This is a genomic window from Paenibacillus tundrae (assembly GCF_036884255.1).
Taxonomy (GTDB): Bacteria; Bacillota; Bacilli; order Paenibacillales; family Paenibacillaceae; genus Paenibacillus.
On sequence record NZ_CP145605.1, the window covers coordinates 3,020,559 to 3,078,229 of the forward strand.

Annotated in this window: 52 protein-coding genes and 1 pseudogene (1 of these 53 only partly in view); 43 read left to right on the top strand and 10 right to left on the bottom strand. The window is 42.9% G+C overall.

What is annotated here, in order from left to right:
* Positions 1–282 precede the first annotated feature (282 nt).
* The gene (locus V6W81_RS13485) at positions 283–1,137 is read left to right on the top strand and encodes an AraC family transcriptional regulator (RefSeq protein WP_338543705.1); all 855 of its coding nucleotides are present in this window, start codon (positions 283–285) and stop codon (positions 1,135–1,137) included.
* 216 nt (positions 1,138–1,353) lie between these two features.
* Here V6W81_RS13485 and V6W81_RS13490 read toward each other — a convergent pair whose 3' ends face one another.
* Positions 1,354–1,986 carry a TetR/AcrR family transcriptional regulator gene (locus V6W81_RS13490; RefSeq protein ID WP_338543707.1) on the bottom strand — a complete coding sequence of 211 codons (633 nt, stop codon included), beginning with the start codon at positions 1,984–1,986 and terminating at the stop codon, positions 1,354–1,356.
* A 231-nt stretch (positions 1,987–2,217) separates the two neighbouring features.
* On the opposite strand from V6W81_RS13490, the gene V6W81_RS13495 reads away from it, so the two are divergent.
* Entirely contained in the window at positions 2,218–2,958 is a 741-nt protein-coding gene (locus V6W81_RS13495) for an SDR family oxidoreductase (protein WP_338543709.1), read from the top strand.
* A 103-nt stretch (positions 2,959–3,061) separates the two neighbouring features.
* On the opposite strand, the pseudogene V6W81_RS13500 reads toward V6W81_RS13495, so the two are convergent.
* The 3 genes and pseudogenes from V6W81_RS13500 to V6W81_RS13510 all read right to left on the bottom strand — a co-directional run.
* A pseudogene (locus V6W81_RS13500) lies at positions 3,062–3,151 on the bottom strand (TetR/AcrR family transcriptional regulator); the annotation flags it as partial.
* A 39-nt stretch (positions 3,152–3,190) separates the two neighbouring features.
* The gene (locus V6W81_RS13505; protein ID WP_338543711.1) at positions 3,191–3,805 is read right to left on the bottom strand and encodes a family 1 glycosylhydrolase; all 615 of its coding nucleotides are present in this window, start codon (positions 3,803–3,805) and stop codon (positions 3,191–3,193) included.
* 402 nt (positions 3,806–4,207) lie between these two features.
* A complete protein-coding gene (locus V6W81_RS13510) occupies positions 4,208–5,380 on the bottom strand; it encodes a CynX/NimT family MFS transporter (protein ID WP_338543712.1) in 1,173 nt (390 codons plus the stop codon).
* A gap of 104 nt (positions 5,381–5,484) precedes the next feature.
* Here V6W81_RS13510 and V6W81_RS13515 point away from each other — a divergent pair, with 104 nt between their 5' ends.
* On the top strand, positions 5,485–6,381 hold the full coding sequence (locus V6W81_RS13515) for a LysR family transcriptional regulator (RefSeq protein ID WP_338543713.1): 897 nt from the start codon (positions 5,485–5,487) through the stop codon (positions 6,379–6,381).
* A 267-nt stretch (positions 6,382–6,648) separates the two neighbouring features.
* On the opposite strand, the gene V6W81_RS13520 is transcribed toward V6W81_RS13515, so the two are convergent.
* Positions 6,649–7,200, bottom strand: coding sequence for a TetR/AcrR family transcriptional regulator (locus tag V6W81_RS13520; RefSeq protein WP_239288977.1), 552 nt, complete (start codon positions 7,198–7,200; stop codon positions 6,649–6,651).
* 164 nt (positions 7,201–7,364) lie between these two features.
* Here V6W81_RS13520 and V6W81_RS13525 point away from each other — a divergent pair, with 164 nt between their 5' ends.
* Positions 7,365–8,291, top strand: a complete 927-nt coding sequence (locus tag V6W81_RS13525) for a ketopantoate reductase family protein (protein ID WP_338543716.1) — start codon at positions 7,365–7,367, stop codon at positions 8,289–8,291.
* A 251-nt stretch (positions 8,292–8,542) separates the two neighbouring features.
* On the opposite strand, the gene V6W81_RS13530 is transcribed toward V6W81_RS13525, so the two are convergent.
* Positions 8,543–9,967, bottom strand: coding sequence for a glycoside hydrolase family 1 protein (locus V6W81_RS13530; RefSeq protein ID WP_145047552.1), 1,425 nt, complete (start codon positions 9,965–9,967; stop codon positions 8,543–8,545).
* Between the two features lie 244 nt (positions 9,968–10,211).
* Here V6W81_RS13530 and V6W81_RS13535 point away from each other — a divergent pair, with 244 nt between their 5' ends.
* The 3 genes from V6W81_RS13535 to V6W81_RS13545 all read left to right on the top strand — a co-directional run bounded on the left by V6W81_RS13535 (position 10,212) and on the right by V6W81_RS13545 (position 12,442).
* Entirely contained in the window at positions 10,212–11,180 is a 969-nt protein-coding gene (locus tag V6W81_RS13535) for a LacI family DNA-binding transcriptional regulator (protein WP_338543717.1), read from the top strand.
* 250 nt (positions 11,181–11,430) lie between these two features.
* Positions 11,431–11,724, top strand: coding sequence for a DUF3817 domain-containing protein (locus V6W81_RS13540; RefSeq protein WP_128102363.1), 294 nt, complete (start codon positions 11,431–11,433; stop codon positions 11,722–11,724).
* A 112-nt stretch (positions 11,725–11,836) separates the two neighbouring features.
* On the top strand, positions 11,837–12,442 hold the full coding sequence (locus tag V6W81_RS13545) for a pentapeptide repeat-containing protein (protein WP_186380906.1): 606 nt from the start codon (positions 11,837–11,839) through the stop codon (positions 12,440–12,442).
* A 172-nt stretch (positions 12,443–12,614) separates the two neighbouring features.
* Here the strand turns inward: V6W81_RS13545 and V6W81_RS13550 are convergent, their stop codons facing one another.
* Positions 12,615–13,448: an AraC family transcriptional regulator gene (locus tag V6W81_RS13550; protein ID WP_338543718.1), complete on the bottom strand. Its 834-nt coding sequence runs from the start codon at positions 13,446–13,448 to the stop codon at positions 12,615–12,617.
* Positions 13,449–13,568: 120 nt separating this feature from the next.
* Between V6W81_RS13550 and V6W81_RS13555 the strand changes: the two genes are divergently transcribed.
* From V6W81_RS13555 to V6W81_RS13610, 12 genes are all read left to right on the top strand, one after another.
* The gene (locus tag V6W81_RS13555; RefSeq protein WP_338543719.1) at positions 13,569–15,035 is read left to right on the top strand and encodes an alpha-L-fucosidase; all 1,467 of its coding nucleotides are present in this window, start codon (positions 13,569–13,571) and stop codon (positions 15,033–15,035) included.
* Positions 15,036–15,836: 801 nt separating this feature from the next.
* Positions 15,837–21,020: a S8 family serine peptidase gene (locus V6W81_RS13560; protein WP_338543721.1), complete on the top strand. Its 5,184-nt coding sequence runs from the start codon at positions 15,837–15,839 to the stop codon at positions 21,018–21,020.
* Positions 21,021–21,326: 306 nt separating this feature from the next.
* Positions 21,327–22,571 carry a trans-sulfuration enzyme family protein gene (locus V6W81_RS13565; protein ID WP_338543723.1) on the top strand — a complete coding sequence of 415 codons (1,245 nt, stop codon included), beginning with the start codon at positions 21,327–21,329 and terminating at the stop codon, positions 22,569–22,571.
* A gap of 118 nt (positions 22,572–22,689) precedes the next feature.
* Positions 22,690–23,436 (top strand): FadR/GntR family transcriptional regulator, encoded by a 747-nt coding sequence (locus V6W81_RS13570; protein WP_145047558.1) that lies wholly within the window; start codon positions 22,690–22,692, stop codon positions 23,434–23,436.
* Positions 23,436–24,644, top strand: coding sequence for a M20 metallopeptidase family protein (locus V6W81_RS13575; protein ID WP_338543724.1), 1,209 nt, complete (start codon positions 23,436–23,438; stop codon positions 24,642–24,644). Before V6W81_RS13570 ends, V6W81_RS13575 begins: the two co-directional genes overlap by 1 nt.
* Positions 24,641–26,206, top strand: a complete 1,566-nt coding sequence (locus V6W81_RS13580) for an ABC transporter substrate-binding protein (protein ID WP_338543725.1) — start codon at positions 24,641–24,643, stop codon at positions 26,204–26,206. The genes V6W81_RS13575 and V6W81_RS13580 overlap by 4 nt, the downstream gene beginning before the upstream one ends.
* A gap of 150 nt (positions 26,207–26,356) precedes the next feature.
* The gene (locus V6W81_RS13585; protein ID WP_056691952.1) at positions 26,357–27,274 is read left to right on the top strand and encodes an ABC transporter permease; all 918 of its coding nucleotides are present in this window, start codon (positions 26,357–26,359) and stop codon (positions 27,272–27,274) included.
* A gap of 16 nt (positions 27,275–27,290) precedes the next feature.
* The gene (locus V6W81_RS13590; RefSeq protein WP_338543728.1) at positions 27,291–28,223 is read left to right on the top strand and encodes an ABC transporter permease; all 933 of its coding nucleotides are present in this window, start codon (positions 27,291–27,293) and stop codon (positions 28,221–28,223) included.
* Positions 28,224–28,249: 26 nt separating this feature from the next.
* Entirely contained in the window at positions 28,250–30,277 is a 2,028-nt protein-coding gene (locus tag V6W81_RS13595) for a S9 family peptidase (RefSeq protein WP_338543730.1), read from the top strand.
* On the top strand, positions 30,274–30,735 hold the full coding sequence (locus V6W81_RS13600) for a hypothetical protein (protein WP_338543732.1): 462 nt from the start codon (positions 30,274–30,276) through the stop codon (positions 30,733–30,735). Before V6W81_RS13595 ends, V6W81_RS13600 begins: the two co-directional genes overlap by 4 nt.
* A gap of 155 nt (positions 30,736–30,890) precedes the next feature.
* Entirely contained in the window at positions 30,891–32,030 is a 1,140-nt protein-coding gene (locus V6W81_RS13605) for a DUF4303 domain-containing protein (protein WP_338543734.1), read from the top strand.
* Positions 32,031–32,110: 80 nt separating this feature from the next.
* Positions 32,111–33,025, top strand: coding sequence for a phosphotransferase (locus V6W81_RS13610; protein ID WP_338543736.1), 915 nt, complete (start codon positions 32,111–32,113; stop codon positions 33,023–33,025).
* Positions 33,026–33,236: 211 nt separating this feature from the next.
* On the opposite strand, the gene V6W81_RS13615 is transcribed toward V6W81_RS13610, so the two are convergent.
* Entirely contained in the window at positions 33,237–34,676 is a 1,440-nt protein-coding gene (locus tag V6W81_RS13615) for a DHA2 family efflux MFS transporter permease subunit (protein ID WP_338544002.1), read from the bottom strand.
* Positions 34,677–34,955: 279 nt separating this feature from the next.
* On the opposite strand from V6W81_RS13615, the gene V6W81_RS13620 reads away from it, so the two are divergent.
* The 6 genes from V6W81_RS13620 to V6W81_RS13645 all read left to right on the top strand — a co-directional run bounded on the left by V6W81_RS13620 (position 34,956) and on the right by V6W81_RS13645 (position 39,894).
* Positions 34,956–35,570 carry a TetR/AcrR family transcriptional regulator gene (locus V6W81_RS13620; RefSeq protein ID WP_338544003.1) on the top strand — a complete coding sequence of 205 codons (615 nt, stop codon included), beginning with the start codon at positions 34,956–34,958 and terminating at the stop codon, positions 35,568–35,570.
* 38 nt (positions 35,571–35,608) lie between these two features.
* Positions 35,609–36,742 (top strand): NAD(P)/FAD-dependent oxidoreductase, encoded by a 1,134-nt coding sequence (locus V6W81_RS13625; protein WP_338543737.1) that lies wholly within the window; start codon positions 35,609–35,611, stop codon positions 36,740–36,742.
* Positions 36,743–36,786: 44 nt separating this feature from the next.
* Positions 36,787–37,074 carry a hypothetical protein gene (locus V6W81_RS13630; RefSeq protein ID WP_338543738.1) on the top strand — a complete coding sequence of 96 codons (288 nt, stop codon included), beginning with the start codon at positions 36,787–36,789 and terminating at the stop codon, positions 37,072–37,074.
* A gap of 79 nt (positions 37,075–37,153) precedes the next feature.
* Positions 37,154–37,702, top strand: coding sequence for a GNAT family N-acetyltransferase (locus V6W81_RS13635; RefSeq protein ID WP_145047569.1), 549 nt, complete (start codon positions 37,154–37,156; stop codon positions 37,700–37,702).
* Positions 37,703–37,801: 99 nt separating this feature from the next.
* Entirely contained in the window at positions 37,802–38,173 is a 372-nt protein-coding gene (locus V6W81_RS13640) for a hypothetical protein (RefSeq protein WP_145047570.1), read from the top strand.
* A 2-nt stretch (positions 38,174–38,175) separates the two neighbouring features.
* Positions 38,176–39,894, top strand: coding sequence for an ABC transporter ATP-binding protein (locus V6W81_RS13645; RefSeq protein ID WP_145047571.1), 1,719 nt, complete (start codon positions 38,176–38,178; stop codon positions 39,892–39,894).
* A 282-nt stretch (positions 39,895–40,176) separates the two neighbouring features.
* Here the strand turns inward: V6W81_RS13645 and V6W81_RS13650 are convergent, their stop codons facing one another.
* Positions 40,177–41,100 carry an AraC family transcriptional regulator gene (locus V6W81_RS13650; RefSeq protein WP_338543741.1) on the bottom strand — a complete coding sequence of 308 codons (924 nt, stop codon included), beginning with the start codon at positions 41,098–41,100 and terminating at the stop codon, positions 40,177–40,179.
* 833 nt (positions 41,101–41,933) lie between these two features.
* Between V6W81_RS13650 and V6W81_RS13655 the strand changes: the two genes are divergently transcribed.
* The 16 genes from V6W81_RS13655 (at position 41,934) to V6W81_RS13730 (ending at position 55,660) form a co-directional block, all read left to right on the top strand.
* Positions 41,934–42,254, top strand: coding sequence for a hypothetical protein (locus tag V6W81_RS13655; protein ID WP_338543743.1), 321 nt, complete (start codon positions 41,934–41,936; stop codon positions 42,252–42,254).
* Positions 42,251–42,688, top strand: coding sequence for an Imm8 family immunity protein (locus V6W81_RS13660; protein WP_338543745.1), 438 nt, complete (start codon positions 42,251–42,253; stop codon positions 42,686–42,688). Before V6W81_RS13655 ends, V6W81_RS13660 begins: the two co-directional genes overlap by 4 nt.
* A gap of 463 nt (positions 42,689–43,151) precedes the next feature.
* Entirely contained in the window at positions 43,152–43,784 is a 633-nt protein-coding gene (locus V6W81_RS13665) for a pentapeptide repeat-containing protein (RefSeq protein WP_338543746.1), read from the top strand.
* A gap of 47 nt (positions 43,785–43,831) precedes the next feature.
* On the top strand, positions 43,832–44,407 hold the full coding sequence (locus tag V6W81_RS13670; protein WP_338543747.1) for a TetR/AcrR family transcriptional regulator: 576 nt from the start codon (positions 43,832–43,834) through the stop codon (positions 44,405–44,407).
* Between the two features lie 62 nt (positions 44,408–44,469).
* Positions 44,470–45,510 (top strand): NADH:flavin oxidoreductase, encoded by a 1,041-nt coding sequence (locus V6W81_RS13675; RefSeq protein ID WP_186380907.1) that lies wholly within the window; start codon positions 44,470–44,472, stop codon positions 45,508–45,510.
* 321 nt (positions 45,511–45,831) lie between these two features.
* On the top strand, positions 45,832–46,758 hold the full coding sequence (locus tag V6W81_RS13680; protein ID WP_338543748.1) for a cation diffusion facilitator family transporter: 927 nt from the start codon (positions 45,832–45,834) through the stop codon (positions 46,756–46,758).
* 265 nt (positions 46,759–47,023) lie between these two features.
* Complete coding sequence (locus V6W81_RS13685) at positions 47,024–49,039, top strand: glycosyl hydrolase 115 family protein (RefSeq protein ID WP_338543749.1); 2,016 nt, start codon at positions 47,024–47,026, stop codon at positions 49,037–49,039.
* A gap of 319 nt (positions 49,040–49,358) precedes the next feature.
* Entirely contained in the window at positions 49,359–49,715 is a 357-nt protein-coding gene (locus tag V6W81_RS13690) for a DUF4234 domain-containing protein (RefSeq protein WP_145047580.1), read from the top strand.
* Positions 49,690–50,094, top strand: coding sequence for a DUF2752 domain-containing protein (locus V6W81_RS13695; RefSeq protein ID WP_338543751.1), 405 nt, complete (start codon positions 49,690–49,692; stop codon positions 50,092–50,094). Before V6W81_RS13690 ends, V6W81_RS13695 begins: the two co-directional genes overlap by 26 nt.
* 262 nt (positions 50,095–50,356) lie before the next feature.
* Positions 50,357–50,776, top strand: coding sequence for an organic hydroperoxide resistance protein (locus V6W81_RS13700; protein ID WP_056691897.1), 420 nt, complete (start codon positions 50,357–50,359; stop codon positions 50,774–50,776).
* Positions 50,777–51,074: 298 nt separating this feature from the next.
* Entirely contained in the window at positions 51,075–52,055 is a 981-nt protein-coding gene (locus V6W81_RS13705; protein WP_338543753.1) for an aldo/keto reductase, read from the top strand.
* A gap of 173 nt (positions 52,056–52,228) precedes the next feature.
* Positions 52,229–52,816: a sugar O-acetyltransferase gene (locus V6W81_RS13710; RefSeq protein WP_056691891.1), complete on the top strand. Its 588-nt coding sequence runs from the start codon at positions 52,229–52,231 to the stop codon at positions 52,814–52,816.
* Positions 52,817–52,849: 33 nt separating this feature from the next.
* Positions 52,850–53,743, top strand: a complete 894-nt coding sequence (locus V6W81_RS13715) for an alpha/beta hydrolase (protein WP_338543754.1) — start codon at positions 52,850–52,852, stop codon at positions 53,741–53,743.
* A 225-nt stretch (positions 53,744–53,968) separates the two neighbouring features.
* Positions 53,969–54,319, top strand: coding sequence for an Asp23/Gls24 family envelope stress response protein (locus V6W81_RS13720; protein ID WP_338543756.1), 351 nt, complete (start codon positions 53,969–53,971; stop codon positions 54,317–54,319).
* 84 nt (positions 54,320–54,403) lie between these two features.
* On the top strand, positions 54,404–55,012 hold the full coding sequence (locus V6W81_RS13725; RefSeq protein ID WP_338543757.1) for a GNAT family N-acetyltransferase: 609 nt from the start codon (positions 54,404–54,406) through the stop codon (positions 55,010–55,012).
* An 81-nt stretch (positions 55,013–55,093) separates the two neighbouring features.
* Entirely contained in the window at positions 55,094–55,660 is a 567-nt protein-coding gene (locus V6W81_RS13730) for a TetR/AcrR family transcriptional regulator (RefSeq protein WP_056691877.1), read from the top strand.
* Between the two features lie 104 nt (positions 55,661–55,764).
* Here V6W81_RS13730 and V6W81_RS13735 read toward each other — a convergent pair whose 3' ends face one another.
* Positions 55,765–56,238, bottom strand: a complete 474-nt coding sequence (locus tag V6W81_RS13735) for a hypothetical protein (protein WP_338543759.1) — start codon at positions 56,236–56,238, stop codon at positions 55,765–55,767.
* Positions 56,239–56,437: 199 nt separating this feature from the next.
* Between V6W81_RS13735 and V6W81_RS13740 the strand changes: the two genes are divergently transcribed.
* Together V6W81_RS13740 and V6W81_RS13745 are read left to right on the top strand one after the other, a co-directional pair.
* On the top strand, positions 56,438–56,854 hold the full coding sequence (locus tag V6W81_RS13740) for a MarR family winged helix-turn-helix transcriptional regulator (RefSeq protein ID WP_338543761.1): 417 nt from the start codon (positions 56,438–56,440) through the stop codon (positions 56,852–56,854).
* 97 nt (positions 56,855–56,951) lie between these two features.
* Positions 56,952–57,671: the 5' portion of a Sir2 silent information regulator family NAD-dependent deacetylase gene (locus V6W81_RS13745; protein ID WP_338543763.1), read on the top strand. Its footprint extends 126 nt past the window's final position; 720 of the gene's 846 nt are visible here — the first part of the coding sequence; it begins with the start codon at positions 56,952–56,954; its stop codon lies off the right edge, out of view.

The window sequence follows — 57,671 nt, forward strand, 5'->3', positions numbered from 1 at the left end:
CTTTGCGGCACGATACGCGACTTGAAAGGATACCGTTTCATTCCGTAGTCCAGAAGCGCTGGCAACTGTCGAATCCGTTATTTCGGTATCGGGAAAAACCTTGGTGAGTGAGCTCAAGCATCGGGTCTCCAAAATGGTTTGCTGGAAATTCACAACAGATCACGTCCATATCTTGTGGTGTTATTACTCACTTGCTATGGTGATGAGTATAAATTATAATGTCGATTACGACTATAAATAAAATGAGTAATAATATGGACAAAATGAGTATTTGGAGGATGTATGAAATACTACTCAGCTTATGTACATAGTGATGAATACGTTGAAAGTCAACCAATCAATAATGAATATGTCCAGGTAAACAGCGCGGGCTATTATGGATTTGACAACACGTATCATTCTGCAACACATAGAAAAAGTGGTAGGAAAGATTATATGCTTGTGTATACTCATTCGGGGCGTTCGTTGGCTCGATTTAAGGGCGAGGAACAATGTATCGAAGCTGGTGAAATATTTATTTATCAGCCGGGTGAGGAACATTACTACGGGCAAGTAGAGAATGACCCATTAAGTTGCTATTGGATACACTTTTCGGGGTATGGCATTCCAGGGCTATTACAACAATTAAATTTCGATCATAGAAATGTAATTACAACTGGAATTAACGATTGGCTGCCAGCTACATTCGACATGCTCATCCACAAGATTACAGAGAAAACCAGTAACAATCATATTCTCTTGTCCGCTATGTTGCTTCAACTTCTGCACTACATTTCAAGTAAAGACGGTAAACAAGAGCTAACTGCTCGCAAAAGCAAAAGCAGCGAATTAATTAATCTATCATTTAATTATATGTATCTGAACTACAATCGAAAGATAACCGTCGTGGAGCTTGCAGCGATTAGTGGATTGAGTGTGAGCAGATATATCAATGTATTTAAAGAGATCACGGGATATACGCCTAAGGAATATATGATCCATATTAGATTGGAAAAGGCATGTGAAATTATCAGTAACACAAATTTAAGTATCAAAGAAGTTGCACTAACAACGGGATTCGAAGATCAACTGTATTTCAGTCGACTTTTTAAGAAATACAAAAATATGAATCCGACAGAGTATAGAAGAACATATTGAAGATAACGTGAAGATGAACTAATAGTTGTCTTCCACTCATGGCAATGCATTGTTATCTAACGTTCATCTAAACTGATTATTGAGTCTAATACAAACAAAAGTCCGCCAATCATATTGATGGCGGACTTTTTTTATTTTATTGAAGAGTTAATTTCCTATTAAGTCCTTTTTACTAAGGGATACCGCGAAATGAGAATCAGTCTTTTATCCACATGCTCATTTGGAGGATTGTTGGTTGATATAGGAACGATATCGCATCCCATCTATGAGCAAAGATACCAAATCTTTGGCTACTGCAGGATCAAAGTTAGTGATCTTAAGGCATAGGCTGGAAGCTGCATTCAACAAACCGGTTGAGCTTATATCGGGGCATGTCTCACCAGACTTTGATGCAGTATCAATTAGGTTTTCTAATACAGGAACAAAACGTCTATCGAAAGACTTTGTCAGTGCTTCATATGCAGGATCACTTGAATGTAATGCTGCTGCAAGTCCGGGTATGGACAAAATGAAGTCTACATATGTTTGCATCCATAAAGCTAAAGCTTCACCAGGTGAATGGTTAGAAGCCAAGGTGATTGCAGCCTCTGCACACTTATCCATTTTCTGTTCAATAACAGCCAGAATCAAATCCGATCTTTGGGGAAAATGGCGGTATACTGTCCCAACTCCCACACCTGCTTGCTTGGCAATTTCCCGGATTGGCGCATCGACTCCAGAATTTGTGAATACATTCAGAGCAGATTGGAGCAGGGCGCAATTGTTACGCATTGCATCTGCACGTATGTATCGATCTTTATGATCTTGGGATTCCACATTATTATCAGTATTTTGTTCTTTCTGGCTCATACGAAATGCCCCTCTCAAATTTAAACCATATCCATCAGAGCATTATACTATTTAAAATTCGCTTACTCAACAAACTGAGGATGCAGACCTGATCCCTGAGACTCTAAAAAAATAGAAAAGTGTTGAAATCGGAACCATGTTCCGTATATAATCGGAACATGGTTCCGTTTAAGGATTTCGCTCAACACTAAATGGACTAAATACAACTTAAGAAGTCAAAGGAGAAATACAATGCATAATAAACCCGTCGCTTTGGTTACTGGAGCTAATAAAGGAATTGGGTATCAAATTGTCAAAGACCTCGTATCACAAGGTTTCACTGTATTAATCGGTTCCCGCAATTACGAAAATGGTGAAACAGCTGCGAGAAATATAGGAACGGAAGCCTATAATCTCCAGTTAGATGTAACTGACCATTCATCAGTTAACGCAGCCGCTGAACGGATCAAGCGTGAATTTGGACGACTGGATGTTCTTGTTAACAACGCGGGCATCTCTTTTAATGGTGTATCACTTACAACTGAAGAGGATATTAGGAGGGCATTTACCGCAAGCTTGGTGCCTCTGGATAAGATTCGGGAATTATTCGAGACCAATGTATTTGGAGTCATCGCTGTTACGCAAGCAATGTTGCCAATGCTTCGTGAAGCTGAAGCTGGACGTATCGTGAATATCTCCAGTGAACTGGGTTCCTTAACGCGCACCCTTGAACCTGATGGATTATTTTACGGTTACTATGGTCCCTCCAAGACAGGTCTTAACGCAGTTACTGTTGCCTTCGCCAAAGAACTTGCCTCAACTAACATCAAAGTCAATGCGATATGTCCTGGATCTACAGCAACAGATATGAACAATTTCCAAGGTACGAACTCTGTCGAACAGGCTTCTGCTTTAGCGCTTCGTTTTGTTCTCATGGATGAGAACGGCCCTACAGGAACATTCTCTAATGAAGAAGGAATAATACCTTGGTAATGCAGGACAGTTAGAAGATAAGTAAAAAGGGACGTTGCTCTTAACGTCCCTTTTTGTATGCCTATCTCTGAGGTTATCTATCATTTACTGTACCAACAGATGCTCACCATAGCTGCAGCCTTGCCTCAAGAATCTTATTCATCTGTTCGACCATCTCTTCTGGTGTATATGGCATGGATTCGACGACCCACCACACAAAGTGTAGAGAATAAGTTATCACATATGAATTTATTTAGGTTAAATCGTCCCCATTGGTTTCGATCACTTTCTTATACCAATTGAAACTTTTCTTTCTTGTTCTTTTGAATGTTCCTTTTCCTTCATTGTCCCGATCAACATAAATAAATCCGTATCTTTTCTTCAATTCTCCAGTTCCGGCGCTGACAATGTCAATCGGCCCCCAGTAGGTGTAACCCATTAGTTCCACTCCATCAATAACAGCTTCTTTGGCTACGATAAACTCTTCTTTATATATTTTCTTTATCTCCCAGAGTAGTCCGTTCTTTACATCCAATCCATCTCTTGTTCGTGTTACGGCTAAGTTAATATGATCCGGTAATGAGATATAAATACTTTCATTTAAATCTTTTTTAAGTCTTCTTTTAGCAAGACTGATGATGTCATCAGATATATTGATATCTTCGACGGAAACTTCTTTGAGAAGTTTTTTAAACTTAGCATACAGTCCTTTATCCTCTAAATAGAAGCGTTTTTCCACAAGCTCAGCATTAATTTCCTCGCCTTTTTTTTTATTAAATGCTAAACCTTTACCAATCAGTATGATTTCATCCCCTTGGGCATCCACACTTATGGCAATATTGTTATTAATGACTTGTTTTATTACCACTAAACTCCCTCCAAAACGAAGACATAAAAAAAGACTTCAACAAAATATAGGATATATTATCCCCATTTTTGCTGAAGTCTTGCCTGTATGATCAGTAACAATCTTCAATCGATTTGTATTTACTTATGGAATAGATAATACCTCTTTAATGTTCAGTTGTAAATACTTACTTTAGACGCATATCAAATAAATTATTGGGTTTAATATCCTTTATTTCTTTTAAAAATATGTAATACCATTTTCTAGATTAGAATCGTTTATGAGGTTATGGGAAACGTTATTGCGGTTAGAATAAAAAACGAATAAAAAAACAGTTGATCTATGTGATCAGCTGTTTTATTCGTTTGGTGTACCATATAGCCGAAACTGAAAAGGAGTAGCTATTTTACGATTTCAATGATTTTATCCTACATTTTTAGAAGATGGTTCGGTAAGTTTCCAACCTAAGAATATCACAATGAATCCAATGCCAATTAACAAATACATCGTGGGGAGGAAGCTGCCTGTGTAGTCATACAATAATCCAATGATAAAAGGACCAACTGCACCTATCATATACCCAATGGCTTGTGTCATGGCTGACCACGTACTTGCCTCAATGGGGGAGTTTGTTTTATCAATGGGTAATAATAAGGTTAATGAAACAAGACCACCGGCACCAATTCCTAAACAAATACTTGCTACAATAGGTGTAATATTTGTAAAACTCAGAAGAGCTAAACCTATAATTTCACTAAGTGTGAAAAATGTAATCCAGAATCTTCGACTCGGAACGGCTCTTAAGAGAAGAGGTAACAACAGCGTAGCTGGCAACTGTGCAATCATCGAAATGGTACCTGTAAGACCGGCATATGATGAAGCATATCCCTTATCTTCTACAATTGCTGGAAGCCAAGCTGCAAAACAATAGAACAAAAGAATGACAATTCCGACAAAAGAGGTTAATAACCAGGCTTGTTTATTTTTTATTGGTAAGGAAGCTCTGTTTTGCTGAGCTGTTTTATATTTGAGCGTATGGGGATGCCTGATAACCCTAAACCAAAGAGGGACAGCCATGAGTGCAAATATAGACCAGAATCCTAGTCCGATTTTCCACGAATCATTATACCAATGTTGTATAGGTGTTGTTAGCCCTATTGCAATCGATGCACCAACGACCATTGATGTAGAATACATACTGATCATAAGCGGCACTTTATCTGGAAAGTAACTTTTGATGAATCCAGACATTAATGGACTTACAATACCGATCCCTGCACCAATGAATAAAGCGGTAATTAATAGATATATGGGAGAATTCGTAAAGAACCTTAGAAATGTTGCAATACCAATGCAAGCAATGAAGATCGCAATAATCTTTTCAGATTGATAACGGTTGGCTAAGCGCCCAGCAAATAATGAGCACAACCCAATACATAATAAAGGGATTGAAGTCAGTAAACTGGCTGAAGTTGAACTCATGCCTAAGTCATCGGTTATACCGTGTAAGACTGGACTGATTGAAGTGATCCCAGGTCTAAGATTGAAAGAAGCTAGTATGAGTGCGAAAAAGAATAACTTGTAACGATTTGCCATGCACGAAATACCTCCTGTGAATTCTTGATGAAATATTTTCTTTTATGTTACATTGAATTTTACATATTATAAAATGCATATTTGTTATGAAGGAGATATCATATATGGTATGGAATGAGACTCAAATTCAACTCTTAGTTAAGATATCGGAAACAGGGAGTTTTACAAAAGCAGGCGAAGAATTGCATATGACGCAACCAGCAGTAAGTCGCATTGTGGCAGCTGTTGAATCCGAATTAGGTACAAAGTTGATTGTGAGAAGCAAGAGAAAGGGAGTAGTTTTTACTGATGTGGGAGAACGTATATTAATTCTTTTTAGAAATGTCCTGGGTGAATTACAAAAAGTGGATGAATTAGTTGCAGCCGAGAAAGGGTTAGAAATTGGAAAAGTTCATATAGGAGCTTACCCTACAGCATGTACAAGGTTTATCCCCAAAATTATACGCACAATGGAAGAAAAGCATCCAGGTCTTGAAATCAAGCTTTCGGAAGGCAGTGTGGATCAAGTTAAAGAATGGTTACGAACTAGATCTGTTGATGTAGGAATAACGATATCTCCAGACCATGACTTTGATATTATTCCATTAGTGAAGGATGAGTTCATTGTAGTTATTCATTCAAACCACCCTTTAGTTCAGAACGAATTCATACAGATTCCTGAATTGGAAGGTGAGAATTTAATCCTTGGAAGAGGTGGATATGAGTCACCAGTACATGCGATATTTAATGAGTTTAAAATGAAACCTAAAGTACGGTTTGTAGTTGATCATCTAGATACAGCACTCAGTATGGTCAAAGAAGATTTAGGGATTATTATTACAACTCGAGGAGCGCTCTCATCTCTACCGGAACAAGTAATATTACGTGAATTAAAGCCCAATATGTTCAGAGATATTAATATAGCCGTGCCAGACATGAATGACATATCCAATGCTACAGATGCTTTCATCCAAACAGCATGTTCACTTTTTAGCGATAAAACGTCTAAACGAGGGATATAAACTGGTAAAAAAGAGAAGCAAAGAAAAACAAGAGGAAAACGTAGATAGAAGATATCAAAAGGTGACCATAAAATGTATACAAAAAAATAACAAGTCACTACTATAGTGACTTGTTTCATTTATTTAACACGAACATAATGAGCTCACTCTGCTTTTGAAACCGTCCATCTGCCAAAGATCGGCGTTTTTTTTGTTGTACAAGAGTTAGTGGTTATAGAAGTAAGGAGAGATATTGGTGGCTAGACGATCGTGCATATAAGGAAGTCTTCACCATAGCTGCAGCCTTGCCTCAAGAATCTTATTCATCTGTTCGACCATCTCTTCTGGTGTATACGGCATGGATTCGACGACCCACCACTCAATCAATCCTGTAATGGAAACGGATAAAAATTGGGCGAGTACATCCCTATGAATATCGCTTTCTAGTTTCATATGGTTCACCACCATAGTGACATTCCCCTTAATCATCTGTGTCATACGGTGTCTGAACGTGGGAATACCTTTGTTCGTAATCAGTACGCTATAGATCGCTGCATGCTCCTTCAGATACGTGAACGCACGAATTAACAGATCCCGGGACAGTTCGGTGGTGGTTCCTTCCTCCGGTATACAACTGTCTGCTAACATCATCAGATATGTATCCACGCTTTGCTCTAGTAAGTCGTATTTATCCGTAAAATGCAAATAAACTGTTCCCCGGTTGACATTAGCTCGATCCGCAATCCCCTGTATCGTAACTTTCTCAAAATCCTGCTCTCCTAACAGCTCAATAAACGCTTGCATAATCATTTGTCTTGATCGCATAATGCGTCGATCCATGGTTTTCTCCTTCTTTCTTGAACACATCCGGTGTTCAATGTTCAATTTTCAACAATAGCGAATGTGATTAGCCATTGCGCGTGCATTGTTCTCAATGATACCTTGATTGTAGTACACAGGTGTTATATATACAACATCTGTTAATTATGTGAGGGGGAATTCTATTGAAGATACTCGTGTATGGTGCGGGTGTGCAGGGAAGCTATCTAGCGCATGTTCTCGTTCAAGGCGGGCATGACGTGACTGTGTTAGCAAGAGGTAAGCGAGCGGAGGAATTGGAAAAGGAGGGAGTCGTCATCCGACATTACCTTCAGCGTAAGACAACGGTTGATTCCGTTCAGGTGATTCGTACATTAGAACCGGAAGATGTGTATGACTTAATCTTCGTCATGATGAAATATTCCGACTTCGAGGCTGTGCTGCCGATCCTCGCGGATAACGATAGCCGCCATATCGTGCTCGTCGGTAACAATATGGATACATACGCGATGCAGGACTATTTAAGCAAGTCTAAGAGATCACCTAAACAGGTTGCTTTTGGGTTCCAGACTACTGCTGGTACACGTGCTGACGGAAAAGTTATTTGTATCCGTGGCGGGCACGGTCAGATGGTCATCGGGGGATTGGATAGCACGATTCCTTTCCGTTCCCTACTGGAGCAGGCATTTATGCGAACCAAATACAAGCTTGATTTCGATGAACAAATCGATGCTTGGCTGAAAAATCACATGGTGTTGGTTGTGCCGATGAACATGGTCATTCTATTCCATGGCTTTCGGATGAAAGAGGTTGTGCGTGATGACAAGCGCATGCGTCAGATGGTGGCGGCGATGGGGGAGGGCTTCCGTGTATTAGATTCATTAGGGTATCCGCTAATTCCTGCGGGGCAAGCATCGTGGATTACCAAACATCCTCACTTCATCCGCTGGGCGCTAAAGCTATTCTTAGCGCTTCCGGTTAGTCGATTGATTGATGGAACAGTAGTAGAGCTCAAGGCGTTGAATAACTCATTCGCAGGTTGGAGAACTTTATCGGATGTGTCCACACCGAACTGGGATGCGTTAGAGGCAGAGTTGCTTAGCCTATCATAATCCTGATTCAAACCATAAAACTTAACGCAATGACAGGTGATTGATGAGATGAACGATAGATCAGCTTCAGTGTGTTCAATATGTTAGGTAGCTGTAGTTCAACTCTAGCAAACGTAAGGTTGGCAGATAAAGAAAAGCGCAAGCAACGGGGTTGATTTCACCGCGAAGCTTGCGCTTTAATACATTTCTTGAAAATTCATGCACTTCGATACGCTGAATCAACAATCGTCCAGCGATTTAGTATAGATTAATTAACGTTTTAAGCTTTTTCCGTTAGTGCTAATGATATCTTTGTACCAGTGGAACGATTTCTTACGATAACGTTCAAGTGTACCTGATCCATCATCATGACGGTCGACATAAATGTAGCCATAACGTTTTTTCAGTTGAGCGCTAGAAGCACTAACGACATCGATACATCCCCATGAGGTATAACCCATGACTTCAACGCCATCTTCGATCGCTTCAGCAACCTGTACTAGGTGATCATTCAGGTATTGGATACGGTAATCGTCTTCAACCGTTTTCTCACCATCAGCACCAGTAATAAGCTCGTCCACAGCACCAAGTCCATTTTCTACGATGAACAATGGTTTTTGGTAACGATCATAGAACATGTTCAATACATAGCGAAGTCCTTGCGGGTCAATTTGCCATCCCCATTCGCTTGCTGCGAGATAAGGGTTCGGAACGCCTCCAAGCAAGTTGCCTTCACCTGCTTTTTGTTTCTCCGGATCAGCTGTTTGGCAGATACTCATATAATAACTGAAGGAGATGAAATCAACCGTGTTGAGCAACATTTCCTCGTCGCCAGCTTCCATTTTAATCTCAATACCTTTTTCACGGAAATAACGTTTCATGTATCCTGGGTAACGACCTCTTACATGTACATCCCCGAAGAAATAGTTGCTATGCTCGAATTCCATCACTTTAATCATATCATCCGGGTTTGGTGTTAATGGGTACGTAGGCATACTGAGGATCATACAGCCAATCTGTGCACTTGGAATGATCTCATGACAGAGCTTCACTGCAGACGCACTCGCTACCAACTCGTGATGGATCGCTTGGAACAAGTCCTGCTTGCTCAATTTTTCTTTTGGTGTGTAGATACCACCACTCATGAATGGAGCTTCAAGAATAGAATTGATTTCATTGAATGTCAGCCAGTATTTAACTTTGTTTTTGTAGCGTTTAAATACTGTAGTAGCATAACGCTCATAGAATCCAACCATTTTACGATTAACCCACCCATCATACTCTTTGGAGAGATGCAGTGGTGTTTCATAGTGGGACAGAGTTACCAACGGTTCAATTCCATATTTAAGACACTCGTCGAAGAGATCGTCGTAGAATTGCAGACCTTCTTCATTAGGCTCCAATTCATCGCCTTTTGGGAAAATGCGTGACCATGCAATAGAGGTACGGAATACTTTGAAGCCCATTTCGGCAAAAAGCTTCACATCTTCTTTATAGCGATGATATAGATCGATGCCGATCAGTTTCATATTATCTTCTGTTGGTTCTTCTGTGATTGGCCCCATGATACCTCTAGGAGCTACGTCCTGCGTGGATAAGCCTTTACCACCTTCATTGTATGCACCTTCAGCTTGGTTCGCTGCGATTGCGCCACCCCATAAGAAGTTTTCTGGGAAGTTAAATTGAGCATTACTCATTCTGTATCACTCCAGTAGTCAAATTGGTTAAACGAATAAAAAAGTGATTATTGCCTGAAGCACTTGAAATGGAATCAAGCAACAGGCTGATAAAAAAAGCTTAAACGTTGTAACGGGTTACACGTCAAGTTTTACTTTTGACCTTTTGTTGAGGCATACTATATATAGCATCAGTGATATTATTAATCCCAATTCCTTAGGCGAACATTCTGCAACATGATGAGCGGGGAGAAAAGGAGTTCAGATGTCCAAGTTCGATGAAATTATGAAGCGATCTGGTTATTCGAAGGCAACCGTTTCACGAGTGATCAACAACTCACGTCACGTTAGTGACGAAGCGAGGCAGAAAATAACTGAGATTATGAAGCAATTAAATTATATTCCTAATCGAAATGCCATTTCGCTATCAACAGGGCAAACGAAGCAAATTGGCATCGTCACATCCACTTCAAATGCCATTATTCTATCTTTTATGAATCAATTTATTGATACAGCGATGGATTTTGGATTCCAAACACTGATTTATACAACGCGTGGAGATAAAGATATTGAATTAAAGGCTTTTGAAGATCTGCGGAGTAAACGTGTGGATGGATTAGCGATTATCGCATGTGTGAACGATCCTGAGAAGTTGAAGGCTTATCTGGAGTATGGTCCTATTGTTTCATGGCAGCGCATGGGGAATAACGAGATCCCGTCGGTTGCTATGGATCAGGCTGAAGGATATATTCTTGCACTGGAGCATCTGGTATCCAAAGGATACACGCGAATCGCCAACGTTTTCGGTCGGGCAGATAGCATAAATACGCAAAGTCGCAGAGTGGCGTATGAGACATTCATGGCGAGTAGAGGACTACCTGTGTTGAAGGAGGCTTATCAATACTGGGTATTTACTTCGTCAGATGGGGAAGAAGCGATGCGCAAAATGGCAAAAGCACCTGAACTTCCGCAAGCTGTATTATGCTCCAATGATTATGCAGCGATCGGCATTTTAAGTGAAGCGCGCAAACTACATATCAGCGTACCGGATCAACTCGCAATCGTTGGTTTCGATGATGTAGAACTGGCTCGTGTACTCGGAATCACGACGATACATAACCCGATTGCGGAACAGGCAACCCAGGCATTTCATCAATTATGGGCCGTGCTCGGCAGACAGACGATGGAGCCTGAGCCACTCACATATCGATTAATTGAACGTGAGACTACATAATTAGTCTGAACATCTGATCATTCTAATCAGGTGTTCTTTTTGTTCTTTAATTATTCAAATTTGAAGTAATTCATTATTGAAGACATGCGTTATACTGAACAGGAGTTTCAACTGTGTAGGGAGGGTCGTAACCTTTAAAGCATGATGTATCGACATATGACCAGCGAACAGTGATGCTTGAGTAAGCGTGCGATGTTACAAGTTACATATTTCACAAACTAAGAACAAATGAAAGGTGAGAATGAATGTTATGAAGACCATTACCGGCCGTTTTAGAATCGCAGGCATTTGGGAAGGGATTTCCTTCTTATTATTGCTTCTCGTTGCAATGCCATTGAAGTATTTTGCAGACATATCCTCAGCAGTAGCTGTGGTGGGCATGATTCATGGGGTTCTCTTTCCGTTATATCTCATTGCGCTAGTGCATATTGCGATCGTACATAAATGGAAGCCAGTGCGCTGGTTCATGGGTGTGCTTGCTGGATTTTTACCTTTTGGAACCTTTGTATTCGAATCGTATCTTCGCAAGAGAGATTGGAAGTAAATAAAAAAAGAACCTTGACATTCATCTGAATTTCGGCGGGGACTTGACAGGGGTATGGTATAGTTGAAAAGTTCAAGTGTTACTGAAATACGATAGAATGCAGGGGGATACCGTGTATCAATACAAGGATCAGGAATATGATGAAGTGCAATTTGATGGACGCGATTTACGTTACGGAGAACTCATAAGCTGTGTGTTTATAAGATGTACATTTATGAATGCAGAAATGGATGAAATTGAGACAAGTCATTGTCGTTTCATTGAATGCGACTTTCGAGGTGCGACACTGAATGGTTCATTTCATACCGAATCTGCCTTTGAGAATTGTAAGTTTAGTGGAGCGAATCTATTTGTCTCCAAATTCACTTCTTGCAAGATGACAGGCTCTGACTTCTCCGGAGCGCAGATCGATGGTGTTAGTATGCTTAAAGGAGACTGGTCGTATACGAATCTAAGGCATGCTAAGCTGGGGAAGCAGGATCTAAGAGGCATTCGTTTCTATGAAGCGGATCTCTCGGATACCGACTTGGGGAAAGCTGATCTGAGAGATTGCGATCTGTCCAGAGCGACATTAACCCGAACCAAGCTTGTAGGAGCCGACCTCCGCGGTGCTAATCTAGAAGGAATTGATTTGAAATCCATGGATGTAAAAGGTGCACGAATGGACAGAGAGCAAGCAGTTCTGTTTATGCGCTCATACGGGGCTAAGGTTGACTAGAGAGCCCAATGGATAAGAAATAGCTCAGGCGCTAGTAATAGCGTACTGAGCTATATTTATTTTGTGGTAACTTAATTAGTTTGAGCCAAACTGTAGCACTCGTACAAAGAAGGAATATAAACACGAGTTAGCATTGAATTCATACCACGTCCATTTTTATATTGTTAAACGCTTACAAGACAACGCCCGTCTTTAATTTACGGTAGTCCGTCGGTGTTAGTCCGGTGTGCTTTTTGAACTGTCTTGAGAAATAATACAGATCACTGAAGCCGAGATGTTCAGCAATGATGGTGATTGTACTTGGCGTGCAGCTTAATAGCTCCTTCGCTTTATCAATTTTTTTACCCGTAATATAGTGGATGGGCGGGACACCGATCTGCTGTTTGAAGAATCGAATAAAGTAATTAGGGTGCATGAAAGCGAGCTGCGCCAGCTCCTGAACAGAAATATTTTCTTCAATATGTGAATCAATGTAAGCTAATACAGCCGTGATTTTCTCAATGGCAGGCATATTCAGATAAGCAATCTGTTCGATATCCATTCGCATTACATATTGTGATATGAGCTCCATCAGTTTACTTTTGGCCATCATATGCCCATAGACTTCACCTGATTTCAGATACATAAGAATATCCCAGAAGATTGTATTGATCTGTTCAGGCTGATCGATCGTACAGAAGTGAGGGAACTTCACAATCTGGAATAGGTTGATGCCTCCAACCTTCGCGCTGAAATGACACCAGTATTTGAGAAAAGGTTGATCACTTATGGAAGAGTAGGACTGTGTTACTCCCTCAGGCATCAAAACGAGCTGACCTGGTACAGGATAGTATTCCTGTTCTCCAATTTTGAGCCAGCCTTCTCCCTCACAGATCCAATAAAATTTGCTGTAATCGGGCGTGTAATCCAAATCCCGCCAATCCAATCCGCAGCGATTATAATCGCCCATGTATAACTCAACTTCAAGGTTGGCTAAGTAGTGGGTAAGCAATGTATGTTGGTTCATACCTTCATCTCCCGACCATGTTAGTATTGTCCATCTATAGGTTAGTGATCTACATGTCTATTCCCGTCTGAAGCCACTACAATACAAGTGCAACCCATTAGTAGAAGGGATGAGGGCGACATGAAATTAGACAAAAACGAATATTTGAAACACATCGATACAACGATTGCGAATGGAAAGTACCAGGATAACTGGGGCTCGCTTCGTCAATTCAAAGTGCCCGATTGGTACCAGAACGCGAAGTTTGGCATATTTATTCACTGGGGGCTATACTCCGTACCTGCATATGATAGCGAATGGTATTCGCGAAATATGTATATTCAAGGCTCCAAAGCCTATGATCATCATCTAGAGGTATATGGTTCTCATAAGGATTTTGGGTACAAAGACTTCATCCCCATGTTTCAGGCAGAGAAGTTTGATGCAGATGAATGGGCTACACTGTTCAAGCAATCTGGCGCAAGATACGTGATGCCTGTAGCGGAGCACCATGATGGTTTTCAAATGTATCGAAGCTCCATCTCTCACTATAACACATATGAAATGGGACCCAAACGTGATCTGCTGGCAGAGATGAAAGCGGCTTATGAGAAGCAAGGGCTCACATTGTGTGTGTCATCACATCGCGCGGAGCATTGGTTCTTCATGTCCCATGGCAAAGAATTTGAATCGGATGTGCACGAGCCGTTAGAGCAGGGGGACTTCTATTGGCCTGCTAAGCCTGAACCTAAGGATCATTTCGACCTATATGATTGTCCGCCGAGCCAAGCATTTCTTGAGGACTGGTTGATCCGATGCTGTGAATTGGTTGATCAATATCAGCCACGTGTGTTTTATTTTGACTGGTGGATTCAGAACGCTGCGTTCAAGCCTTATTTGAAAAAATTCTGTGCCTACTATTACAACAAAGGGGAAGAGTGGGGTACACCTGTTGCAATTAATTATAAGCATGATGCGTTGATGTTTGGCTCTGCGGTTCCAGACGTGGAGAGGGGACAATTTGCTGAGCTTAAACCTTACTTCTGGCAAACGGATACAGCTGTCGCCAAAAATTCCTGGTGTTACACGGAAGGTAATGTGTATAAAACGGCAGGAGAGATTATAAGAGATTTTGTCGATATCGTGAGTAAGAATGGAAGTCTTCTGCTGAATGTGGGTCCTCGTGCCGATGGTACTATACCGGATGAAGATCGAAATCTGCTGCTAACGATCGGTAAATGGCTGGAAGTGAACGGTGAAGCGATCTATGATACCACGTACTGGCGCAAGTTTGGAGAAGGGCCAACGGAAATAAAGGAAGGACAGTTTACGGATGGGCAGACCAAACTGTTTACCAGTGAAGATATCCGATTTACGGTAAGAGATCATTATCTCTATGCATCCGTTCTGGTTTATCCGGAAAATGGTGTAGTTCATATTCAATCCTTGAAGGAAAAATCACCTTATTTTGAAGGAATCATCAAGGGAATTAAGATTCTTGGATTTGATGAACAACCTGAGTGGGTAAGAACGGGAGATGCTCTAACGATTACTACGACCAATGTACAAAGCGAATTGCCTGTGGTCTTTCAGATTGAATTGGATTGATAGCCAGATCGAGATATCGTTACATGCATGATGTGAGGAAATAGAGAGACTCAGAGACCAGTGCGTTTGAATCGCATTGGTTTTTTGATGTGTTTTAACCCATTCAGCGCTGTTGGAATATGTCATACAAACAAGGATAAGCACATTTTGCGCGAATTGACATTGTGAGTTAGCATCGATTGAACTATCTAATTAATAGAAATTTCATAATGACGAAATAATGTAGAGTATTTCAGTATTGATAGATATGATAAATACTTATAAAGGCTTAATTTCTAAATTTTTCAATAAATATGCTTGATTATCTCATAATACGACTCTATACTAAATCATAAAAATCCAATATAAATATAAATTGTAATTTATATGAAATTCAAGATGTTTTTCTACTAGGTTTCATCTAGCATGTTGACGATATACATTCAACGCCTCAGACACGATACAACCTTCTACTAACGCTTGTGATCACCCTCCGACATAGAACATACAAACGTTCGCTCACATCGATGATCTACGTTATCCCACTTCCAATGTTTACTCACTCACGATCGATCTATTGCAATGGCTATCCCAACAGAGTACCTACCTCATTAAATCTATTCATATCGATCCTATTAAAACCAATCCATTCTAATCACTATAGAAGTTGCCTGTTAGGGAGGTGAGGCTTAGCGTAGTCCAACAAGCTTCGTGATAATTCATATGTGGAGTTTCATTCAAAATGTTGTACCGTTTTATGACACGGCGATGAGCTACGTGCTTCGCTAGATTCCAAAAACCGGGTAAAGGGAGTGGAAAAGTTTGATAAAAGCAAAACGGTTACGTAAGCCCCTCTCATTAGGGTTATCGCTTCTACTTGCACTATCGATCGTTCAACCGGTTTCGGCTGACAACACCTCATCACAGAAGATGGACATGAAGTCTGGCGCAGCTAAAGTTACGACGTCCAAAGTTAATGCGAAGCTGAACACACAGTTTGAGAACAAGGATTATGTTACTTATTTAGTCAAAATGAAAGAGCAGGTTGATACGACAAAGGTCTCTCAACAGGCCATGGAGCAGGCCACAATTCAGAAGATGACCGCTTCGGCGACGAAGCTATCGGTTCGAACTTCTGTAGTGGGTTCTTTGCGGGAGACTGCTTCACGCACACAATATAATCTGGAACGTTTACTAGAAGAAGAGCTTGAGCTAGGTAAGGTAAAAGAATACAAAAGCTATTTTATCGTTAACTCTCTTGTAGTCACGAGCACAAAGGACGTCATGGAGCAGATTGCCCTTCATTCAGAAGTGGACAAAATCCTTCCGAACGAAGAACGTTTCCTCCAGAAAGTAGAAATCAACAAAGAGAAAGCAGATGAAGCAGCGAAAGCCACCGCAGCAACCGAAAATGTCGAATGGAATATCGATTATATCAATGCACCAGCAGTCTGGGAAAAGGGGATCGACGGGACAGGTATAGTGGTTGCGAACTTAGATAGCGGCGTTGATTACACCCATCCAGCGCTACGCAACCAGTGGAGAGGTATTGATGCTTCAGGTAATATTGTGAACCCTGAGCTTAGCTGGTATGACCCGCACAGCCGTGCATCCCTTCCTGCCGATGGCGACGGTCATGGAACCCACACGATGGGTACGATGGTCGGTGCCGAAGCAGATGGCTCCAATCAGATTGGTGTTGCTCCCGGTGCCAAATGGATTGGTGTTCGTATTTTCAATCCAAGCACAACGGATGCCATCATATTAGACGGCGGACAGTGGTTGCTTGCACCAGTCGATGCTGAAGGTAATCTACATCCGGAGCTTGCGCCGGATGTAGTGAACAACTCATGGGGCGGCGGACCAGGACTAGACGAGTGGTTCCGTCCAATGGTACAAGCTTGGCGTGACGCTCAGATTTTTCCTGAGTTCTCTGCAGGTAACGTCACCTTAACGAATCCGGGTGGTCCTGGTTCGGTCGCGAACCCAGCCAACTATCCAGAGAGCTTTGCGACAGGGGCAACAGATATCAATGGTAATCTGGGCTCGTTCTCCCTTCTAGGTCCATCTCCATATGATGAGATTAAACCGGATGTTGCTGCACCCGGTGTTAACATTCGTTCCGCCGTACCTGGCGGGGGATATGAGGGAGGCTGGGACGGTACGTCCATGGCTGGACCACATACAACAGCACTTGCAGCTCTGCTGCTCCAAGCCAATCATTCTCTGAATGTAGATCAGCTTGAGCAGATTATTATGGACACGGCGACACCCGCAACAGATCAACGATACCCAACCTCACCTAATAACGGGTATGGACACGGAATTATTAATGCTTTGGATGCAGTAGGTTCTGTGGTTGAAGGCATCGGTACAGTCTCTGGCAGAGTCGTTACCGCTGGAGATGATCTGGAAGAGCCTGTATTAGAGCATACGCCGGTTAACTCAGCTTTCTCAGGAATCGACGTTCCACTTACCGCGCACGTTACAGATAATGTGGCTGTGCTGTCGGTTGAGGCTTTTGCTAGAACGAAGGGAACTGACACCTATGTGTATTTGCCGATGCAACGAATTACTGGAGATAGTAAGGACGGCACATATTCGGCAACGATACCTTCATTTTTAGTGGAGTCACCTGGGCTAGAATATTATATTCGAGTTAACGATTATGGCAATAACGGTTTTGATAGTAAAGTGTATGACGTTGCTGTGTCAAATGGCGTTCAACCCGGATATATTCAGGATTTTGAGGAAAATGATCTCGGATTCACTTCCGGAGGGCCTGGAAATACGTGGGCATGGGGGGCACCAACCAGTGGTCCCAAACAGGCATACTCGGGCGAAAAACTGATTGCAACCAATTTGGAAGGTACTTATGCAGCGAATAGTAATGCTTATTTGCTCGCACCGCCCATTGATCTGACCGAAAGTCCAGAAGGGGCTATTCTATCCTTCAAGCATTGGTTCGATCTAGAGAATAACATTGATTTTGGTAAAGTATACATCGCAACAGAAGATCGCGATTTTGCTTTTGAAGAGATACTCAGTTTCACAGGAGCTGGGGGAGATTGGAAAACGCAATTTGTGGATCTAAGAGAATATGCAGGGCAACAGGTGTTTATCAAGTTTAATCTGACAAGTGATAATTCAATTCAAAAAGCAGGCTGGTACATCGATGACTTCTCGATCCAAGCACCAGATGATATTGCCCCGGCAGCACCAAGTGCTTTGTCTGCAACGAAAGACATTTTAGGCAATGTAACCTTGTCTTGGACGGGGCCAGAGGATGAAGACCTGAAGTCTTATGTGGTCTATCGTTCATCAAGCTCTGGTGAAAATTACGAGGCAATCGGCGATACAACGGCAACAACATTTATAGACACCGCGACAGTAACGGATACAACGTATTATTACACCGTTGCGGCGCTAGATTACAGTGGGAATGAAAGTGAGAAATCCAATGAAGCATCCGTGACTGTCGAAGTTCCAGAGGATATCTATACGGATTCGTTCGACGGCGATTCGGATAACGGATGGACACATGCAGGAACCAAGGATGAGTGGGAACGTGGAGTCCCGGTTAATGGACCTGCAAGTGCTGTATCAGCACCGAATGTTTGGGCAACCGATCTGGATAGTACGTATGAGAACGGTTCGAACTACTCTCTCGTATCTCCAGTTGTTGACCTGACAGAGCTTCCTGAAGCTACGCTGACATTTAACCACTGGTATGAGATTGAGGGTGGTTACGATTATGGTTACGTTGAAGCAACAACGGATGGTGGTGCAACATGGTCTGAGCTCGGGAAATTTTCACATAATACGATTGGGAAGCAATGGACTCCGGTATTTTATGATCTGAAAGCACTCACAGGTCATGAAGCTCAATTCCGATTCCGTTTAACCTCGGACAACAGTGTTGTGAAGCAAGGCTGGTACATTGATGATTTTCGTATTCTGGGTATTGCTACCGCTACGGTAACGACTGACCATGCTGTTGTGCTCAGTGGCGACAAGCCAAAACCAGTTTACGACAATCCTTGGTACAAGATCACACGTACGGACAAATATGAGTTTAATAAAACGAAGCAAGAAGCGCCGAAACAAGAACAGCCGCAAGATGGTTCCGTTTCACCACTAAGCTTGCCTGCGAGTGCTACGGTTACCGTGCTGGAGACGGGACGTTCTGTGAAAACAGATTCGGCGACTGGCAGATATAGCTTCACCCATGTCGCAGGAGAGTACACCTTGAAAGCAGAGGCGTACGGATATTATCCACGCACTGAGAGAGTTACCATTACAGATGGTGGCGGCGCGAAAGCCAACTTTAATCTGGAAGCGATACCTCATGGAGAAATTCAAGGTATTGTGACGGATGAACGCTCAGGTAAACCGATTGCTGGAGCAACGGTTCTTGTTCTCGAAGACGCTCAGGTAGGGGCAATTCGTTCCGGTACGGACGGTAGTTTTGTGCTTGAAGTTCTAGAAGGGACATATACACTTTCCGTAGTTGCAACGGATTATTACAGTAAAAAGGTGAACGTAACGGTTCCTGGCAATGGAACAGTGCAATCAAATGTTACGTTGAAGCCGTTTATCGGATTCCCAGGAGAAATTGCTTATGATGATGGAACCGCTGAAAATGCGAGAGCCTTTGTGGCAGCGAATAATGCTTGGGCTGTGCGCATGACACCAGACTTGGCTACGGCTCAACTTACAGGGGCTTCCTTCCGGTTCTGGAATACAGAATGGCCGCTACCAGGTGGTACAGCATTCCAGTACGCTGTGTACGATGCGAGCGGTGCGGCTGGTGCACCTGGACGATTGCTCGCAGGGCCTTTCGATGGGACAGCGCTGCGCAATGATCAGTGGACAACCGTTGAATTCCCTGAATCCGTGGTTGTAGAAGGCGACTTCTACATCGTGTATGTTCAGACAACCGAAGGCACACTAGCGCCTGGACTGGCGACTGACGAAACAGGAGTAAATGCTGGTCGCAGTTGGCAGCGAGTGAATGGTAACTGGACTACCGCACCTGCCGAAGAAGGCAATTATATGATCCGTGCAATCGTTAAATATCCAGTCAATGCACCTGTCATCACGACTTCCGTGAAAGGAACATATACGAATAAAACCAAAATTACCGTGAACGGCACTTCCCCAGCTTCTGGAGCAGAGGCTCGCATCTACAATGGCGGAAAAGTTGTAGGTACGACTCAGGTGGTGAATGGTAAATTCACGCATGAAGTGAACCTTCAGTCAGGAGTGAACGCACTCACGGCAGAGGTAATCGTGAACGGCAAAGCAACGGATCGCTCTCTTCCAGTTGTCGTTATCTTGGACAAGACAGCGCCCGTATTAAACATCCTTACACCTGAAGAGGGAAGTCGCACAAACGCTGAAGTCGTTCATGTTACAGGCAATGTGGTGGAAGCATTCCTGGATACGGTAACCGTGAATGGACAGAAGGTTACCGTTGGCCAAGATCGAAGCTTCAGTCACCGGGTACTTGTGAATGAAGGCAAGAATACCATTACCATTACAGCCAAAGACCTTGCAGGGAATATAACCACGATTACTCGAATCGTACAAGTGGAGACTGTGTTGCCAGAAATAACGAATATAATGCCGGCTGAAGATGTTCGCATTACCTCTGGCGAGAGCGTCACAGTTTCGTTTGAGAGTGCACCGAATTTGCAGGCTTCGTTCCGAATTGAATTGCCGCTCGACCTGCAAGCAAGAGCGGGAATTCCATTGACGGAAAGTTCCCCAGGGCATTATACAGGAACGTATACAACACCTGAATCCTTAGTTCTGGATGGTGGCGTTATCGTGATCAAAGTTCGTGATGCTGCAGGCAATGAAACTGAGATTGAAGCAGCTGGACGTTTGCACGTTTCAGCACCTAACGCTGTCGAGTCACCATCCGAAATTCCTGATACACCAGGAGCAGAGGACGTGGACTCGCCAACAGATGTCGACAATGATGCTGAACCGATCACATAATACGGATGGAGTTTAAAATGTAAACGCAATGGAATGCCCCAATCCTTTCTAAATAAGAAGGGAGCGGGGCTTTTTCTTTTGTATTTAAGTGAATATGTTCCATGAACAACTTACGGTTGAATGTCAAGATAAGGTATATCGACTAAAGAAGTGCCAGAGACTTCTATCGGTTTGTATTTATCGTCTAGCATTAATGTTGTTGACGGTATATAAGGTGAAGTATATATTGAAACAAATAAATGGTTTAAGGTTTATACCTTATAGGTTTGGTCATCGTGCAAAGTAATAACAGAATGGAGAGAGTTGATGAAGGATTCTTGGAAGTTTGATACGAAGGTGGTTCATGTAGGACATCAACCGGATGAGTGCACAGGTGCTGTCTCTCAACCGATCGTTCCTGCTGTTGCGTATGCTTTTCCGAACGCGGATGCTGCCGCAGCCGTTGTATCAGGACAGATGGAAGGCACGTTCTATGGAAGATATGGTAATCCAACCACACGCACGTTGGAGCTAAAAATCGCGGAGTTGGAAAGTGGAGAGGACGCGATTGCTTTAAGCAGTGGGATGGCAGCGATCTCTTCAGCATTGTTGGCCTTTTTGCAACATGGAGATCATGTCGTTGTAACAAAAGATATTTATGGAGGAACCTACAATTTTGTAACCCAGATGGGGGCGCGTTTTGGTATCAGCCACGACTTCGTGGATTGTACGAACCTTGAGGCTTTGGAGCTGTCCATTCAAGAGAATACCAAGGCCATTTATGTAGAGACACCATCTAACCCGCTGTTAACGATTCTGGATCTGAAGCAGATTGCCAAGATTGCTAATTCCCGAGGCATTCCACTCATTGTAGATAATACATTTATGACACCATATCTTCAGCGTCCGCTTGAGTCTGGGGCTGATGTTGTTGTGCATAGTGCAACCAAGTATCTGAACGGTCATGGAGATGTCGTCGCAGGTGTTGTCGTTGCTTCCAGCCAAGTTATTGAATTTATCCGTAAAAGAATAGCAGGTGACCTCGGTCAAAATCTTAACGCATGGGAGTCATTTCTTATTCTAAGGGGAATGAAAACGCTTGGTCTTCGAGTACGTGCGCATTGCCAGAATGCACGTAAGGTTGCAGAATTTCTAGCCGCACATCCGCATGTTCAAGCCTTGCATTATCCAGGGCTCACGTCTCATCCTCAGCATGAATTGGCGAAGCAACAGATGGATGACATGGGTGGGGTCGTTTCATTTGAGGTCAAGGGAGGGCTAGAGGCAGCTAAGGCATTTATGAATCAGTTGAAACTCATACTAATTTCATTCAGCCTAGGTGATCCTGAGACATTGGTGCAGCACCCTGCTACGATGACACATTTCTCCATACCCCAAGAGGAAAGACTACAGTTTGGTATTACGGATGGTCTAATCCGCTTGTCTGTGGGACTGGAGGATGCACAAGATATCATCGCAGATCTTCAACAAGCTTTAGCTGTCATTGGAGAGCAGATGGAACAGATGGAGCATCCCAAAGTGAACGAAGTTGTGAATGCCTCTGTCGAATAAGAAATAAATATGCTGAATTTTGAAAAAAAATGATTGCATATCTGTTTACTCGGAATTATATTAAGAGTATAAGTTTAATGGTATAAGGTTTAGACAATAGATCAATCGGAGGGTGAATATGCTTAACCAACAGACTTTCCAATTTGAGAAAGTTTCCGCAATAAAGGTTAGTGAATTTATTAGGGAGCAGTTGGAGGAAGCCATAATACTCAAGGAAATGTTGAGTGAGGATCAGCTCCCTTCCGAAAGAGAGTTAGCTGAAATTTTCAATGCCAGCCGAATTACAGTGCGTGAAGCACTGTCTGCTCTAGAAGCCAAAGGCTTAATCGAGAAGCGTGTGGGTGCCAAGGGAGGCACCTTTATCCTTCCGATCACGGCCAATGCACATAAGCGAACCAAGGAAGAGATTATGCGGGACTGGGATCAAATGTTACATGTGTTCGAATATCGTACGATTGTTGAGCCAGAAGGTGCTTTTCTGGCTGCTGAGCGGATCACCGCAGGCGAGCTGGAGTTACTTGAAAGCTATATTGAGCAGAGCGTACAGCCAGATTGCTCGCGGGAATGGTTCCGGGCGCTTGACGTTAAGTTCCATCTGACCATCGCAAAAGCATCGGGGAACCCGTATCTGGAGTCAGCGGTAAGACAGATTCGAACCAAGATCAATCCAGCGCTGGATCTCATGCCCTATAACGAACATGTTCGCTCTCTTAATCAGGGTGTACATACAGAGATTTTGGAGGCTTTGAAGGCTCATGATCCTGCTAGATCACGCGATACGATGAAAAAGCATATCGCTTTCTCTGCGGATGCTATTTACTCTCGTCTGGTTTCACCGGAACAACAAGAAGGGAATGAGCAATAATGCAACATATCGATTTATATCAGCTTGCACAAGAACTTCAGCCTCGTTTGGTAGATTGGCGGAGGGATTTTCATCGTCATCCGGAGATTGGTTACGAAGAGCATCGAACATCGGAGATCGTAGCTGCACACTTAGAGAGTCTAGGACTTGAAGTGACGCGCCATGTAGGGAAGACCGGAGTAGTTGGTCTGCTGCGCGGTGAGAGCGATGGGCCAACCTTTGCACTTCGAGCGGATATGGATGCATTACCGATTCAGGATCAGAAAACAGTAGAGTACAGCTCACAGATTGAAGGCAAAGCTCATTTGTGTGGTCACGATGCCCATACAACGATTCTGATGGGAGCGGCTGAACTTCTGACCAAGTTGGGACGACCCCAATCAGGTAACATCAAATTTGTCTTTCAGCCTGCCGAAGAGGGACTTGCTGGCGCACGTGCAATGATTCAGGATGGTGTGCTGGAGAATCCGAAGGTCGATGCAATCGCAGGACTTCATGTGACTCCAGGTCAGGATACTGGAACGGTCGGTGTGAGCAGAGGAGTTGCATTTGCTTCTGCGGATCGTTTGGTCATTCGTGTTCTGGGCAAAGGCGGACATGCTGCTAGACCACATGAAGGTATCGACGCGATTGCCGTATCTGCTCAAGTGATCACAGCCTTGCAGAATCTCGCGAGTCGTATGGTAGATCCGCTAGAACCTGTCGTGGTAACGATCGGCAAAATTACAGGTGGTTATATGGGAACAGCCATTGCGGATGAGGTTGAAATGATCGGAACGGTGAGAACACTTTCTCCGGCAGTGCGTGAGCGAATGCCTGCACTGATCGAACAGGTGGTAAGCGGTGTATGCAGCTCGTTTGGAGCAGGCCATGAAGTCATTTATGGGGATGGTTATCCGGTTGTTGTTAACGATTTAGACATGGTGGATTTTCTTGGGGAAACGGTTGATGGACTCGATTGGGCCAAAGGCTGGAGCAGTATTCCACCTTCCACGGGAGGCGAGGATTTTGCATTCTACTGTGAGCAGATTCCTGGTGTATTCTTCCGACTAGGATCAGGTAATGAAGAAGAACGAACTCGTTACGCACTCCATCATCCGATGTTCGACCTGGATGAGAACGTGATGCCGTATGGTGTAGCTATGCTTTCAGCAATCGCATTACAATTTTTGAGCAAGAACACAACTCAGGGGGAGCGTGCAAAATGAGAAAAAGACAATGGACAAGCATGTTGATTACACTACTGGCTGTAGTATTGGTGCTCAGCGCTTGCGGAAGTAAAGCAACGGACACAGGAACGAACTCCACATCCGGTGAAGCGAGCAGTGACACTGCACCAAGCACAACGCTTACGATTGCGGCAGCGACCGATATTGAAAGCTTCGATCCACACAATAACAACAACACTTCAAGTGAAGCTGTATTGGTTAACGTATTCGATTACTTGATCAAGAACGACAGTGAACAGAAGAAAGTTCCTGGGCTTGCTACTTCATGGGAGCAAGTTAATGATACAACTTGGAGATTCAATCTGCGTGAAGGCGTTACTTTCCATAACGGAGATCCGTTCACAGCAGATGATGTGAAATACACGCTGGAGCGTGTAGCGAAAGATAGCGCTTTGAAGCAAAATAGTTATTTCAAAAACATCGTTGAAGTGAAGGTTGTGGATGAGCACACCGCCGACATTATTACTGACGGACCAGATCCATTGCTCTTGAACCGTCTGTCCAAGATGGGCGCAGGCATTCTCCCAGCTAAATATATTGAAGAAAACGGAATCGATGCATTCTTGAAACAACCGGTAGGAACAGGACCTTACAAGTTCAGCAAATGGAACAAAGATGATCGTGTTGAACTCGTGAAAAATGAGAATTACTTCGATGGTGAGCCAAAATGGAATGAAGTTGTGTTCCGTGTAATTCCAGAAGCGTCCACACGTGTATCTGAATTGCTTGCAGGCGGAGTCGATGTCGCTTCATCGATCCCATCTACAGATATCGCTCGTATTGAAGGCGAAGCCGACAAAAAGATCGTGAAGGCACCAATCCAACGTGTGCTTCAGTTGATCTTCCGTCAAACAGAAGGCAGCATCACGGCTGATCCTAAGGTTCGTGAAGCTATTGATCTTGCGATTGATAAACAAGGCATTGTAGACAGTATTGCTGGAGGCGCAGGTATCGTAACTCGCACATCTGTAACACCAGGTAACTTCGGTGCTGATCCATCACTCTACAAAACATCACTCTATGACCTAGAGAAGGCGAAGCAGCTGTTGACCGATGCGGGTTATGCTGAAGGTGAAGCAGAGATGACGATCTCGGTGTCCTCTCAATACAAGGAACAGGCAGAGGTTGTAGCTGCAATGCTCGAACAGGCTGGATTCAAAATCAACCTGGATGTGCTCGAACCAAGTGCGTTCAGCGAACGTTACAGCTCCAAGTCATTCAAGGAAATCTTCATGATTGGTATCGGTAACTCTCTATTTGACGCATCGAATAACTACAACCGTTACATGACAGAAGAAGCCAAAGGCGAATCCGATTACAACAATCCGGAAGTGGAGAAGTTGCTCCAATCCGCATTGGTGAATATGGATCCTGAGGCTCGTGAGAAAGAGTATCAACAAGTACAGCAAATTTTTGCAGAAGAACGTCCGGCGGTATACCTCTACCAGATGGAAGGTGTCTACGGAACGAATGCAAACGTGAATTTTGTGCCTCGTAGTGACGAAATGTTCTATGCTGACGAGATTACTCCTGCAAAATAACATCGGACAGAACAGTCTGTCATCGCAAGGATAAGCCGTAAACGGCAGGGACTGGATACCATGTTCCTGCCGTTTCTTTATTCACGCCAAGGTACAGTATTCATATAGGAAGTTGTTGCTAAGATTAATGGTTATGGAGGTGAACGCAGAATGGGGAAGTATGTACTTAAATCTTTACTTCAAGTTATTCCGGTGTTATTCATCGTTTCACTCATCGTATTCATCTTGGTCAGAGTCACTGGAGATCCCGTTGCACTTATGCTTCCGGAGACAGCCACTGCTGAGGATCGGGCTGTACTGACACAAGCGCTTGGACTGGATCAGCCGCTATACACGCAATACATCAAATTCCTGGGCAGCGCATTGCAGGGAGATTTTGGTCAATCTTTTCGGTACAATGAGCCGGCTCTGCAACTTGTCTTAGAGCGTTTGCCTGCCAGTTTTGAACTCGCTGTAGCTGCAATGTTTTTTGCGGTAATTATGGCGATTCCGTTAGGTGTGGCTTCAGCTGTTAAACGGAACACATTCACGGATTTGATCATTTCAGGTATCTCCGTTATAGGTAAAGCCATGCCAAACTTCTGGATGGGGATCATGCTCATTCTACTCTTTTCCGTCATGTGGGGAGTGCTGCCTGTATCCGGTCGGGGGGGAATAAGCCATTTAATCCTACCTGCATTTACGCTAGGTGTCGGATTGGCGGCTCAGATGACTCGTCTGATACGTTCCAGCATGTTAGATATTTTGAGCCAAGACTATATTCGTACCGCTCGAAGTAAGGGACTGGGTCGTATGGTTGTCATCGGAAAGCACGCGTTCCGTAACGGATTGATTCCTGTGGTGACGATCATGAGTCTGCAATTTACGAGTTTGATCGGTGGGACTTTGATTACAGAGACCGTATTCTCCTGGCCAGGACTTGGTCAGTTACTAGTAGTTGCAGTGAACACACATGATATGGCGATTGTACAAGCAGCGGTATTTGTGATTGCATTCATTGTGGTTATTACCAATATCTTGACGGATGTAGTCTATCGACTGCTTGATCCGCGAATCAAATACGACTAGAGGGAGGTGCAACCTGATGACAGGAAGCAATGAATTGCAAGTTCCAGGTTCAGAGCCGGAGCGTGAGCCTGGTGTACGAACTCCAACAGGATTACGCTACATCTGGAAACAACTGATTATTAGTAAAACAGGAATGTTTGGAGCAGTGCTCGTCTTGCTAGTTGTATTAACAGCCATATGTGCACCTCTGCTCGCGAGCCATGATCCTGCTGCGGTCAATCCGCTGAATCGTCTCAAACCGCCTGCATGGCTAGAGGGAGGAAGCTCGGAATATTGGCTAGGTACTGACAACCTAGGCAGGGACATGTGGAGTCGTATCGTGTATGGAGCCAGGGTCTCCTTAATTGTAGGTATGGGGGCGGTCATTGTTTCCGGAATCATTGGTGCGATTCTGGGGCTGCTGTCCGGATTCTATGGTAAATGGATCGATGCTGTCATTATGCGGGTGGGAGATGCGTTCATGGCGATCCCGACGATTCTATTTATGCTTGTCGTTATGGCGATTGTAGGCCCAGGGATCACCACATTGATTTTCGTAATTGGGGTAACGAACTGGGTATCTTATACCCGTGTTGTTCGAAGTGAGGTTCTCAGTATCAAGGAGCGTGATTATGTTCAAGCCGCAAGATCCATTGGGGCGAAGAACGCGCGCTTAATTATTAGACACATCGTACCCAACATTTTATCTTCCTTTATAGTTATCTCGGGTATGAATGTCGGCACAACGATTATTATGGAAGCTTCACTCAGTTTCCTCGGTCTTGGCATTAAGCCGCCAGATGTATCTTGGGGCGGGATGTTAAGTGATGGTAGACAATATGTGGCGACAAGCTGGTGGGTAGCTACGTTTCCTGGTCTTGCCATTACGTTTACCGTGCTCGGTGTCATTTTCTTAGGGGATTGGCTACGTGATGTGCTTGATCCACGTACAGATACAACACAAAAATAAAATGGCTTGAGGAGGAGACACCCGAGATGAATCAACGACCTATTATTCCTGAGGATTTAAATCGTTATCGCTGGATTAGTCAGCCAGTTGTTAATCAGAGTGGACAGGTAGCTTATGTGGAACAAACGATTGATCGTTTGAAAAATGAATATAACACCCAAATCCGAGGGATTGGGTTAGATGGCAGCCAAGATGTTGCAGTCACGGACGGTGTTAAAGACTCGGCTCCTTCTTGGTCGCCAGAAGGTGATAAGCTCGCATTTCTGCGTGCTGGCGATGGTGGTGGTAAAGGGCTGTGGATTCTGACACCAGGAGATGAACAACCCGCTGTGCTGCTCTCCGCTGATCATAAAATATTGAGTTATGTCTGGTCTCCTGATGGATGTTCTATTGCATTTATAAGCAAAGCGGTTCTTAATCAAGAAGAATCGACCGAGGAAAGATCGGGTGAGCCAGCTCCTTTGCGAGGACGTGTATTCGAACGGACAACGCCAAAAGCGGAAGGCTCCGGTTGGTGGGATGGACTCTATAGTCACTTATTTATCTATGAGCTCGCTTCAGGCAAAGTAACACAGCTCACGTCTGGTGAGTGGAGTGTGTCTTCACCTGCCTGGTCTCCGGATAGTCAGTCGTTGTCTTATATGTCCAAACAGGTAGATGATCATGAACTCGATCCAGATCTATTGTATTTTACCGATGTGTTTTCAATACGAATTGCAGATCGTGTTTCCTTCAAAGTGACAACGTCTGATCTATTAGTTAGCCAGTTTTCATATACACCAGATGGTCAGCGGCTTGTATTGATTGCAAGTGACCGTGAATATGGCAGTGGCAGCCACAATAGGTTATACGAAGTGTTAGTCAGTGGAGGCACAGTGAAGCCAATCTCCTCACATCTGGATATGCAATTTGGCAACGCAGCATTAGGAGATATGAAATCGGCTCCTGCTTCTCCGGCACCACTTTTTGAACAGAATGATCCTGCGGGTAACACGATGTATGTCTTAGGAACACATGGTGGCAGTGTTGATGTGTATCGCATCAGTGGAGATGGAGAGTGCCAATCCATTACTGGAACAAGCGAAAAGGATGTTTACCAATACACGTTATCCCCCGATGGCAAAGCACTTATATATGCTGCTCTGACGGAAGATCGCCCTGGTGAGTTGTATTATGTGCATATGGATGACGGGCAAGTGCTCAGACTTACACATCGAAACGATGAGATGATGTCTGAATTAGAAGTACATCGCCCTGAACGCATTGAATTTACCTCGTCAGATGGATGGCCGATTCAAGGTTGGATCATTCGACCGGAGAAGCATGATCCAAGTGAACAAGCGAAAACACCAATGATCTTGCAAATTCATGGCGGACCACATGCGATGTACACAGGCACATTCAGCCATGAAATTCAATCGCTGGCGGCACAAGGATATGCAGTGTTGTGGGTGAATCCGCGCGGAAGTATGGGATATGGTCAGGCATTCGCTAGAGCGTGCCGTGGTGATTTTGCTGGAGGAGATTACCGGGATCTGATGGAAGCTGTTGAGTACGCACTCGCAACGTATGGCGAATTAGATGAGTCGCGTCTTGGTGTAGGTGGCGGTAGTTACGGTGGCGTCATGACGAACTGGATTGTCGCTCATAACCATCGATTCAAGGCAGCCGTAACTCAGCGTTGCATCTCTAATTGGTTGTCCATGTATGGAACAAGCGATATCGGCATTTCCTATGTCGAAGGTGTGATTGGAGGCAATCCGGCACATCACGCAGAATGGTTGTGGTCACGATCACCACTTGCATATGCACACCAGATCGAGACGCCGCTTCTGATTATGCATGGGGAGCAGGACTATCGAACACCGATCGCACAAGCCGAAGAACTCTATACAACGCTCAAGCGGTACGGCAAAACGACCAAGCTGATCCGATATCCAGGTTCCAACCACTCTCTACTGAAAATAGGTAAACCTTCACTTCGTGTAGACAGCTTCGAACAGGTGAATCGCTGGTTTAATCAATATCTACAAGAGGCAGGGGAAGAAGCATGAGTTCAATACAGCTCTCTATTCCGGTTGGACTGTTAGTCGAAAATGTGCTCACGAGTGGTGAAGCCGCGGATGATATCATCCAATGTTTACACCAGAGAGATTACGCGCAGTTACTTCCCAAACTGAAGGAACCCGCAATGAATCTGGATGAGAGATTACAGACGGCTGCTGAAGTGGGAGAAGATTGGGAGACGGCGATCCGTCTGGGATATGAATTCAAGTTTTTGCATATTAACGGGTTAAAAAGGCTGTTGGATTTTCGCTTTGATCAAAAGGTAGAGCGGGATTATGTACAGGAGAATCTGTCATTGCACCAGGTTCAACTTCACAAACATGAGGTTGAATTACTTCGATCAATGATCAGCCGTCAATGGGATGTAGTTTTGGAAGAGAAAGATGGGCAATCAGAAGAATCTACTTCACCAATTATGGTAAGTATTCAATTGAAGTATCAGTAATGTTAAGAGCCACGGTATCGCGGCTCTTTTTTTAATGTTGAATATTAAAAATAAGCATTGTATTAAATTGTAAAAGAAGATACATTAATCTGATGATTGGATATTTTGGATCATATGAAATGGGAGAAACTTAGTTGACGTAGGAGGAAATAACGTTGAATACCTATTATTCGGAGCTTGGCAGAATTTTGGATGGAAGAACACCTCTAAGGAAGGAAGGCTATTTTATTTTACATGAAGGAAACCAAATTAGTTATGATACTTCCGTACCTGTGGGCGCAGCTATGGTTACAGCAACAGATTTTACACACGCTCTAGTTGAGGGTTGCAAGAGTATATTAGATACATTTTCACAAAGATCTGAAAACGAGCAAGTGTATGCATTTAATTTGTACGCGGATGAGCAATATAGTTTTTACATATACATGAACACCAATAGTTCGTTCTTAGAAACTCTAGAAGAATACGAATACACGGAACCAACAGAAGTTAACGCTTTAAAATATAATCCAGGGGATTTCAGTTTTCAATATTGGGATGCTCATATGGGGGAATATGGAGAGGTTATCAAACAATTTGAACTCATTGGAGATCGAGCTTCTGGTGATCTGAGTGAATTCAATAGACCAGATGCTATAGAAGGTGCTCCAATTGTTGCATTTGAAATAGGAATTATTAAGGCTGGCTTCAATCTGCTCGCCGTAAATGCGATTCAGCAACTTATTGATGAGAACGCGTTTAACGTATTAAACAAAACAGACCAGTTTATAGCATACGTAGCGACAGGTAACGATCTTCTCGATTATAGTATCACAATGCGCAAAACCATTGACTCTACAATGTTCTACGAGGTATTTCCTGATATCAGAGAAAGGGATCAGTCTTATCTTGAGCAATTAGAATCCTATCAGAAGCTAAATGTTAGTGAAAGTTTGGATTATTGGATGGAGGCTGTTCACGACTCGTATGCAAGCACATTTCCCTATTCACACTGTAAATCAGAGTACGAAATATTCAAACAATTGGAACAATTCGGTAATTCACTAGCACAAGAGAGCATCAAGCGTCTGGAAAGTCTCGTGGCGAAAAAAGAGCTGGAATCTGAAGAGTACTATGAAATTGATTATTATATTGAATGTCTCTACTTCTCAGGTAATCTCTCTGAAGCTCAGAAGGAGAAGTGCGGAGAACTAGCTACCATAATCCAAAAAAATAAAGCTTTGGACAATGCTTATGCTGCACCACTCTGGTTTCTCATCGCAAACGAACCATTGGTGAACATAACGGAATTGTAAGATAAGGAACTCGGATTCTTGAACAGAGATTTGATGAAAGGCGTGTACCATAACGTTAGGAACGAGGAGGCAGACAATTCATGGGAGAAACAAATGTATGGGATGCGGAGTGGGAGGTTAACGAAGAGCAAGCGCGGACGCTGATCGACAGACAATTCCCTCAGCTGTCATCGAAGCAAGTGAAGCGATTGGGCTGGGGCTGGGACAATACGGTTTTTCTCATCGGTGACGAGTACGTGTTCCGGTTTCCAAGAAGAACGATTGCAGTTAGCTCAATTCGTATGGAAGGGAATCTACTGCCGAAGCTGGAGGCATATATGACCATCCCGTATCCGAAACCGTTGTTTTACGGCGAAGCAAGTGACGAATACCCGGCACCATTTCTTGGCTATGCCTACGTACCAGGAGATTTCCCAATTGGTTTGACGGAAGAACGCCGGGCTTTATCGGCAGAGACGCTGGCGAAATTTTTGCGGAGATTACATGAGTTTCCGGTGCAAGCGGCGCTGAAATATGGAGTTCAGCAAGATCATCGAAACTTGACGGACATAGCATCGCGCAAATTGAAATTGGAGGGTTTTCTATCGAAGCTGGTTGAACACTTGTCGCCGGAGGAGTCCGGTGTGATCGAAGCGTATATTGGCAGGCTGCAAAAGAACCGTGTCGAGGCAGTCTATACACTGCTACATGGCGATCTTCATTTCAAAAATATGCTTGTGAATGAGAACGGGATCGTTTCCGGCATCATTGATTGGGGCGATCTGAGCGTAGGTCATCCGGCATGCGATTTGAGCGTTGCTTATAGCTTTTTACCACCTTACGCTCGCGGCGTGTTTTTCGAAACGTATGGCGGAGCGAACGAGGAAACGAAGCTTTTGGCGCGTCTGATCGCGGTATATATCCCTATACTGATCTTAATGCAAGCGGTCGATGACGGGAATGAAGTGATTGCGGCAGAGGCGAAATCCAACATCATGCGGGCACTGTCGGATTAGGCTCATTATTTCGTTGCCGCCCACTCATTAATAATCGGTTCACACCCTAGCGTTGAGGACTCCTGTCATGAAAATACGATGATATATCAACTAAAGAAGCGACGGAGTGAATGCATATAACATTCTGCTCCGTCGCTTTTCCTATAACACTGCTATTTCATATTGTGGTTGTCATAAATGCATGCAAATGAATCAATAACCTAACTATCCATTAGTTCGGATTCACGGAAACTTTCTTCCCAACAGCTCGTTGAGGTTCTTCTTCTGTAGCTGGTTTGGTTCGTTTGATGAAGAAGGATAACAACAATCCGATGACAGAGATACCAATAATGACAACATAAGCGTCATTGATGCCTTGAATCATAGATTGTGTCATTAACTGTTGCTGAGTTACACCTTGCGCTGCACCTGTAGCCATTGTATCTTGCAGATGTGTTGCAGTTCGACTTGTCATGACACTTACGAGCACGGATGTACCGACAGCACCGGCTACCTGTCTTACTGTGTTGGAGATCGCCGTACCGTGCGCTCCCCGTTTAGTAGGCAGTTGATTCAAACCAGCGGTTTGAATCGGCATGAGGAGTAGCGCCATCCCAATCCGACGTCCAGTGGACATCAATAACAAGTAGGTATAGCTTGTTGAATCTGACAAATCAATAAATCCAATCGTAGTTACGATCGTTATGATCATACCGATGATTGCCAGCCATTTGGCACCAAATCGGTCGAACAATTTACCCGTTACTGGCATGAGGAACCCCATTACAAGCGCTCCGGGAAGTAACAACAACCCTGACTCCAGTGCCGTGTACCCACGGGCATTTTGCAGATAGAGCGGAAGCAGCATCATGTCCGCGTACATGACCATCGTAATTGCAATACTAATGATCGTGGTTAGAGAGAACATATTATACTTAAATGCGCGAAGATCAAGCAGTGGAGCTGCTGAGCTAAGCTGTCTCCATGTGAAGAGAGCAAGTGCAATAATGCCTACGATAAGAAAAGTAATCACTTCTACGCTGGACCAGCCTGCACTTCCTGCACGGCTGAACCCATACAGTAATGCTCCGAACCCAACGGTCGATAGAATAACGCTGAGTAAATCAAGCTTGGTCTCGACTCGCTCTGATACATTCTTGAGGTATATAAATCCACAGACAATTACAATTAAAGTCAATGGGATCATGCCGTAGAACATCGTCTCCCAGGTGTAGTTCTCTAGAATATAACCAGCGAGCGTAGGGCCAATTGCCGGAGCAAATATGATTGCGAAGCCGACCATTCCCATCGCAGCGCCTCGTTTATCAGGCGGAAATAACGTCAAGATGACATTCATCAATAGTGGCATAATAATGCCGGCACCAGCAGCTTGTATCATTCGTCCAGTTAACAATGTACCGAAGTTCGTCGCAATAGCTGATACTATGGTACCTAACAGGAAAATGAACATGGAAGCTTGAAATAACTGCCTTGTGGAAAAGCGTTGCATAAAATAGGCTGTAATTGGGATGAGCACGCCGTTCACCAACATATAACCAGTTGTTAACCACTGAGCTGTAGCAGCAGTGATATTAAAATCACCCATCAGCTCAGGTACAGCTACACTCATGACTGTCTGATTCAGGGTAGCGAGAAATGCACCCAAAATCATTACGAACAGTATAGGACCCTTTCGCACGCCATCTTTTTCTCTAATCTGATTCAAACTATTCAATCCTTTCAATCAGCACATCGACTAAATTTACAATGTGTTGTATAGTTTACATTGTATTTATTGAATTATATACATATTCACACAGATTACAATTTACGAATTGGGTCATAACCGTTGCTTATTTTACATAACTCCCATATCTGTTGTGTATTCCGAACATAAACGACTCATTATTTAAAATTGTAATGTTAAAAAATTGAAGGAGAATTGATGATGATGAGACAAGACAAGAAGTCGTCTACACCTACAGATCCTCGTATTCTGAGAACGAGACAGCTCATTCGCGATGCCTTTGTTGATTTGCTGCAAGAGATGGATATTGAGAAGTTATCTGTTAACCGCATAGCGGAACGAGCAACCATTAACCGTGTAACCTTTTATCTTCATTATCGTGATATCACAGATATGATGGAGAAGATGGCTGACGAGATGATTGAACAGATTGAAGGAATCGTTCAAGATCACGGTGCTTTATTTGAGAATGAAGCAAATGAGGATGAACCTTGGCCGGTGCTCGTCAAATTGCTTGAGCATTTTGCCGAGAATTCGAAGTTTTATAAAGTTGTGCTTGCTTCCAAGCGAACACCGATCTTTACTGAGGGGTTATTAAAGTTATTAAGCAAGCTGGTTACAGCCAAAATCGAAAAAATGGAAAGCCATAGCCCGCTTTCTAATGTAGGCATCCATAAGGAAATTGCCATTTGGTATGGGTCATCTGCGTTGATTGGTACAATTGTTGCGTGGCTTCGTTCAGATATGCCATATTCGCCACATTTTCTAGCGAAGCAATTCTCGCTGATTCGGTCGCATAGCTACAAGGATTTAATATAGTTATAATGAGTGAAGTGATCTAGGAAGGGAATGTAATAATGAAGAAAGTTATCGTAGTAGGTTCAGGCATACTTGGCGCAGCGTCTGCTTATCAACTGGCTAAATTAGGAGCAGACGTACATATCGTTGACCGAAAGGATGCAGGGCAAGCAACGGATGCTGCTGCTGGTATCATCTGTCCTTGGTTATCCCAGCGGCGTAATCAAGCTTGGTACCAGCTTGCCAAGGCTGGAGCTCGGTTTTATCCAAGTTTAATTGAAGATTTAGAACGTGAAGGAGAAACAGAAACGGGCTATGCGAGAGTTGGCGCTCTCAGCATCCATCGGGATATAGAGAAAATTCACAAGATGGAAGAACGGGCACAGCAGCGAAAGGTAGATGCACCAGAGATCGGAGATATCATTCGAATGGATGAGACAGAGACTCTTGCGAACTTTCCGCTGCTCGAACAAGGCTATCACTCCCTTTATATTAGCGGAGCTGCGCGAATAGATGGACGCGCCCTGCGGGATGCATTGATTCGATCTGCACAGAGACATGGTGCAGTTCTAATTGAAGGAGATGCTGCTCTTTTATATGAGGGAACACGTGTAAGCGGCGTGCATGTGAATGGACAACATCTAAAAGCGGATACGGTCGTTGTCTGTGCAGGCGCCTGGGCACAATCGATATTAAGACCATTGGGCATGGAATTCAAAGTCAGCTTCCAGAAGGCACAGATTATGCATTTACAGGTCTCTGATCATCATGATGCAGGCAAATGGCCTGTTGTCATGCCACCTACGGATCAATATTTGCTTACATTTGACCAACAGAAGGTTGTTATTGGTGCTACACATGAGAACGAAATTGTAGGATACGACACAAGAGTAACACCAGGTGGGATGCAGGAAATTTTACACAAAGGGCTAGAACTGGCACCTGGGCTAGCAGATAGTACCTTTGATGAAGTGCGTGTAGGCTTCAGACCATTCACGCCGGGATTCCTTCCCGTGCTTGGTGAAGTCCCTGGATGGTCAGGCATTATCGCAGCCAATGGGCTTGGCGCATCGGGACTAACGATGGGGCCATTCATCGGCAATCAATTAGCGAAGTTAGCACTGGATATGGAGCTGGACATTGATATTGAACCTTATAAACTTAATCACGCAGTGGAGTCCATTTCATCATAAGGTGAGATTCTTCAATCGTAATGAACTGTGAAATGAGGTGAACTATGACGTATTCACAGCGATCCACTCACGCCGCTGCTTCGTCTGATATAACTTATTTGGAGTATCAGATCGGTCAGACGGAGGAGCATTTGAAGGAAGCCGAAGAAGTTATCGAGGTGAAAAAGCAACAACTCGGACAACATCGCGCCTCAGCATATCAGGATCGAGAGGTAGACAAAGGAGTGGAAATCCAGCTCATGGATGAGATTGCTCAGCAACAGACAGTGATTGAAGCTATTCGTAAACGTTTGGCGGATCTGGACGAGGAATTAGCGTTGCTGGGTGATTAATTTGTAAGACTGGTAAAGTCGCCATCAGGCGACTTTTTCTTGTAACATGCTGACTTAAATGATGAAGAGGTGACTCGATATGAAGAGATATGAGGGGCAGCGAATCTACATTCGATTATTAAGTGTGGAAGATGCGCGAGATATGTTGAGTTTACAGATAAGAAACCGGGAGGTCTTCGAAAAGATAACGGCTAGTGAACGAACAGAGGCTTTCTATACGTTGGAAGGTCAAGTAGCGCTATTGGAGAAGTGGGTTCAGGCTAAGGAGGATGGAACAAGATATTCCTTCGGTATTTTCCTTCGTTCCACGGACGAGCTCATTGGAGAAGTTTCCATGTTCGAAATAGAGCTGAACATGGCGAAAAAATGGATTGTAGGTTATGTCCTAGACCAACATCATAACGGTCAAGGCTACATGAGCGAAGCGCTGCAGCTATTATTTGATTTTGCTTTGCACGAAGTAGGCATTGAGCGCCTGGAAGCAGGTGCATTACCAGACAATATAGGCTCGATCAAGGTTCTTGAGAAAGCAGGCTTCAGACAAACGGGGGTTCAATCCATCGTAGTCAACGGAATATTGAAAGAGCATGTGATGTATGCTATTACATTAATGTCAAGTCAGAATTGAAATATATGGAGTAAATAGATTGACAGTTCCTTCCTGTTTGTATACGATTGTATACATTAACGTATGCGATTATATACATACCTAGAGGAGTGTTGTGAGGTGAAAGATCGACGCAACGATGGACGAGGTAGAGAAGGGATCTTGAATGAGCGTTCTGGCCGTGGCAGGGGCGAAGGAGAACGTCATGATGAACGGTCTGGACGTGGTGGAGGACATGGTAAGCCCTTTGGTGGTCGAGGCGGCGGTGGTGCCCAAACGTTTCGCAGAGGTAGAGTCCTGTTGTTTCTTGAGCAAATGCAGAATCATCGGACTACACTGGCTAGACAACTGAAACAAGAAGAGTTCGAGCATATTCGTCCCGTAATCAGCGGCGAGCTGAAGGCTATGGATCAGGTGATTGATGAGTATATTCATCTCTTCGAACTCGAAGAAGAACAGGCTAGTAACACTAAGGATTTGGAGAGTGACTAAGAATGATTCGTCGTTTTTTCTCGTATTATCGCCCGTATAAGAAACTGTTTATGATCGACTTTGGTTGTGCGGTCGTTGCGGGTCTACTCGAGCTAGCTTTTCCGCTAGCCGTGAGCAAATTTATTAATGATCTGTTGCCAGGACAGGATTGGCCTTTGATCTTACTCGCATCAATCGCATTACTTGCGATTTACGCATTAAATACCGTCCTGAACTATGTTGTTACCTATTGGGGACATATGCTAGGAATTAATATTGAGACTAACATGCGTGCCAAAATGTTTGCTCATTTACAGAAACTTTCCTTCCGTTTCTTCGATAATCGTAAGACAGGTCATCTCATTGGTCATCTCACGAACGATCTGAATGATATTGGAGAGGTTGCTCACCATGGCCCTGAAGATGTATTTATCGCAATTATGACCTTAATCGGCTCATTCTCACTTATGGCGTATATTAATCTAGAGCTTGCGCTATTAACGTTTATCATTATCCCGTTCATGGGATGGATTATTATTGTATTTGGTGGACGTATGACGAAGACCTATCGACGCCTATTCGGTGATGTAGGTAATTTTAATGCTCGTATTGAAGATAACGTTGGTGGAATTCGTGTTGTACAATCCTTTGCCAATGAAGAGCATGAGAAGAAACTCTTTTCGGTAGATAACGAGAACTTCCGTAAGACCAAGCTGCTGGCGTACAAAACGATGGCCAAAAGCATTTCGGTGAGTTATATGCTGATGCGTCTAGTTACAGTGTTTGTCATGGTGTGCGGTGCTTGGTTCTTCATTGAAGGCAAAATTGATATGGGTGAATTCATGGCATTCTTGTTATTATCGAATATTTTCTTCCGTCCAATTGAGAAGATTAATGCTGTCATAGAGAGTTATCCGAAGGGCATTGCAGGGTTCAAACGTTACTTGGAGATTATCGACACTGAACCTGAGATTGCAGATGCCAAAAATGCGGTCGAACTAACCGATGTCCGTGGTGATATTCGCTTCGAGCATGTTTCGTTTGGTTATGAGGACAGCCGCCGAATACTTAACGACATTAGCCTTACAGTCAAACCAGGGGAGACCGTTGCATTCGTTGGGCCTTCCGGTGCGGGGAAAACAACTATCTGTAGCTTGCTTCCACGCTTCTATGAAGTACAGGAAGGGCGAATCACGGTGGATGGAACGGATATTCGAGAGGTGAAGTTGGAATCGTTACGCAGACAGATCGGGATTGTGCAGCAAGATGTATTCCTTTTCTCGGGTACCATTAAGGAAAATATTGCGTACGGTGATCTATCTGCAACGGATGATCAGATCTGGGATGCAGCGCGTCGTGCTTCCTTGGAAGAACTCATTCGAAGTCTTCCGGATGGCATGGACACCGTCATTGGTGAGCGAGGAGTCAAACTGTCGGGAGGACAGAAACAACGCCTGTCCATCGCGCGTATGTTCCTGAAGAATCCACCGATTCTTATTCTGGACGAAGCAACCTCTGCACTAGATACGGAGACGGAAGCGTTGATTCAGAAATCTCTGGCTGAGCTGTCAGTAGGCAGAACAACCCTTGTTATTGCGCATCGATTAACTACGATTCAAAATGCGGACCGCATCATCGTTGTGAACGAAGACGGAATCGCTGAGCAGGGGAGTCATCAGGAGCTTGTTGCAGCCGGAGGCATTTACAGTCGGCTTCACCAAGTGCAATATAGCCATTCATAAGGTTAAGCATGAGAACAAATCATATGGGTACAAATGATATGAGTTTAAATGAATGTGTGAATAGATGTATAAATGATTATGTGATCAAATGACCAAACCGCGCATAATGCGCGGTTTTTTCTTGTCTACAACTTTGAACTATAGACATGCACTATTGGCTAAGTTAACTCTCCATACATAACCAGCAATTAAACAAAATAGAACCATTATAAACTGGCTATAGATCCAACATTAGACTGAGTTATGAACCGAATGTAAGCCGATATAGCCTAAACGATAATCCTACACATCGTTACCAATTAGATCGTATTTTTCTCTTAGCTTTTTGATATCTGCTCTCGGCGGTGAACCGAACATCCGCGAGTATTCCCGACTAAACTGTGAAGCGCTCTCGTAACCAACTCTGTACGCCACATCAGCAGCATCCGCCGATTCAGCTAACAGGATTCGACGTGCTTCCTGTAATCGCATTTGTTTCTGGAACTGAATGGGGCTCATCGCTGTAATTTCTTTGAAGTGGCGATGGAACGAAGAAACGCTCATGCGGGCTTTCTCTGCAAGGTCTTCGATTCGAAAAGATTGCTCCCAATGGCGAATCATATATTCAATGGACTCTCTGATCCGATAGGTACTGCTGTTTTCAACGGCAATCTGCGCTAATTCGTTTCCATACGAACCCCGCAGAAGCCGATACAAGATCTCTTTCGTATACAGCGGAGCGAGAAATGGAATTTCTTCTGGCGTATCCAGCAAACGAACCAGACGAATAACTGCGTCATGAATGGACGCTTCCATCTGACCTACAAACAAGGCACGTCTCGCGTTTTCTGTTGCTTTTACTTTCAGATCACATTCGTTGAGAACTTCAAGAATCTGATTCGGTGTAAATTCCAGTTTGAGACTGAGATAAGGCATTTCAGGTGATGCTTTGATCACTTGACCCACGACGGGAAGATTCATGGAAGCTAAGAGATAATTAGAAGGACTGTATTCGAATCTCTCCTGTGCGAGCAAAATTTCTTTCTTTCCCTGGGCGATGATACAGAACGAAGGGTTGTACACGCGGTACTCAGGCTCCGTCAGTTTGGAGTAGTGAAAGAAGAAAAGCGAAGGAATGATCGTTTCTACGGAACCCTTCGGAAGGGTGTGACGTTTAATCATCTCGGTCAGTTCCATATGCTGCTGCTCTAAATTTCTTTCGGACATTCGAATCCTCCTTACAGTTTGGTCAGGCTTTATTATATGTGATAATGCACTACAGTATCAGGCTTTATTATATGTGATAATGGACTACCGTAATAGTAGCGTTGATAGGATTAGGCAATGATTTAAGAGGAATGAGGTGATATTAAAAAAGTTAATTCATTTTGTGAACAGTCGAGTCTATAAAATTGTGAATAAGAGTTTCAAGAAACTAAAGGAAACGATGCGGAAAAACCTAAGTTAGAATGATATTTTGAAAAATCTAATTGAACGGTCATTTATGAATCGCCTCCTAAACATTGATACATAAATATCGAACTGTAAATAACCTATGCACTAATCAGATAGGTTATAGTCTGAGAGAATTGAATATTAAGTAATAAGTTACAAAAAACATATGTTTTAGTTATTAAATAGATATTATTCGTCAAAAAACTACATAAAAATACAAAATACACCCATTTACGGAATGTTCGTTGTTCCTTCATAATCAGATGATTCTAAGAAGAATGGAGATGGAAGGCTTGTAGAATTATTCTGATCCTTCTAAGGGGACCATATTAAAAATGCCATCTTTAATGCAAGATAAGAGATGGAATCATAGTGATGGTTGGGTCAAGATGAGTAGAACAATTAATGGAGAGAAATACACTGGGTTTATAATTTCAGGATTCGTCAGTATGACGATTTCAAATTCAAGGATAAATAATTATTTCATGTGAGGGATTACTTATGAAAGTAAAATGTATAGGAGCCACAGGTAATTTATTATCAATACGAGCAGATATCCCGAAGATTACCGCTGTGAATCGTTGGAAATCGGGAGAATTCTAAATGTGTACTCGATTGGACACTGGGACAATTACATGTACTATTTATTAAAGGTAAGCCATCCTGATCCCGATTTAGATTTAGATCCTGTATGGTTTCCTTATGAATGGTTTGAAGTGATTGATCATAAGATCCCGGATTCCTGGTATTTTAATTTTATTGGAGAACCACAACCCGAGCAAATTACAACGATATTTGGTTATAAAGAGATTGTACTTAACTACGAACATCACTTTGGGTTAATGGATAGAGAACAAAAACATCTTAAATTGTTCTATAACTTGAATAGTCTTTCAGAAAACAAGGAGTGGAAGCATACAACGTGATAAAACCAATCCTGAAAGATCTCATCATTACTGGGAATCCCAATATTCATGGGAAATTACAATTTAAAGAGACTGAAGATATTGGAGACGATTTTTATTTGTCAGGTACAGCTTGTATTGGAACTGAAGATTCTGAAGGAGAGGATAATTTTGATTTTGGAATCATAACTCCGAAAGCGCTCGAAAGAGAACTTGGAGATGGCTTAGACATCATATTAGGTTCAAGATATTTTATTGTAAATAGGCTAGACTTTGAAATGATCACTAAAAAAATAGAACAAATCCTTCTCAAACATCAAAGGGATACATGGGATGAAGTAGCTAAAAGTCTCGATCCTTATTTCAGATGGGAATACACGGATTCCGTACGCTTGAATAGTGAGGAAGAGTTTCTTGAGATGATCAAAGAACATTCGAATGAGAGCATAGAGTAACCTAAGACTGAAACGCTCACCAGTTCGAAGTAATTAAAGTAAGAGACAGCTTATTAGTTAACTCTAGCAACCATAAGGGGCTTTGGCCCCTCATGGTTGTTTTTTCTTATCGCATATACTTTTGAGATAGGTGAGTGAGGGGCTTGACAACCCACGTGCTAAATTAGATTTAGATGACAGCAAACAAACTATATTAATCAAAAATTTGATTGCCAACAGAAATTTTCATATTGAATCATTTTATGGGCATAAACGTTTAGGTTGATCTTTGAGCTGCAAAATTTGAGTGTAATATAAAGGAATGTTATTTTACTATTTAACGTATATGAATGTATTCAGTTATATTAGAAAAATAAGTTATTTTAAAAATTTGCGGATAGCAGTGATTCAGAAATTGTTCTGTCAATAAGTCGCTGACGTAAATAATCTTTGATTAAGAAAATTTAATTCAGCCTTGGAGGTAATGATGACAATCGAATTTCCCCATATTCAAGAGCATTTACTTGACGATGAGACGGTTCACTTTTTGACATCCAAATCGGAATATGACCACAAACGGTTTGAACATATGACACTCGCCAATCAGGAGGCGACGAAGGTTTCCTTCGAGAAGGTTTGGTTCAAAAACGTCATTATATCGGAATCCAGCTTAGAGTATTGTGAATTTACAGATGTGATCTTTGAGAATTGTGATTTCTCTAATGTTAATCTCGCGAATGCCTTCATACACCGTGCGCATTGGAAAAATTGTAAACTCATCGGAACCGATTTCTCGGATAGTCGATTGAAAAATGTTAGCTTCTCCAATAGCCTGATGGATTATGCGAATTTCCGATTTTCTAATATGAAGCATCTTGCATGGGAAGAGTGCTCGCTCATCAGTACAGACCTTAGCTATCTGGTCTCTGAGCAACTTGAATTTAGCCGTTGTAAGATGGATCAAGCCTTAATGCATGGTACCAAGTTGAATGGTGTTAACCTAAGTACCTGTGATTTTGATGTAATAGGTGTGGACATCGAAAATCTGAAAGGCTGTGTGATCTCGCCATATCAGGCATCTACCTTTGTTGGTTTGTTAGGCATGATTATACAATAGTTTATTAAGTACTTGACTGCGTAGTCAAGAATTGATAAATTAGACACATGAGTAGACCAAGAGAATTTGATGCTGATGTGGTATTACAGCAGTCTATGGAAGTGTTTTGGCGTCAAGGGTACCGAGCGACCTCCTATGAGGATCTCACTCGTACAACAGGTGTCAAGAAACAGAGTTTGTACTGTGTGTTTAGTGATAAGCGTTCTTTATTTTTGAAGGCGCTAGCGCTATACCGCGAACAGGCTATTGCTAAGTTGAAAGAGATCGAGTCTTCGCACTCGTCTCCTCTTGACCAGCTAAATGCGATTCGTGATTCTTTAGTAGAGCATGAAGCGAGCTGCCAAGGCTGCCTGATGATGAATGCTTCGCTTGAATTTGGAGCAGAGGATGAACAGGTTGCGCAACAGATTAAACTCATGTTTGAAGAGAGCCGAGAGCTTCTAGAGAAGATTATCCTAAAGGGTCAAGAGCAGCAATTAATATCTAGTCGTTTCACCAGTAATGAGCTTGCTGCTTATCTTAACAACACCATAGCCGGTGTGAGGGTTATGGGTAAATCGGGTTCATCCCGTGAAGAGATCGAGACGGTTCTGCGGACGTCATTTGGCATGATCGTTGCTTGATCTTTTTTTTACTTCATTCTTGACTGTGTAGTCAAAATAAAAACGAATATGTGGAGGTAATCATGAATCATTCTCAAACCGTAGAAGCGTTGTTCCAACCTATTGAGATCGGAACGTTGAAGTTGTCGAATCGAATTGTAATGGCACCGATGACTCGCCAATTTTCCCCGGATGGGATTCCAGGTGAGAACGTTGCAGGATATTACCGCCGTAGAGCAGAGAATGCAGTGGGGTTGATCGTGACCGAAGGAACAATCATTAATCACCCTGACGCATCCAACCAGGCGAATGTACCTCACTTCTATGGAGAAGATGCATTGAAAGGTTGGGCTCAGGTTGTATCTGAGGTACACGAAGCGGGTGGTCGAATCATTCCTCAGATCTGGCACATGGGAGCCAAAGGTCATGTGAACGACTATACAGAAGCAGATATTGCTTCAATTGTTCATGAATTCGCACAGGCTGCTACTGAAGCCAAGCGTCTTGGATTTGATGGCATCGAGCTTCATGGAGCACATGGCTACCTGATTGACCAATTCTTATATGAGAAAACCAATTCACGCACAGACCGTTACGGTGGAGATATGATGTCCCGCACACGTTTTGCGGTTGAAGTCATTGAGGCTTGCCGCGAAGCTGTAGGACCAGAATTCCCGATCGTGCTTCGTTTATCCCAGTGGAAGTCAGATGATTATCAAGCGAAGCTTGCTGAAACTCCCGCATTGCTGGAGCAGCTTCTAGCACCGCTAGTTCAAGCTGGTGTTGATATTTTCCACTGCTCTACACGTCGTTTCTGGGAGCCCGAATTTGAAGGTTCTGAACTGAATTTTGCTGGATGGACGAAAAAGCTGACTGGAAAACCAACCATTACCGTGGGATCGATTGGTCTTGATGGTGATTTCACAAGTTTGTTCACAGAAGGTAAAGGAGCTGGCAACGTCGGTATCGATGGTTTGGTTCAACGCCTTCAGAACGATGAGTTTGACTTGGTTGCTGTTGGACGTGCGCTTCTGGTTGATCCTGCATGGGCTAAGAAAATCCAAGAAGGCCGCATAGATGATCTGATCCCCTTCACAAGAGAATCTTTGACTGAGCTGTCTTAATTAAATTTTGTAATTATAACTTACTAATTGACTAATCTAATCACTATCTTCTGTACGAAAAAAAGTTCTTATCAAGCAGTGGCAAACCACAGACGTGGTTACCACTGCTTTTCTTATTTTTACAAAAGAAGTTCAATATCCAAGATCAACGATTAGTTAAAAGTTGACCTCGTCCAAATTATTTTGACCTCTATCACAATTTTTCGGCAGTCAGATTAAGTTTCGCTCGATTCAAAACGTTTCTCTAGACCCACACAATATGCGAGTGATAAGATCATACAGCGAACGAGAAGATGCGGAAACAGGAGGATTCAAAAAAAGATGGATCAGGTGAAGTATGACAATTTAAAATTGGGAGAAAAGGGCGCAATCATCAGTATTATTGCTTACATATGTCTGACTGCAATCAAGATGGTTATTGGATACACATCTAACTCTGAGGCTCTAAAAGCCGATGGTTTAAATAACGCCACAGATATTGTTGCCTCTATAGCCGTGCTGGTCGGATTGAGACTGGCTCAGCGGCCGGCAGATAATGATCATACGTATGGTCACTGGAAAGCTGAGACCGTAGCCTCGCTAGTGGCCTCATTTATCATGATGGTCGTAGGTCTTCAGGTGTTGTACGAAGCAGCATCCTCCATATTCGAAGGGAAAAGTGAATCTCCTGATCTCATTGCAGCTTGGACAGGCATCATATGTGCTGCGGTGATGTATTTTGTCTACAGATACAATAAGAGACTAGCCCTGAAAATTAAGAGTCAGGCCGTCATGGCGGCAGCGAAGGATAATATTTCGGATGCTTGGGTCAGTGTTGGAACGGTGATCGGTATTGTTGGTTCTCAATTTGGCTTGCCATGGCTTGATCCTTTGACGGCTGTGCTTGTAGGCCTGCTTATCTGCAAAACGGCATGGGGAATCTTCCGTGAAGCCACACATCATCTGACAGATGGATTCGACGAAGCGTTGATTATTGCTTATCGAGATACGATTTCGAATGTAGACGGTGTAGACGAAGTTAGAGATCTACGAGCACGTAACTATGGAAACAACGCGGTGGTGGATGTGGTTATCGTCGTTCGTGCAGACATGGATATTCAGACAGCGCATGACATCTCAACGAATGTAGAGGATGAAATGTTTAGAGAATACGATGTGTACACTGTTCATGTTCATGTTGAGCCGGGACTAGATGACTCTGGCAAAGAGAATACGGAATATCATTATTCAAAAGAAGCAAACGGATAGTAAGGATACGGCTTCACCTAAGTATTTATGAAAAGGAGTATCATTCTTCCACATGTAGTTAGAGAGTCGCCTAATGGCGACTTTTTTCTTTTGTAGTGAGCATGTCCTAAGAACTTCTAATTGAAATTATGGATATGCCCTAGTTGATGGTTTGATGGGGAAACGATAGTATGAGATGTGAAGTAGATTATTGAATCAGATTCATGAACCAGAGAAATGAAAGCGTTATTACGAAATGTTATTCATTCTATACTGGAGGGTACTTATGTTTATTTTATCGTCGGATACCAAGATTCATTCAGAGTTAGATACGAAACCCATTCAGCTTGCAATTCAGAGGTTCTATCGTGATCTTGAACTCACATTAAGTACAACCCGGGATATAGACGTTACGACGGGTGACATCTATTTGAAGCATAGCAGCAACGTACAAGAGGAAGCTTATATGATTGATATCAATCACGACACGATCACCATCCAAGCCTCTGATAGCCTAGGCTACATCTATGCATTGAATGAGTTGAGCTATACATTTCTCGGAATTCAGCCGTTCTGGTTTTGGAATGATCAAGTGTTGCAACAAGTGCCATACATAGAGATCGAGACTTCCACCATGGAATCGACCCCAGCTGCTTATCGTTACCGTGGGTGGTTTGTTAACGATGAGGTGTTGATTAATCATTGGACGTTGAAGGAAAGCACAGAGGAACCGTGGGTCATGGTCATGGAAGCATTGTTACGCCTGGGTGGTAACATGGTTATTCCGGGTACGGATCATAATTCAAAGAAATACAGTGAACTGGCCACAGATATGGGACTGTGGATTACACATCATCACGCAGAACCTCTGGGCGCAGACATGTTCCTGAGAGCTTACCCGGATCTGAATCCTTCATTTGATGAACATCCCGATCTGTTCCGAGCGCTGTGGGAGCAAGGGGTACAGAAGCAGGCTGACAAGAAGGTGATCTGGAACATTGGTTTCCGGGGGCAGGGAGATCGACCATTTTGGTTAGATGACGAACGTTACAAGACGGATGAGAGCAGAGGACGATTGATTGCTTCAATCATGGAAGAACAGCGCACTATCGTGAGGAAATCGGTGGACAATCCTGTGTTTTGTACGAATTTATATGGCGAAATGGTTGATTTATACCAGAAGGGCTACCTAACCATTCCTGAGGACACCATCAAAATATGGGGCGACAATGGGTACGGTAAAATGGTTGCCAGAAGACAACATGCGGTTGACTCACGAACTGAGGCACTTCCCGCTGAAGATAAGAAGCACGATTCTCACGGTGTGTATTATCATGCCTCATTCTATGATCTACAGGCAGCAAGCCATATGACGATGTTACCGAATTCATTAACGATGGTTAGGGATGAGCTTGTCCATGCACGAGAACGAGGTGTCAATGACTTCCTGATCGTGAATTGTTCCAACGTTAAGCCACATGTATATGTGCTGCAAGCAATCGCTGAGATATGGTCTAACGGAGACTTAGATCATTCAACCTATCCAGAGCGTTATGTAAGTGCCTATTATGAGGAAGAGCATCAGGGGATCGCAGAACTTTATCGTAAATATGCTGATTGTGCCCCAAGGTATGGGAAACATGCGGATGAGGGTTGTGGAGATCAGTTTTACAATTACAGCACACGCCAGTTCGTGTCACAATGGTTGAAGGCTGATACCTTATCTCCCGTGCACGGCATGAATTGGGCGTGTGATGAGGACAACTTTGCGAAGCAAATTCAGTGGTATGCGGGAAAATGTAGAGAAGCGCTTGAGAGCTATCGTCGTATGTTGAGTAAGACTGCTGATGTCAGAAACGAAATTACGGCAAAATTCCTGCTAGATGACAGCATCGGTTTGCAGTACCAGATGTATGCTGACTTTGCTGAGGGTGGGCTCGCGTTCTGTGAAGCTTACACTCACTATGAGCAACAAGATTACATGAATGCATTTTATCAACTAGGTAGAGCCAAGGAAGCTTATGAATCTGCACACCAGAGCATGATCGACCGAGAACATGGCAAGTGGCGAGGATTCTATCAGAATGACTGCCTGACGGATGTAAAGCAAACCGCCTATTGGTTAGGCATACTGATGGGTGTTGTGAGAAATATCGGTGACGGTCCACATTTCTTCATGTGGCAGCGAGAAGTGTTATATGCGCCTGAGGACAAAAAGGTCATATTGATCACGAATTTTGAGAATCACCTGACCAATGAGGAGTTATATGAGGCAATGAAGAAGAAACATTCTAATATATAGGTGAATATCTGCTAAAGCAAGCAAAGACTCTCGGATGTGTTCTGAAGGAAGTAGAATCAGATCTCTTCCAGTAGTCTTTGTTTGCTTTTTTTGTTTTTTTCGACAAATAGTGTACAGCTAGATCTAATATGAATATACTGGAATATATCCATAATGATTCCCATGGGTTATAGCGTCGAAGCATTAATGAAGCTAGAGAGATATACCCGTATGAGGAGGTGAAATTGTGTACGTCTTTACCTGTGTCAATCATAGTCCACCATGTGAAGAATAAAATGAAGTATGTTATTCATTACACAACATGGGGAGGACTAATAGAGTGATTACGAATAGAAGTATAGCTTTATCCATTGTATTTACGATTATCACGTGCGGGTTGTATGGGATTTATTGGTTCTATACGATAACAGAAGATGTGAGCAAACTTAGTGGAGATCGGGATTTCGTTGGATTGAAACATCTGTTATTAACACTCGTGACTTGTGGAATCTGGAGTTACATATGGGCTTATCAATTAGGTAAACATTTAGAAGTTGTTCATTACCAACGGAAACAATACAGTCAGGATCACTCGGTTCTGTACCTGGTTCTGATGCTTTTTGGTATGGGCATTATTACTTACGCTTTGGCTCAATCTGAGATTAACAAATATGCGCATGCGCCTCATCACTACTAATTCTTCCGTTCGTAAAAAGGTGCTTGGGACGATATTGATCGGTGGAGCCGGATATCTGTATTTAAAAGTATGGCTGCCTCTAACAGGAATTGGCATTCCATGTGTATTCCATGAAGTTACGGGGCTTTACTGCCCAGGGTGTGGTATTACTCGTTCACTCGGGGCTATATTAAGACTCGATATTCACGAAGCCTTTCGATACAATATGCTTATTTTTATATTAGCCCCGCTATATCTGTTGTATATGCTGGCTGTGAAGAAAGATTGGGTCAACCTGAAAAATGGGCTGTTGTACAGTATGTTAGGTCTAACTATCTCATTTGGAATCCTTCGTAATATCCCGATATTCAGTTGGATGGAGCCGACCAGTTTCACATAGATAAAGCAATAAGCAATCGTTTATCTTCATCATTTCTTTATGAATCACGCTTGTAGAACAAGGCTGCCACTCTTGGTAGTCTTGTTTTTTTGTGCCGAGAGAAGCCTAGAACATAGGCCATGTGAGTTGAGCTAAAAGTACGATCCGAAAAATAAAGAAAATAAAGCTTTACAACAACAATTAAATTGTGTACAATTCAATTGTAAACAAAAAGATGATGAATAATTAAAAAACTAAAACATTTGCAGAGGAGCTTATTACAATGAAAACTTTATATGAAACTTCAGTGATTAATACCGGTGGACGTCAAGGTGTCGTTCAATCTCCAGATACTGTGTTTATGCTTGATGTGGCTGCACCACCTGAGCTTGGCGGTAAAGTGACTACAGCTACGAATCCGGAGCAATTGTTTGCTGCTGGGTATAGTGCATGCTTCAATTCAGCCTTGGAATATCAACTGAAGAAGCACAATGTAAGCATTGAAAAAAGCACAGTAACTGCAACTGTAATGCTTCAAACCGATCCTTCAGATAACGGCGTTAAGCTGGAAGTTGAGCTTGAAGTGAGAATTGACGGATTGGATGAGGAGCAAGCACAAAAATTCGTAAAACTTGCCCATGACTACTGTCCATATTCCAAAGCCATCAAAGGCAATGTGAATGTAACTGTAAACTTGGACTAAACCTTAGGAAGTCTGGTGAATGAGAGTATTACCATTGTCAAAAATACGATACAAGAGTTATACCTGAACCAAGGTACTAACCTTTAACTATAGCGTGAGAACACATGACACCTTCAGGAGAATGAATCCTTGTCGTAAGATAAGGGAATCATCTTGAAGGTGTTTTGTTATTGTAATTAATCCTTATAAGAGGATTAGGCAATCATTTGATATAAATGAGATAACGCTGAGCTTCGCTTTTGGTACATAATAAAAGACATGAACGGGTAATACATCCGATTGAAGGAGTGAATGATCAATGGAATACGTGAAACTTGGAAATACAGGAATGGATGTTTCGAGACTGTGCCTTGGTTGTATGGGGTTTGGGGATGCGACCAAATGGATACATTCATGGGTGCTTGATGAAGCCAATAGTCGTCCAATCATTCAGAAGGCAGTCGAGATGGGGATTAACTTTTTTGACACGGCCAATATTTATTCCATTGGGGCAAGCGAGGAGATTCTTGGACGAGCACTCCAAGATTTTGCTAATCGAGATGAGATCGTTATTGCTACGAAAGTCCATGGACGTATGCATGAAGGACCTAACGGTGGGGGGCTATCACGTAAGGCCATTATTAGTGAATTAGATAAAAGTCTTAAACGATTGGGCACGGATTACATCGACCTGTATCAGATTCATCGCTGGGACTACAATACTCCCATTGAAGAAACGATGGAGGCACTGCATGATGTGGTGAAGGCTGGGAAAGTTAGATATATTGGCGCTTCCGCAATGTACGCGTGGCAGTTTTTGAAAGCATTGCATGTGGCTGAAATACATGGATGGACTCGTTTTGTTTCCATGCAAAATCATCTCAACCTTCTATATCGCGAAGAAGAAAGAGAGATGCTTCCTTTATGTAGGGAGGAGAAGATTGGTGTAATTCCTTACAGTCCGCTTGCATCAGGGAGACTGACTAGAGATCCTGAGACAACAACTGAACGATCCGAGTCAGATCACATTCAGAAATCCAAATATGACGCAACCATTGAAACAGATCGTGTTATTGTGGAACGTGTTGCAGAACTTGCAAACAGGTATGAAGTTCCTCGGGCACAGATTGCGCTTGCATGGTTACTACAGAAACAACCAGTTGCGGCTCCGATAATCGGTGCTACTAAAATTTCGCATCTAGAAAATGCCGTTGGAGCATTGTCAGTGAAACTGACCTCTGAAGAAATTTCATTCTTGGAAGAACCGTATGTACCCCATGCCGTCGTAGGTGCTGTATAAATTTTAACATAGAATCAATATGTTATATCACATGAAAGGGTCGCCAACATGGCGACCTTTTCTATTTCAGGGAAGGACGACTTGATTTATTCCATATTCAGCATATAATTAAAATACATTTAAAAAGTATTATAAATATAAAATTTTACGCAAGTGAAGGAGCTATTATAACTATGGAATCCATCTCTAAGACAGAAAAACAGAAAATGCTGGCTGGCGAGCTATACAATGCTGCTGATCCTCAACTAAGCCAAGAAAGAGAACAGATCCGGAGAATGACGCGGTTGTACAATCAAACGACAGAGTCTGATGGAGAAATTCGTGTTAAGATGTTAAAAGAAATGTTGGGGTCAACGGGAGACTTTCTGTATATGGAGCCAAATATTCATTTTGATTATGGCTATAACATCCATGTTGGCAACCACTTCTATACCAATTTTAACTGCACCATTCTCGATGTCTGTGAAGTGCGAATTGGAGATCATTGCTTAATGGGACCAGATGTACATATCTATACGGCAACACACCCACTGGATCCTATTCAACGTGCAGCCGGACCGGAGTATGGTAAACCTGTTACCATCGGCAACAATGTCTGGATTGGGGGTAGAGCTATTATCAACCCTGGCGTGAACATTGGTCATAATGTCGTTATCGCTTCAGGTGCGGTTGTGACGAAGGATGTTCCAGATAACGTAGTCGTTGGCGGCAATCCGGCTCGGATCATTAAGGAAATCGAAGTGCAGACTGATTCAGAGTGATTAACCCCATGAATAATGAATGGAGTGAAGACGATGAATGAAGAACAGCAAGAAATGATAACTCAAATACGTGAAAATCCGGTTGATACTGATTCAGGGCTGAAACCAAGCTCCAGTTTCTCTGTAGAACGTCAAGAAGTATTCATTCCTACCTCTGTTGGTGAAACTCGTGTCTTGATTTATACTCCTGAGCCTGATCCAGGCGCACCCTTACCTGTATTTATTAATATGCATGGGGGTGGTTTTATTGCGGGGAATGCTGAAGGAGATGATCCTTGGTGCCCACTCATTGCACATGAAGCTCGTTGTGTAGTCATTAACATTGATTACCGATTGGCTCCTGAGCACAAGTTTCCTACAGCAGTTCATGAATGTTATGACGTAGCTGTGTGGGTGCATGAGCATCCAGAAGAATTCGGAATCCATGCAGAGAAGCTGGCCATCGGAGGACATAGTGCAGGAGGGAATCTAGCAGCGGCTGTGTGTTTGTTGAACAAGCAGCGTGGGGATCAACTGCCAATTCTATTGCAGATACTGGACTATCCACCACTTGATTTGCACACCGATCCTGGACTTAAACCCAGCTTTCCGGAAGCGATTCCTGCGGAAGTGGCTAGAATGTTTAACGCAATGTATTTGGATAATCCAGCCAATGCTCAGAATCCTTTGGCTTCACCAGTGTTCGCCGAGTCTCTTGAGGGCTTGCCGGAGGCTCTAATTATTACTGCGAGCAAGGATTCACTCGCTGTCGAAGCAAGAGACTATGCAGATAAACTTGAACAGCAAGGTGTGAAGGTACATTTCAAACAGTATGAAGACGTGCCACATGGATTCACACATCATGGAGATATAGCCATCGCAGAAGATGCTTGGTATCTGATGTGTGATAAGCTGAAAGATGCATTTTCAAGTGTCGACCCAGAATAGGCCATAATATATTGATTGAAGTTAACAGACGTGAAACCATTCACGTCTGTTTTTCTGTTTTGGCTATGTAATTGTAATGATTGACCAAGTTAGTTGACTTCATGTGCATAAATGAAATATCATATAATCAAATGATAGTAATAACTATCAAAAATTTAAAAAAGTTCAAGCATCACCTCTAAAATGCATGTAGTACGAAAAATTTTATAAAAGGGGATGGAGACGATGTTGATTCAAAACGTACTGGGCAAAACGACTTTTTCTAAAGAGGTTGTATCCAAAATTATTGGTAAAACAGTAAGTATGACCGAGGGTATTGGATCGTTGTCTACCGGAATTGTGGAGTCACTTGCACAAAAATTGACTGGCAACCGTATATACAACGGCATCGAGCTACGAGAACAGGACACAGGACTAGATATTCAATTAAGTGTGATTGTGCGGTATGGGATCCGAATGCAGGAAGTGTGCAGAGATCTGCAGGAGAATGTGAGAGCAGCCGTAGAGAATTTCACAGGATTACCGATCAGTACAATTCATATCAAAATTGAAGGTATAGATCTTGGTACTAAATAGATGGTGAATAGCACATAGCATAGCAGCGCGAGCGTTCGCAACCTAATGATATCCTTATCATTAATGATCATAGGAGTGATTAATATGACCAACATTTCCATCGTACAAGCCAACCCGCACTCACTTGCCGGAGCTAAGCTTAATTTAATGGCTGTGGGGGATATTGCCCATACCATAGCGGGGTCGAGCAGCCAGAGCGTCGTTGATGCTACCTTCCGTAAGTTATGGAAGTCTAAAAATAATCGATTCAGTCATGAATATGCCTATGAAGCTAAGATGGGTGATTCAACACTCGGAATGATTACCTGTTTACCAATAACGGTTCTGGATAAGCTGGTCAGTTCTACGGTAAAACAACTGTTTTCTCATCGAAAACTAGCTCTAATTGGTTATAGTTTGTTACATCCAAGAGCGTTATTATCTACGATTACTTTAAAGGAAGGATTCGCAGGAGAGTTCCATATTGCCACACTTGCTGCTATGCCCGAGAGCAGAGGGATGGGGATCGGATCACAGCTTATTCATCATGCGGAAGCACAAGCAATCAAGCAGGGATTCAGCCTATGTTCGCTCACTGTGAAAAAAGAAAATCATCTAGCGGCCAAACTTTATGCCAGACTCGGTTATGAGATCACATCCGAAGTGAATAAACCCGCGGTATCCTTATACAGAATGGTGAAAAAGCTGAAATAATGCATAGCTCTAGATTATGGTATACTGGGCAATGAGATGCGAACACATTAAATAGCCATATTTCCCCTGAGGTGTACGAACATGAAAAAAGAAATGTCATCCATGAAACAAACACGGCTGAACGCCATACTTGATGAAGCAACCAAGCTGCTTATTGAGAAGCCCAACGCCTCCATGAATGATATTGCCGATGCAGCCGGCATCGGAATTGCAACATTGCATCGGTATGTGGAGAGCAGGGAACAGCTCATGATTCATCTGGGATTCCGTGCCATTGAAGTTGTTAGTGAGAAGATTCGGGAGTTTCCGCTGACTGAAGAGAACTGTGAGGATTATTTCCCGAACTTAATTGAAGCCCTTATTCCACTTGGAGATAAGATTTATTTCCTGGGACATGATTCTTCTGTAAACTATAATCCAGACATTGAAGGTGCTGATCAGAAGCTAAGAGAGCCTGTCTTGGAAGCGGTTAGTATGCTGCAACAAAGAGGATATTTCCGTCAGGATGTGAATCGTAATTGGATTATTGATGTGTTATATTCGATTCTTTTTCTTACCTGGCAGCAAGTTGTTGATGGACATATCGCTAGAAAATCGGCTGCAGCGCTCGTGGTGGACACGTTCTACAACGGCTTTAAAGCTCGATGAAGCAAACTCTCATTCGATGTAATACAGTAGAGCAATACGTCAGTGATTCCAAGCCAAATAACCTCTGAAGATGAACAATCATCAATCAGAGGTTATTTTTGATATTATGAATTGAATAAATCGACGAAGAGTTGAGTGTTGATCTTGTTTACCATGTGGTAAGTTCCTGTAACTTCATCCCGATTATTATGGTTATTGTGCGACATATCACTGAGTACCTGTATCACATCATTCGGAAATATTACAACATTCATGAGGCTATCCGTATCACTTTTTATATGAATGCGGAAATAATCTTCCATGTCAGGTGCAACTGTGTTAGGTTCTTCTACTTTCTTATCCTTAAACTCGTGAAGTAGGGTATTGATCTGGTTTTGATTCGTCACAGTGATTTTGGATGATTGATCTAAGACGTAATGCGTTACCTCGATGGAGGTGATCGGTGTACTGGCGATCTGATTCAGAACTAACTGATCCAGGGTTGTGACAATAGTCCTGTTATCATTCATCGATTTCCACATACTCCCACCGAGTATAAGGGCGAGCAGGATGACAAATGCAAGGTTACTTTTCTTCATTTCACAGTTTCTCCTTGAAGGTTAATTACGATGTTACCATTGATTAATCATAGCTAAATTTCTTAATTATTCCAATCATAACAACGTATAACGTGGTACTTACTTCTTTCAGGAGAAACTTGGTTAGTAGCTTTGTTGAGGTTTATTTCAAAATATACCCCGTCTTGACTATAGTTTTATATAAAACTAAAATAGAGAAATGAATGAAAATGTTATACTGTCGCTGGTTGGTCGGATACATCGTCATGGTAATCGTTTTATTGAGAGTGAATTAAGGAAAAGGAGTATTAACGATATTGCACCATCTCATGGTGACATTCTGTTTCGTTTATATCAGCAGGATAGCCTTACGATGCAAGAGCTCTCCAAGTTAATTGATCGAGACAAGTCAACCGTAACGGTTCTGGTCGATAAACTGGTGAAAAGAGGATACATTCACAAAGAGAAGGATCTGAAGGATACGCGGATCTATCGTTTATCTCTTACAGCGAAAGGACATGACCTGCGGGAAGAGTTTGAAGAGATATCCCATCATCTTATTGAGAAGATCTATGAGAAGTTCTCATTAGATGAAAAGAAGACCATGATGAGCTTACTTCAGAAGATTGAATTTTAATGGGTTGAACTATTCTTGCTAAATTTGTCTTATATAAAACTATAAATGGTGTGTGCTAGAAGAGCGTACGACAGACTTGATAGAGGGAGAACCTATAATGAACACGGATTATCAACAACGGATAGATCAAGCTAAAGTGATTATTCAAGAGGCAGATTATATTTTGCTGGGAGGAGGGGCGGGTCTATCGGCTGCTGCTGGCATAACATTTAGCGGGAAGAGATTTACAGATCACTTCGGTGACTTTATTGATAAGTACGGATTCACGGATCTGTATAGCTCCGGGTTTTATCCTTTTGAGACGCAGGAAGACAAGTGGGCTTACTGGGCGCGACATATCCAACTGAATCGTTACGACACAGGCACAACACGACTCTATCTGGATTTGTATGAGCTAGTGAAGAATAAAAAGCATTTTGTGATTTCGACCAATGTTGAGAGTCAATTCGAGAAGGCAGGATTTGCTTCCAGCTCCATATTTGAGATTCAAGGTAATTATGGGTATCTGCAATGTGAAAGGGGATGCCATGATACACTGTATGATAATGAAGAGCTAGTGAAGAAGATGGTAGAGCAGACGGTCGATTGTAAGATACCAACAAACCTTGTGCCTAAATGTCCTGTCTGTGGGGGAACGATGGATGTGAACCTGCGAATTAACGAATATTTTGTTCAAGATGAGCAATGGCATATGTCTGAGAGAATGTATCGTAGCTTTCTACAAGATTCTGAAAACCAGAACGTAGTCTACATGGAACTTGGTGTTGGGTTTAATACGCCAGGTATCATCCGGTATCCGTTTGAACGAATGACGTAC

Excerpts from the sequence above, each read along its gene's own strand:
- V6W81_RS13485 (WP_338543705.1), top strand. The coding sequence starts at position 283 with ATGAAATACTACTCAGCTTATGTACATAGTGATGAATACGTTGAAAGT.
- V6W81_RS13490 (WP_338543707.1), bottom strand. The coding sequence starts at position 1,986 with ATGAGCCAGAAAGAACAAAATACTGATAATAATGTGGAATCCCAAGAT.
- V6W81_RS13495 (WP_338543709.1), top strand. The coding sequence starts at position 2,218 with ATGCATAATAAACCCGTCGCTTTGGTTACTGGAGCTAATAAAGGAATT.
- V6W81_RS13510 (WP_338543712.1), bottom strand. The coding sequence starts at position 5,380 with ATGGCAAATCGTTACAAGTTATTCTTTTTCGCACTCATACTAGCTTCT.
- V6W81_RS13515 (WP_338543713.1), top strand. The coding sequence starts at position 5,485 with ATGGTATGGAATGAGACTCAAATTCAACTCTTAGTTAAGATATCGGAA.
- V6W81_RS13520 (WP_239288977.1), bottom strand. The coding sequence starts at position 7,200 with ATGGATCGACGCATTATGCGATCAAGACAAATGATTATGCAAGCGTTT.
- V6W81_RS13530 (WP_145047552.1), bottom strand. The coding sequence starts at position 9,967 with ATGAGTAATGCTCAATTTAACTTCCCAGAAAACTTCTTATGGGGTGGC.
- V6W81_RS13535 (WP_338543717.1), top strand. The coding sequence starts at position 10,212 with ATGTCCAAGTTCGATGAAATTATGAAGCGATCTGGTTATTCGAAGGCA.
- V6W81_RS13540 (WP_128102363.1), top strand. The coding sequence starts at position 11,431 with ATGAAGACCATTACCGGCCGTTTTAGAATCGCAGGCATTTGGGAAGGG.
- V6W81_RS13550 (WP_338543718.1), bottom strand. The coding sequence starts at position 13,448 with ATGAACCAACATACATTGCTTACCCACTACTTAGCCAACCTTGAAGTT.
- V6W81_RS13555 (WP_338543719.1), top strand. The coding sequence starts at position 13,569 with ATGAAATTAGACAAAAACGAATATTTGAAACACATCGATACAACGATT.
- V6W81_RS13565 (WP_338543723.1), top strand. The coding sequence starts at position 21,327 with ATGAAGGATTCTTGGAAGTTTGATACGAAGGTGGTTCATGTAGGACAT.
- V6W81_RS13570 (WP_145047558.1), top strand. The coding sequence starts at position 22,690 with ATGCTTAACCAACAGACTTTCCAATTTGAGAAAGTTTCCGCAATAAAG.
- V6W81_RS13575 (WP_338543724.1), top strand. The coding sequence starts at position 23,436 with ATGCAACATATCGATTTATATCAGCTTGCACAAGAACTTCAGCCTCGT.
- V6W81_RS13580 (WP_338543725.1), top strand. The coding sequence starts at position 24,641 with ATGAGAAAAAGACAATGGACAAGCATGTTGATTACACTACTGGCTGTA.
- V6W81_RS13585 (WP_056691952.1), top strand. The coding sequence starts at position 26,357 with ATGGGGAAGTATGTACTTAAATCTTTACTTCAAGTTATTCCGGTGTTA.
- V6W81_RS13590 (WP_338543728.1), top strand. The coding sequence starts at position 27,291 with ATGACAGGAAGCAATGAATTGCAAGTTCCAGGTTCAGAGCCGGAGCGT.
- V6W81_RS13595 (WP_338543730.1), top strand. The coding sequence starts at position 28,250 with ATGAATCAACGACCTATTATTCCTGAGGATTTAAATCGTTATCGCTGG.
- V6W81_RS13600 (WP_338543732.1), top strand. The coding sequence starts at position 30,274 with ATGAGTTCAATACAGCTCTCTATTCCGGTTGGACTGTTAGTCGAAAAT.
- V6W81_RS13610 (WP_338543736.1), top strand. The coding sequence starts at position 32,111 with ATGGGAGAAACAAATGTATGGGATGCGGAGTGGGAGGTTAACGAAGAG.
- V6W81_RS13615 (WP_338544002.1), bottom strand. The coding sequence starts at position 34,676 with ATGATTTTGGGTGCATTTCTCGCTACCCTGAATCAGACAGTCATGAGT.
- V6W81_RS13620 (WP_338544003.1), top strand. The coding sequence starts at position 34,956 with ATGAGACAAGACAAGAAGTCGTCTACACCTACAGATCCTCGTATTCTG.
- V6W81_RS13625 (WP_338543737.1), top strand. The coding sequence starts at position 35,609 with ATGAAGAAAGTTATCGTAGTAGGTTCAGGCATACTTGGCGCAGCGTCT.
- V6W81_RS13630 (WP_338543738.1), top strand. The coding sequence starts at position 36,787 with ATGACGTATTCACAGCGATCCACTCACGCCGCTGCTTCGTCTGATATA.
- V6W81_RS13635 (WP_145047569.1), top strand. The coding sequence starts at position 37,154 with ATGAAGAGATATGAGGGGCAGCGAATCTACATTCGATTATTAAGTGTG.
- V6W81_RS13645 (WP_145047571.1), top strand. The coding sequence starts at position 38,176 with ATGATTCGTCGTTTTTTCTCGTATTATCGCCCGTATAAGAAACTGTTT.
- V6W81_RS13650 (WP_338543741.1), bottom strand. The coding sequence starts at position 41,100 with ATGTCCGAAAGAAATTTAGAGCAGCAGCATATGGAACTGACCGAGATG.
- V6W81_RS13665 (WP_338543746.1), top strand. The coding sequence starts at position 43,152 with ATGATGACAATCGAATTTCCCCATATTCAAGAGCATTTACTTGACGAT.
- V6W81_RS13670 (WP_338543747.1), top strand. The coding sequence starts at position 43,832 with ATGAGTAGACCAAGAGAATTTGATGCTGATGTGGTATTACAGCAGTCT.
- V6W81_RS13675 (WP_186380907.1), top strand. The coding sequence starts at position 44,470 with ATGAATCATTCTCAAACCGTAGAAGCGTTGTTCCAACCTATTGAGATC.
- V6W81_RS13680 (WP_338543748.1), top strand. The coding sequence starts at position 45,832 with ATGGATCAGGTGAAGTATGACAATTTAAAATTGGGAGAAAAGGGCGCA.
- V6W81_RS13685 (WP_338543749.1), top strand. The coding sequence starts at position 47,024 with ATGTTTATTTTATCGTCGGATACCAAGATTCATTCAGAGTTAGATACG.
- V6W81_RS13695 (WP_338543751.1), top strand. The coding sequence starts at position 49,690 with ATGCGCATGCGCCTCATCACTACTAATTCTTCCGTTCGTAAAAAGGTG.
- V6W81_RS13700 (WP_056691897.1), top strand. The coding sequence starts at position 50,357 with ATGAAAACTTTATATGAAACTTCAGTGATTAATACCGGTGGACGTCAA.
- V6W81_RS13705 (WP_338543753.1), top strand. The coding sequence starts at position 51,075 with ATGGAATACGTGAAACTTGGAAATACAGGAATGGATGTTTCGAGACTG.
- V6W81_RS13710 (WP_056691891.1), top strand. The coding sequence starts at position 52,229 with ATGGAATCCATCTCTAAGACAGAAAAACAGAAAATGCTGGCTGGCGAG.
- V6W81_RS13715 (WP_338543754.1), top strand. The coding sequence starts at position 52,850 with ATGAATGAAGAACAGCAAGAAATGATAACTCAAATACGTGAAAATCCG.
- V6W81_RS13720 (WP_338543756.1), top strand. The coding sequence starts at position 53,969 with ATGTTGATTCAAAACGTACTGGGCAAAACGACTTTTTCTAAAGAGGTT.
- V6W81_RS13725 (WP_338543757.1), top strand. The coding sequence starts at position 54,404 with ATGACCAACATTTCCATCGTACAAGCCAACCCGCACTCACTTGCCGGA.
- V6W81_RS13730 (WP_056691877.1), top strand. The coding sequence starts at position 55,094 with ATGAAAAAAGAAATGTCATCCATGAAACAAACACGGCTGAACGCCATA.
- V6W81_RS13735 (WP_338543759.1), bottom strand. The coding sequence starts at position 56,238 with ATGAAGAAAAGTAACCTTGCATTTGTCATCCTGCTCGCCCTTATACTC.
- V6W81_RS13740 (WP_338543761.1), top strand. The coding sequence starts at position 56,438 with ATGAATGAAAATGTTATACTGTCGCTGGTTGGTCGGATACATCGTCAT.